This is a genomic window from Pararhizobium sp. LjRoot255 (genome assembly GCF_964252905.1).
GTDB lineage: Bacteria > Pseudomonadota > Alphaproteobacteria > Rhizobiales > Rhizobiaceae > Pararhizobium.
Genome location: NZ_CAXUPQ020000003.1, coordinates 1 through 57,671, shown reverse-complemented (window position 1 = coordinate 57,671; position 57,671 = coordinate 1). Strand labels below are relative to the sequence as shown.

Annotated in this window: 49 protein-coding genes and 2 pseudogenes (1 of these 51 running past the window's edge); 17 read left to right on the top strand and 34 right to left on the bottom strand. The window is 56.9% G+C overall.

Features of this window, described 5'->3' with window-relative positions; genetic code table 11:
* The 8 genes from ACSQ2W_RS25985 to ACSQ2W_RS25950 all read right to left on the bottom strand — a co-directional run.
* Nucleotides 1–808, bottom strand: the 5' portion of a protein-coding gene (locus ACSQ2W_RS25985; protein WP_436089056.1) for a branched-chain amino acid ABC transporter permease. It extends 107 nt beyond the left edge of the window; only the first 808 of its 915 coding nucleotides appear in the window; it begins with the start codon at nucleotides 806–808; its stop codon lies beyond the left edge, outside the window.
* A 9-nt stretch (nucleotides 809–817) separates the two neighbouring features.
* On the bottom strand, nucleotides 818–1,573 hold the full coding sequence (locus ACSQ2W_RS25980) for an ABC transporter ATP-binding protein (protein ID WP_436089135.1): 756 nt from the start codon (nucleotides 1,571–1,573) through the stop codon (nucleotides 818–820).
* 147 nt (nucleotides 1,574–1,720) lie between these two features.
* The gene (locus tag ACSQ2W_RS25975) at nucleotides 1,721–2,929 is read right to left on the bottom strand and encodes an ABC transporter substrate-binding protein (RefSeq protein ID WP_436089055.1); all 1,209 of its coding nucleotides are present in this window, start codon (nucleotides 2,927–2,929) and stop codon (nucleotides 1,721–1,723) included.
* Nucleotides 2,930–3,856: 927 nt separating this feature from the next.
* Nucleotides 3,857–4,576, bottom strand: coding sequence for an ABC transporter ATP-binding protein (locus ACSQ2W_RS25970; protein ID WP_436089054.1), 720 nt, complete (start codon nucleotides 4,574–4,576; stop codon nucleotides 3,857–3,859).
* Between the two features lie 149 nt (nucleotides 4,577–4,725).
* Entirely contained in the window at nucleotides 4,726–5,514 is a 789-nt protein-coding gene (locus ACSQ2W_RS25965) for an SDR family NAD(P)-dependent oxidoreductase (RefSeq protein ID WP_436089053.1), read from the bottom strand.
* Nucleotides 5,515–5,595: 81 nt separating this feature from the next.
* Entirely contained in the window at nucleotides 5,596–6,510 is a 915-nt protein-coding gene (locus tag ACSQ2W_RS25960) for an acetamidase/formamidase family protein (protein ID WP_436089052.1), read from the bottom strand.
* A gap of 112 nt (nucleotides 6,511–6,622) precedes the next feature.
* On the bottom strand, nucleotides 6,623–7,738 hold the full coding sequence (locus ACSQ2W_RS25955; RefSeq protein ID WP_436089051.1) for a mandelate racemase/muconate lactonizing enzyme family protein: 1,116 nt from the start codon (nucleotides 7,736–7,738) through the stop codon (nucleotides 6,623–6,625).
* Between the two features lie 111 nt (nucleotides 7,739–7,849).
* A complete protein-coding gene (locus ACSQ2W_RS25950; RefSeq protein WP_436089050.1) occupies nucleotides 7,850–8,788 on the bottom strand; it encodes an aminotransferase class IV in 939 nt (312 codons plus the stop codon).
* Nucleotides 8,789–9,125: 337 nt separating this feature from the next.
* Here ACSQ2W_RS25950 and ACSQ2W_RS25945 point away from each other — a divergent pair, with 337 nt between their 5' ends.
* A complete protein-coding gene (locus tag ACSQ2W_RS25945; RefSeq protein ID WP_436089049.1) occupies nucleotides 9,126–10,604 on the top strand; it encodes a PLP-dependent aminotransferase family protein in 1,479 nt (492 codons plus the stop codon).
* A 518-nt stretch (nucleotides 10,605–11,122) separates the two neighbouring features.
* Here ACSQ2W_RS25945 and ACSQ2W_RS25940 read toward each other — a convergent pair.
* The 6 genes from ACSQ2W_RS25940 to ACSQ2W_RS25915 all read right to left on the bottom strand — a co-directional run bounded on the left by ACSQ2W_RS25940 (nucleotide 11,123) and on the right by ACSQ2W_RS25915 (nucleotide 17,568).
* Complete coding sequence (locus ACSQ2W_RS25940; RefSeq protein WP_436089048.1) at nucleotides 11,123–12,010, bottom strand: PfkB family carbohydrate kinase; 888 nt, start codon at nucleotides 12,008–12,010, stop codon at nucleotides 11,123–11,125.
* The gene (locus ACSQ2W_RS25935; RefSeq protein ID WP_436089047.1) at nucleotides 12,007–12,882 is read right to left on the bottom strand and encodes a MurR/RpiR family transcriptional regulator; all 876 of its coding nucleotides are present in this window, start codon (nucleotides 12,880–12,882) and stop codon (nucleotides 12,007–12,009) included. The genes ACSQ2W_RS25940 and ACSQ2W_RS25935 overlap by 4 nt, the downstream gene beginning before the upstream one ends.
* The gene (locus tag ACSQ2W_RS25930) at nucleotides 12,879–13,859 is read right to left on the bottom strand and encodes an ABC transporter permease (protein ID WP_436089046.1); all 981 of its coding nucleotides are present in this window, start codon (nucleotides 13,857–13,859) and stop codon (nucleotides 12,879–12,881) included. Before ACSQ2W_RS25930 ends, ACSQ2W_RS25935 begins: the two co-directional genes overlap by 4 nt.
* A gap of 26 nt (nucleotides 13,860–13,885) precedes the next feature.
* Complete coding sequence (locus tag ACSQ2W_RS25925) at nucleotides 13,886–15,403, bottom strand: sugar ABC transporter ATP-binding protein (RefSeq protein WP_436089045.1); 1,518 nt, start codon at nucleotides 15,401–15,403, stop codon at nucleotides 13,886–13,888.
* Between the two features lie 67 nt (nucleotides 15,404–15,470).
* Complete coding sequence (locus tag ACSQ2W_RS25920; RefSeq protein WP_436089044.1) at nucleotides 15,471–16,532, bottom strand: sugar ABC transporter substrate-binding protein; 1,062 nt, start codon at nucleotides 16,530–16,532, stop codon at nucleotides 15,471–15,473.
* Between the two features lie 55 nt (nucleotides 16,533–16,587).
* Nucleotides 16,588–17,568, bottom strand: a complete 981-nt coding sequence (locus tag ACSQ2W_RS25915) for a sugar phosphate isomerase/epimerase family protein (RefSeq protein ID WP_436089134.1) — start codon at nucleotides 17,566–17,568, stop codon at nucleotides 16,588–16,590.
* Between the two features lie 474 nt (nucleotides 17,569–18,042).
* On the opposite strand from ACSQ2W_RS25915, the gene ACSQ2W_RS25910 reads away from it, so the two are divergent.
* The 7 genes from ACSQ2W_RS25910 to ACSQ2W_RS25880 all read left to right on the top strand — a co-directional run bounded on the left by ACSQ2W_RS25910 (nucleotide 18,043) and on the right by ACSQ2W_RS25880 (nucleotide 24,150).
* The gene (locus ACSQ2W_RS25910; RefSeq protein ID WP_436089043.1) at nucleotides 18,043–19,401 is read left to right on the top strand and encodes an NAD(P)H-dependent oxidoreductase; all 1,359 of its coding nucleotides are present in this window, start codon (nucleotides 18,043–18,045) and stop codon (nucleotides 19,399–19,401) included.
* A 15-nt stretch (nucleotides 19,402–19,416) separates the two neighbouring features.
* Nucleotides 19,417–19,725 (top strand): putative quinol monooxygenase, encoded by a 309-nt coding sequence (locus ACSQ2W_RS25905; RefSeq protein ID WP_436089042.1) that lies wholly within the window; start codon nucleotides 19,417–19,419, stop codon nucleotides 19,723–19,725.
* Between the two features lie 21 nt (nucleotides 19,726–19,746).
* Nucleotides 19,747–20,631, top strand: coding sequence for an NAD(P)-dependent oxidoreductase (locus tag ACSQ2W_RS25900; protein WP_436089041.1), 885 nt, complete (start codon nucleotides 19,747–19,749; stop codon nucleotides 20,629–20,631).
* A 47-nt stretch (nucleotides 20,632–20,678) separates the two neighbouring features.
* A complete protein-coding gene (locus ACSQ2W_RS25895) occupies nucleotides 20,679–21,674 on the top strand; it encodes a DctP family TRAP transporter solute-binding subunit (RefSeq protein WP_436089040.1) in 996 nt (331 codons plus the stop codon).
* 79 nt (nucleotides 21,675–21,753) lie between these two features.
* Nucleotides 21,754–22,302, top strand: a complete 549-nt coding sequence (locus ACSQ2W_RS25890; RefSeq protein WP_436089039.1) for a TRAP transporter small permease — start codon at nucleotides 21,754–21,756, stop codon at nucleotides 22,300–22,302.
* Nucleotides 22,303–22,304: 2 nt separating this feature from the next.
* Entirely contained in the window at nucleotides 22,305–23,585 is a 1,281-nt protein-coding gene (locus ACSQ2W_RS25885) for a TRAP transporter large permease (RefSeq protein ID WP_436089038.1), read from the top strand.
* 1 nt (nucleotide 23,586) lies between these two features.
* Entirely contained in the window at nucleotides 23,587–24,150 is a 564-nt protein-coding gene (locus ACSQ2W_RS25880) for a gluconokinase (protein ID WP_436089037.1), read from the top strand.
* On the opposite strand, the gene ACSQ2W_RS25875 is transcribed toward ACSQ2W_RS25880, so the two are convergent.
* The 13 genes and pseudogenes from ACSQ2W_RS25875 to ACSQ2W_RS25815 form a co-directional block, all read right to left on the bottom strand.
* Nucleotides 24,129–25,040, bottom strand: coding sequence for a LysR substrate-binding domain-containing protein (locus ACSQ2W_RS25875; RefSeq protein ID WP_436089036.1), 912 nt, complete (start codon nucleotides 25,038–25,040; stop codon nucleotides 24,129–24,131). The two genes, ACSQ2W_RS25880 and ACSQ2W_RS25875, sit on opposite strands and share 22 nt — an antisense overlap.
* A 377-nt stretch (nucleotides 25,041–25,417) precedes the next feature.
* Nucleotides 25,418–25,538, bottom strand: a pseudogene (locus tag ACSQ2W_RS25870) (carbohydrate ABC transporter permease); the annotation flags it as partial.
* 1,125 nt (nucleotides 25,539–26,663) lie between these two features.
* Nucleotides 26,664–27,710, bottom strand: a complete 1,047-nt coding sequence (locus ACSQ2W_RS25865; RefSeq protein WP_436089035.1) for a branched-chain amino acid ABC transporter permease — start codon at nucleotides 27,708–27,710, stop codon at nucleotides 26,664–26,666.
* Between the two features lie 32 nt (nucleotides 27,711–27,742).
* Nucleotides 27,743–28,657: a branched-chain amino acid ABC transporter permease gene (locus ACSQ2W_RS25860; RefSeq protein ID WP_436089034.1), complete on the bottom strand. Its 915-nt coding sequence runs from the start codon at nucleotides 28,655–28,657 to the stop codon at nucleotides 27,743–27,745.
* A gap of 3 nt (nucleotides 28,658–28,660) precedes the next feature.
* Complete coding sequence (locus tag ACSQ2W_RS25855; RefSeq protein ID WP_436089033.1) at nucleotides 28,661–29,407, bottom strand: ABC transporter ATP-binding protein; 747 nt, start codon at nucleotides 29,405–29,407, stop codon at nucleotides 28,661–28,663.
* A gap of 2 nt (nucleotides 29,408–29,409) precedes the next feature.
* Entirely contained in the window at nucleotides 29,410–30,144 is a 735-nt protein-coding gene (locus ACSQ2W_RS25850; protein ID WP_436089032.1) for an ABC transporter ATP-binding protein, read from the bottom strand.
* Nucleotides 30,145–30,188: 44 nt separating this feature from the next.
* Nucleotides 30,189–31,973 carry a hydantoinase B/oxoprolinase family protein gene (locus ACSQ2W_RS25845; protein WP_436089031.1) on the bottom strand — a complete coding sequence of 595 codons (1,785 nt, stop codon included), beginning with the start codon at nucleotides 31,971–31,973 and terminating at the stop codon, nucleotides 30,189–30,191.
* Between the two features lie 11 nt (nucleotides 31,974–31,984).
* Entirely contained in the window at nucleotides 31,985–34,063 is a 2,079-nt protein-coding gene (locus ACSQ2W_RS25840) for a hydantoinase/oxoprolinase family protein (protein ID WP_436089030.1), read from the bottom strand.
* A 75-nt stretch (nucleotides 34,064–34,138) separates the two neighbouring features.
* Nucleotides 34,139–35,371 (bottom strand): ABC transporter substrate-binding protein, encoded by a 1,233-nt coding sequence (locus ACSQ2W_RS25835; RefSeq protein ID WP_436089029.1) that lies wholly within the window; start codon nucleotides 35,369–35,371, stop codon nucleotides 34,139–34,141.
* Between the two features lie 267 nt (nucleotides 35,372–35,638).
* On the bottom strand, nucleotides 35,639–36,787 hold the full coding sequence (locus ACSQ2W_RS25830; RefSeq protein ID WP_436089028.1) for a saccharopine dehydrogenase family protein: 1,149 nt from the start codon (nucleotides 36,785–36,787) through the stop codon (nucleotides 35,639–35,641).
* A gap of 20 nt (nucleotides 36,788–36,807) precedes the next feature.
* The gene (locus ACSQ2W_RS25825) at nucleotides 36,808–38,319 is read right to left on the bottom strand and encodes a class I adenylate-forming enzyme family protein (RefSeq protein ID WP_436089133.1); all 1,512 of its coding nucleotides are present in this window, start codon (nucleotides 38,317–38,319) and stop codon (nucleotides 36,808–36,810) included.
* Between the two features lie 614 nt (nucleotides 38,320–38,933).
* On the bottom strand, nucleotides 38,934–39,704 hold the full coding sequence (locus ACSQ2W_RS25820) for an SDR family NAD(P)-dependent oxidoreductase (RefSeq protein ID WP_436089027.1): 771 nt from the start codon (nucleotides 39,702–39,704) through the stop codon (nucleotides 38,934–38,936).
* A gap of 56 nt (nucleotides 39,705–39,760) precedes the next feature.
* Nucleotides 39,761–40,774, bottom strand: a complete 1,014-nt coding sequence (locus tag ACSQ2W_RS25815; protein WP_436089026.1) for a 3-keto-5-aminohexanoate cleavage protein — start codon at nucleotides 40,772–40,774, stop codon at nucleotides 39,761–39,763.
* 169 nt (nucleotides 40,775–40,943) lie between these two features.
* Between ACSQ2W_RS25815 and ACSQ2W_RS25810 the strand changes: the two genes are divergently transcribed.
* Nucleotides 40,944–42,080 carry a saccharopine dehydrogenase family protein gene (locus ACSQ2W_RS25810; RefSeq protein ID WP_436089025.1) on the top strand — a complete coding sequence of 379 codons (1,137 nt, stop codon included), beginning with the start codon at nucleotides 40,944–40,946 and terminating at the stop codon, nucleotides 42,078–42,080.
* Nucleotides 42,081–42,263: 183 nt separating this feature from the next.
* Here ACSQ2W_RS25810 and ACSQ2W_RS25805 read toward each other — a convergent pair whose 3' ends face one another.
* The gene (locus ACSQ2W_RS25805; RefSeq protein ID WP_436089024.1) at nucleotides 42,264–42,971 is read right to left on the bottom strand and encodes a TetR/AcrR family transcriptional regulator; all 708 of its coding nucleotides are present in this window, start codon (nucleotides 42,969–42,971) and stop codon (nucleotides 42,264–42,266) included.
* Nucleotides 42,972–43,225: 254 nt separating this feature from the next.
* Between ACSQ2W_RS25805 and ACSQ2W_RS25800 the strand changes: the two genes are divergently transcribed.
* From ACSQ2W_RS25800 to ACSQ2W_RS25790, 3 genes are all read left to right on the top strand, one after another.
* On the top strand, nucleotides 43,226–44,083 hold the full coding sequence (locus ACSQ2W_RS25800) for an SDR family NAD(P)-dependent oxidoreductase (RefSeq protein ID WP_436089023.1): 858 nt from the start codon (nucleotides 43,226–43,228) through the stop codon (nucleotides 44,081–44,083).
* A 431-nt stretch (nucleotides 44,084–44,514) separates the two neighbouring features.
* Nucleotides 44,515–44,685: a hypothetical protein gene (locus tag ACSQ2W_RS25795; RefSeq protein ID WP_436089022.1), complete on the top strand. Its 171-nt coding sequence runs from the start codon at nucleotides 44,515–44,517 to the stop codon at nucleotides 44,683–44,685.
* A gap of 631 nt (nucleotides 44,686–45,316) precedes the next feature.
* On the top strand, nucleotides 45,317–46,150 hold the full coding sequence (locus ACSQ2W_RS25790; protein ID WP_436089021.1) for an SDR family NAD(P)-dependent oxidoreductase: 834 nt from the start codon (nucleotides 45,317–45,319) through the stop codon (nucleotides 46,148–46,150).
* 856 nt (nucleotides 46,151–47,006) lie between these two features.
* Here ACSQ2W_RS25790 and ACSQ2W_RS25785 read toward each other — a convergent pair.
* Entirely contained in the window at nucleotides 47,007–48,170 is a 1,164-nt protein-coding gene (locus tag ACSQ2W_RS25785) for an ROK family protein (RefSeq protein ID WP_436089020.1), read from the bottom strand.
* Nucleotides 48,171–48,883: 713 nt separating this feature from the next.
* Here ACSQ2W_RS25785 and ACSQ2W_RS25780 point away from each other — a divergent pair.
* Together ACSQ2W_RS25780 and ACSQ2W_RS25775 are read left to right on the top strand one after the other, a co-directional pair.
* Nucleotides 48,884–49,213, top strand: coding sequence for a hypothetical protein (locus ACSQ2W_RS25780; protein WP_436089019.1), 330 nt, complete (start codon nucleotides 48,884–48,886; stop codon nucleotides 49,211–49,213).
* A 475-nt stretch (nucleotides 49,214–49,688) separates the two neighbouring features.
* A pseudogene (locus ACSQ2W_RS25775) lies at nucleotides 49,689–49,928 on the top strand (hypothetical protein); the annotation flags it as partial.
* Between the two features lie 48 nt (nucleotides 49,929–49,976).
* Here ACSQ2W_RS25775 and ACSQ2W_RS25770 read toward each other — a convergent pair.
* Both ACSQ2W_RS25770 and ACSQ2W_RS25765 read right to left on the bottom strand, forming a co-directional pair.
* Entirely contained in the window at nucleotides 49,977–50,198 is a 222-nt protein-coding gene (locus ACSQ2W_RS25770) for a hypothetical protein (RefSeq protein ID WP_436089018.1), read from the bottom strand.
* Nucleotides 50,199–50,282: 84 nt separating this feature from the next.
* Complete coding sequence (locus tag ACSQ2W_RS25765) at nucleotides 50,283–51,197, bottom strand: LysR family transcriptional regulator (RefSeq protein ID WP_436089017.1); 915 nt, start codon at nucleotides 51,195–51,197, stop codon at nucleotides 50,283–50,285.
* A 235-nt stretch (nucleotides 51,198–51,432) separates the two neighbouring features.
* Here ACSQ2W_RS25765 and ACSQ2W_RS25760 point away from each other — a divergent pair, with 235 nt between their 5' ends.
* On the top strand, nucleotides 51,433–51,618 hold the full coding sequence (locus ACSQ2W_RS25760) for a helix-turn-helix domain-containing protein (RefSeq protein ID WP_436089016.1): 186 nt from the start codon (nucleotides 51,433–51,435) through the stop codon (nucleotides 51,616–51,618).
* Nucleotides 51,619–52,023: 405 nt separating this feature from the next.
* Here ACSQ2W_RS25760 and ACSQ2W_RS25755 read toward each other — a convergent pair whose 3' ends face one another.
* The 3 genes from ACSQ2W_RS25755 to hmpA all read right to left on the bottom strand — a co-directional run bounded on the left by ACSQ2W_RS25755 (nucleotide 52,024) and on the right by hmpA (nucleotide 54,938).
* Nucleotides 52,024–53,169: an HPP family protein gene (locus tag ACSQ2W_RS25755; protein ID WP_436089015.1), complete on the bottom strand. Its 1,146-nt coding sequence runs from the start codon at nucleotides 53,167–53,169 to the stop codon at nucleotides 52,024–52,026.
* Nucleotides 53,170–53,196: 27 nt separating this feature from the next.
* Nucleotides 53,197–53,655 (bottom strand): Rrf2 family transcriptional regulator, encoded by a 459-nt coding sequence (locus ACSQ2W_RS25750; RefSeq protein ID WP_436089014.1) that lies wholly within the window; start codon nucleotides 53,653–53,655, stop codon nucleotides 53,197–53,199.
* A 71-nt stretch (nucleotides 53,656–53,726) separates the two neighbouring features.
* The gene (gene hmpA, locus ACSQ2W_RS25745) at nucleotides 53,727–54,938 is read right to left on the bottom strand and encodes an NO-inducible flavohemoprotein (RefSeq protein WP_436089013.1); all 1,212 of its coding nucleotides are present in this window, start codon (nucleotides 54,936–54,938) and stop codon (nucleotides 53,727–53,729) included.
* Nucleotides 54,939–55,553: 615 nt separating this feature from the next.
* Here hmpA and ACSQ2W_RS25740 point away from each other — a divergent pair.
* Both ACSQ2W_RS25740 and ACSQ2W_RS25735 read left to right on the top strand, forming a co-directional pair.
* On the top strand, nucleotides 55,554–56,831 hold the full coding sequence (locus ACSQ2W_RS25740; protein ID WP_436089132.1) for a PAN domain-containing protein: 1,278 nt from the start codon (nucleotides 55,554–55,556) through the stop codon (nucleotides 56,829–56,831).
* A 287-nt stretch (nucleotides 56,832–57,118) separates the two neighbouring features.
* Entirely contained in the window at nucleotides 57,119–57,451 is a 333-nt protein-coding gene (locus tag ACSQ2W_RS25735) for a hypothetical protein (RefSeq protein WP_436089012.1), read from the top strand.
* The last annotated feature ends 220 nt before the right edge of the window (nucleotides 57,452–57,671 follow it).

Here is a 57,671-nt window from a genome sequence, read left to right as displayed (position 1 = left end):
CCTCCGGCAAGTATGCCTGCAAAAGAACGCTGACGATCCCGACGACGTAGCCCCCGAGCACAGCACCAGGCAGAGATCCTATGCCTCCAATCACGGTCGCAAAAAACGCATAGACGGTGGGCATTAGACCCATCCGGATATCCAAGGTGCCGGTCTGAATCACGAAAAGCAGAGAGATGGTGCCGCCCAGAACGCCACTGATGGCAAAGGCGATGGCGATTACGCGATTGGCTGGCACGCCAAGCAAACGTGCCATCTGGAAATTCTCCGCGGCAGCACGGAGTTGCACGCCAAGCGGCGTCTTCTTGAGAAACAGAACCAGCGCGACGAGGAGCGTTAGCGCGACCCCCATGGTTACCAGCTGTACGCCTGGAATGCGGATACCGAAGATCTCCACCGCGCTGGTAAGTCCTTCACCGATACTGACGGTTTTGGGGCGCCCACCATGAAACATCACGATAAGACTTTGCAGAAAATAGCTCACCGCGAATGAAGAAATAAGCAGCGTAGTTGTATCGGTATTTCGCAACGGGCGAAACGCGAGCCGCTCGGTCATCAAGGCAAGTACCGTCACTGTGAAAGTAACACAGAATATCATCGCCACTGCCGGCAGCGCACCAAACAACATAGCCGGCACTGCGGACGTCGTCGGTATGACGAGCGAATAAGCGCCCACAACAATGTAGTCAGCTTGGGCGAAATTAATAAGCCGCATCACGCCGAAAACCAGGCCGATCGCAAGCGCGACAAGAGCGTATAGGCTCCCAAGAGCGATAGCATCAATCAGTACTTGCACAAAATTGCTCACGGTAAACCCCTAAATAATTGCATCTTTTTTCGACGCCTCGGTTCCAAGGTATGCGCGTAAGACATTTGGATCTTTCCGGATCTCCTCCGGCGAGCCTTCAGCAAGGCTTTTTCCGCCGTCAAGCACATGAATCCTATGACATACGCCCATGATTACCTGCATGTTGTGTTCGATCAGCATGACGCCGCACCCGAAGCGCTGGGGAATATTGACGATCGTCTCCATAAGCTGTTCACACTCCTGATCATTCATGCCGGAGGCTGGTTCATCGAGGAGCACGAAAGAGGGCTGCAACGCGAGCGCCCGAGCGATGCTTATTCGACGTTCATCACTATAGGGCAGAGAGTCGCACCCGCGGTCGAGGCCTTGGCGATAACCGATCCAGCTCAGTATTTCTTGTGCCTGCGCGGCGGCACCTTTACGCGACAAGCCAACACCAAGACCCGCCGCGACCAGATTTTCCGCAACCGTAAGCCCGCGGAAAAGCCGTGCCGACTGAAAGCTCCGTCCAATACCGAACTGTGCGACCTTTCGCGCCGACAATGCCGAGATGTCCTCTCCGTCGACAATGACCGTGCCGGGGCTTGGTTTTTGAAATCCTGTCAAGACGTTGACCATTGTGGTCTTGCCTGCGCCATTTGGGCCGATCAACCCAAGAATATCACCCGCATGAAGGGTAAGATTAACGCCACTAAGCGCTCGAACCCCGCCGAATGCGACGTGTATGTCTTTCGCCTCAAGCTTTTCCTTACGAGACCTTGTCATAGCGTTATAACAATCTCCGAAGTTCATAAGAGTAATAATTACATATACTTGGTCGCGTAGATGCCGCGATTTCCCAACCCGACAGCATGACCGCCGGGGTGCCGCACGCAACAAGTTGCTGCGCACGGCGCTTTTGCCAACTACATGTCACTGGCCGCTTCTAAGAAGCAGTTTCAGGTCCGGTACGAACTCGTTCCGGTACAATTCCTGGGGACGAAAGGCCCCGTCCTCTACCTTCATGATGAGTTGAGGACGATTGACCTGAATGTGGATCTGATCCGTGTAAGAGGTGGGTCCACAAGTGATGGGCTCGTCCCGAAACCGGTTCATCTCTCCAAGGACCGCGTCCGATTCAACGGATTGCGCCTTGTTCACTGCCCGCGCCCACTGCTCTATTGCGCAGTATCCCAGAACCGAGAACTCGGTAGCGGGCAATGCCCCCCAGCGTGCCTTATACTTTTCAAGGAAGGTGTTGATTTCCGGACGCGGGTCACCTCCATTGATCGACATCAGAGTGGGCACGTAAAAGTCCTTTAGTCCGGGAACCCCAGTCAGCCAGAAATTGCCGCTCATGCCCGTATCCGACAAAATCGGAACGTCAATTCCTGCAGCTCTAATCTGCCGAACCGCAGAGGGGCCTTCAGGCAGTGAACTGCACATAAAGATGAAGTCGGGCGCTGCCGGCAGTCCTTTGATACGGGTTATCTGCGCCGCGACCGACGGGTCTTCTTTTTGGAAAGTGTCTCTTCCCAAGAGTGAACCGCCAGCGGCATTCCAGGCGGCGACGAAGCCCGCGCATGACGACTTCGTGGCCTCCATGGAAACGTCCTCAAGCAAGTAGGCGGTCTTCATGCCCAGTTTCTTGAAGCCGTATTCGGCCATGACGATCCCCGCGGCCTGCCCGGCGGTATGCGCCGTGAACACATATTGGCCAACGCCCTGCGCGCCCATCTTGGGGTCGCTTGCACCAGTCGAGATGGCGATGGTACCTGCGTTCTGCGCGACCAGAGCGGCGGGGGATCCCATATCGTAGTCCGGGGGGACAATAAGTACGTTAGCGCCCCAGTCAATCAGAGAAGCCGCCGCGGTGGCGGCAACGGTTGGGTCGGTCTTTGTATCGATCACGTTGAATTCAATCTGGCGACCCAACAACCCGCCAGCCTTGTTGATCTCCTCAATTGCAAGAACCGCCGCTTTGTGCGGTTCTTCGTCATAGGCGGCCAGCCATCCCGAAAGCGCAGCTGCAAACCCGATCTTAATGGGCTCCTCAGCCTTCGCAACCGAGGTCAATCCCGCAAGCGCAATGGCAAGACCACTTACGCTCAAACGCACAACATGTCGCATCGTCATTTTCATTGTCGAACCCCTCATTTTCTGTTCTCAAGGTTTGAAATTGCCGCGTGTGACGCAAAAATTTGCGCAACACGTAACCTCTGTAGCGACGCCGCTTTCGGCATCACAAAATGATTGCGATGTAACCATCGACAAGTTTCAGATGATCGCTACCGAAAACGGCCGCAAGAATGGCACGTCCAGCGCGGATACCCTTCGGCGAGGGTGTCGAAACACCACTTGTGGCGGAATATCAGCGACCGCCGTGTGGCTCGAAGTCTGGGATACCCGTCGATCCAAGTCTCGCCATTCCTAGTTCACCCTCTTTTGCCCTGGTTCGTATATAAACTCGGGTTGTTTTAGGAGATGATATAGCGATATCTGGCAGACGAAAGGTCCAAAATCCATGAAAACGAAAGGACCAGTTAAGGCACGCACGCATTTGTCGCAGCCGGCCCGCTGACTTAAAAATCTGCCAACTCTGGCGCAGCCGCCGCTCGGTAAAAGCATAGGCCATAATCTGTTTGGTACGCGATTGCACCAACAGAAGCGAGCCATGCCAATTGCATGCTTTACTCCTTCATCGCTGGTGCAGGAGACCAAAACGGTCGGGGCTTGGATTAGCAATCAGCAAACCGGCGCTCACTTGGGCAAGTTCGCCGGGGCGCGGAACTCCAAGCGTTCCTGTTGTCGCTTGCCTGTAGTGAAGACTGTATTTCAAAGCCCATGCGTCGGAGAAGCGCAATCGCATTTCTGCAAAATCGCCAGATCGGACGGTTGTGGCGGACAAAGGCCGCTGATGGCGACTGTATCGGGGAGGTTATCGAGCCCTTCGCAAAGCTGACGTCAAGCTCACTCTTTTTGCGTGCACGCGTCGCCGTACCTCTAATGGTCTTGCGGCCCTCAAGGAAATCTCCTGAGGACCTTTATCGGGCCAACACCAAACCTTTGTTATGCCGGCTGAGAAGCGAAACCAAAGTATGCAGCATCCAAGTCGCGCTCGTCCAACAGATTGTCCGGCGTGGCTTCCAGTACCACGTTTCCGTTTCGCACCACGTATATTCGGTTGGCGAGTTCCATCATTCTTCGGGTGGACTGCTCTACGATGAGAAGCGTCAATCCATTTTTATTCAAATGGCGCAAGCTCTCGTAGACCTGGTCTATTACCAGTGGGGCGAGCCCAAGGGAGGGCTCGTCAATCATGAGGAGGGATGGACGCTGCAGAATGGCCCGGGCGATAGCCAGTTGTTGCTGTTCTCCCCCTGAAAGATGACCGGCAATGCCGTTTAGACGGTCTCGCAAAATTGGAAAGGTATCAAGCACCAGCTCCATATCTGCCCTCACTTCGGAGGAATTTCTCCTCACCAGCGAACCGACAAGCAGGTTTTCCTGCACGGTGAGCGTCTTAAATATATGCCTGCCCTCGGGGATGAGAGCCAGACCGCTCCGGCAGATATGCTCGGGTGAATTCCCAACTACGCTCTTGCCGAGAAAGGAGATATCACCCGAGGTGGGGGAAATGAGACCGGAAACTGCCTTCAAAAGCGTGGATTTACCAGCGCCATTAGGGCCGACCACAAAGACAATTTCACCTTTGCGGACAGTTATGTCTATTCCTTTAAGTGCTGTAAGACGGCCGTACCCCGCGACGATCTGCTGGACTTCAAGCATGTGACTCTCCAATCAACTATACGAGGCTCCGATCAGCATCCGCATTGAAATGCCAATCGTATCACGGTTCGCCTCCTCCATAGGCGGCGGCGAACTCAAACGGTCATTCGACCGATCATATTGCATCCGGTTCTGAACCAAGGCGGGTGCTACAGGTAGTCTACGATCCCACCTTCCACACGCAGTGAAGCCCCGGTCGTGGCTGAGGCCTGTATTGAGCAGGCATATACCACCATGTTGGCCACTTCCTCGCCCGTGGCGGCGCGGCGGATAATTGAAGACGGCCGGCTCTTCAGCACGAAATCGGTTGTCAGTGCCTCGACGGATTTTTCAGAATTCTCGTCGGCGCCGAGCATGGCGGCCACACCCTCGGATACCGTCGGGCCCGGTAGAACTGAATTCACGGTAACTCCGGTGCCAGCCATGCGTTTGGCTAGCCCGCGCGCCACGGATAAAATCCCCGTTTTCGTAAAGGCATAGTGAATGGAATCCGCAGGAACATTGAGAGCCGATTCAGATGAAATGAATACGGCCCTGCCCCAGCCCTTCTTCTGCATACCAGGAAGGTAGGCTCTTGAAAGCCGCACACCGGAAAGGACGTTCACTTCGAAGAGCCGTTCCCACAACATGTCGGGAGCCTCGAAGAAATCTTGAGGCCCATAGATGCCCAAATTGTTAATCAGGATGTCGCAGGCCGGATAAGCGTCGACAAGTGCGGCGCATCCCTCCGCGGATCCGAGATCTCCGGCAAAACCTGCAACAAACCCGATCGGCTGTTCGTCATCTATCGCAGCCACCGCCCTATCGACCGCCTGCTGGCTGCGGCCGTTGACAACGACATTGGCGCCGCTTGCGGCAAGGCCTTTTGCGATTGCAAGGCCGATGCCTGCGGTCGACCCAGTTATGACGGCTGTCTTGCCGGAAAGATCTATTTTCACGTTGCGCCTCCCTGACCATTTTTTAATTTAGCCCGTGCTTACTCTTTCACCCGGTAAGCACGGATCAGCTTGGGTATTGCCTCAACTGATAAAATCCTTCCTTACCTTGCACACATATGTGGACTTCGGATTCATGATCTGAGTTGCACGGCCTTCCGCGATCGACGATAGCAGCATGTAGGCATCCGGTTCTGAGAACCCGTACTCATCGGCAAGCCAGTAAATCATCTCGCGGTAAGCAACCCGCATCGCATCTTCGAGCGGTCGTCCCAAACCGACCGTGCCGATATGTGTTTCGTCTTCAAACCGAGGCCATGTCATTCGCGTCGGTCGATCCTTGATGTCGATTGCCAAGGTGATGCGTGCACCAACGTCGATGGCGCCAACGCCGCAGACTTCGCCGTCTCCCTGCCGGGCATGGCAGTCCCCGATGTAAAAATAGGCGCCATCCGCATTAACGGGAAGATATACCGTGCATCCCGGTCCCATCTCTTGCACGTCGATGTTGCCACCGTGTTCCCCATTATCGAGACTCAAAATGCTACCGTAGGCTGGGGCGACGCCGATAACGCCGGCCATCGGCGCCACGGGGAGCGTTCTTTTCTCGTCCCAGTGAATGAGGCCATCTGCGATCCGAACCGGCTTAAATCTCGAGAAGTCTCTTTCACGATTAAAAATCCACTCTTGGAACAATCCACTGTGGGGCATTAATCCCGTTAGCCCAATCTCGTCCAACTCCATGGACTTGATCCGCACGCCGATCATCTGACCGGCTTTGGCTCCTTTGACTTCGATCGGACCGGTTAGGGGATTGAAGAAAGGATAGCGGAAGTCATCAAGACTCAACTTAGCATCAAGCGACGTAACAAGTCCGCCATTGTAAGCGATCTCGCACTCAATCGTAACGTCTTCACCGGGAGATATCTGGTCGACGAAGTCGTCCGCTGTAGTCATTTGATATTTTAGGTTTTCTTTCTTGATCACCTTCGTCGTCATCATCATTCTCCATCAAAAAAAGTGCAGGGCGTCTTCGAGAGCCATTCAACTCCGATTAGGCAGCGTACAAATGCCAGTGTCCAATTGAAGACGTTTGCGCCGGTCGGTTCCCTCATTCGAATCCACGAGCTGCCTCCGCGTATTCGCACACCCGCGCCCACTGTAGCTCGCAGCCCGCCCCTGGCTGGTCCGACACCTGGAACTTTCCACGCTTTATGGTCGGAAACTCTGTCAGAAGTTTTCTGACGGGATCGGTGCCCGTGTGTTCGGGGATGTATTCCACAGCCATGACCGTGCTTTGCGCACACGCAATGTGAAGATGTAGATAGGGGAATACATGAGGAAGAACCCGCCTTCCATGAGCAGCAGCAAGTGCTATAGCATTCATTGCTGCCATAACACCTCCGCTTCCTGTTGCATCCACGCGCAGGACATCAACATTTTGGACAAGATCAAGGAAACCATAAGGATCAAGGACATCCTCGCCCACGGCAACCGGTGTTTTCAGCTTCGAACGCAGTTCACCAGCTAGACGCCACTGCTGCGGAAGAAACGGATCCTCGATAAAAGCCAGATTGAAGTCATCAATCCGTCTGCACGTTTCCAGCGCTTCCGATATCGACCGCCAGGACCAGTGAGCATCTACGGCCAGATTGACCTTGTCGGCGAACTTGGAGGCGAGGGCCTGAACAAATCTAGTATTCCCTCCGACATCCGGGCCCTTTATCATCACCTTCAATAGGGTCTCGCCATCCCCGCAATGACGTTCAATCTCATCTTCGATCTCCGCTATCGCACGCTCTGCATAGGAAAAGCCGACGACGGGCATGGCCGGCACCTCGGTACGCACACCACCCAACAAGATATATAAGGGAACGCCGGCAGCTTTTGCCGTAATGTCCCAGAGGGCCACATCGATAAGGCTGAGAGCTCTGACGTAGCCTGCTCTTGCAGGTATGTGACCTGCCTCGAACTCCAAATTGAAAGCCTGTCGCATCAGGGCATCTCGCCCGATCAGGCGCGGTGCAATCATCTGCAGCGCCTCGAACAGGTTGCTACCGCTCCGGTAACCTATTGAAAAACCTTCCAACCCCGTGTTCGTCACGACTCGCAAGCAGACGTAATCGCGGGTTTCGACCCGAACCGAGCCGAGAAGGACGGGTTTTTTGAGGGGAAGCCTACAAAGGGCGAGTTCCACTCGGTTGATCCTGATGCCGCCCGTCGTCATTCGGTCCTGCCCCACAATCTGGATTCTGGCCGCGGGGCAATCGGCGAAAAACGACCGGAAGACCCTGCGGCTATATTCAGTTTTACGCCCAGCGCTTGCGCGGCTCTGGCCTTAATCGTATCTGACAGGCTCGCCATGCCAGCCACTCTTGCGCTTGTTCCAATACGTCTCGCGCAACTTCTCGCTAATCGGACCCGGCCGGTCATTGTTCATGATCCTGCCATCTATCCGGCTTGCACCGATCACGCCGCCTGCTGTCGAGGTTACAAAGATCTCGTCAGCATCGCGAAACTCCTGGGCTGAGATCTTGCGAGCCTCAACCTTGATGCCAAGATCCCCGCAAAGCTCCAGCACCGATTGGCGACTAATGCCCTCGAGCATATTGTAGTCAGGCGTTGCGACCACTCCATCGACAACCATAAACACGTTAAAGCCAGGCCCCTCAGTGACATTCCCGTTAAGGTCAAGCAGAACCGGAAAATCCGCGCCCTTCTCTTCTGCCTCGAACATTGAGATGTTCATGTCGCCCCAATGAAAATTCTTGGCTGTCGCATCGACGCACTCATGCGGGATGCGAGGCGTGGACGAGATCATCATATGCATGCCCCGCTCGATCTTTTCGGCGGGAACGAGTGTTGAGAACGGCGCCGCGTAGCAGGCAAGATAGTTTCGGGCCTTGGCCGGATGCCGGACGCCGTGCCCCGCCTGGCCACGCAGGCAGTCCATTGCGACATATGCACTACGCAACTCCGACAATGCCATCAGCTTGTGTAGGATTTCCCGGATCTCATCATCGGTTTCCTTTGGCGTAAACCGGTAACGCTCAATCGAGCGACGAAATCGCGCTATGTGATCATCAAGTCGAAAAAAGACGCCATCCCATACGCTGACGACATCATAAACGACGTCCGACCGGCGGTAAGCCCAATCAGTCACTGGGACACGCGCCTCGGCAATTGGCATGAACTTACCATCGAGATAAGCCGCACCCGCAGACCATTGACTGACTTCCCCCTTTGCGGGTGCATCGCGGTAGTCGGCACTGACCATAGTTCCATCCTCTCTTATTGAACTTCACCGTCGCACCCTTAGGCGCTTGGTAATAACTACGCCTTATTTCAAAGGCATTTCTTCATACCACCTCAGAATACAGTGGTTTTGTTCTCCGACATTTATGTATTCTTGGATCGAGTTATTTATGCGTGAACTTTGAATAGGCGCTATTAGCGAATTTATTCGCTATAATACACATCCATAATGCAATATATTCGTGTTTGACAAAATTATTCTCCATGTGACATAGTAGAATTGTTGAAGCGCCCGCACCTAGCCGGCTCCTCCCGAGATAAGCTAGTTCCATGATTGGATACGCGAAAGGTCCAGTTTTTTGCGAAATAGAAGGTCCAGTTCTCATGCGGTCCGACTGCCGGTCGATGCGTTTTCAATCGACCGGACCAGTCGCGAACCAATTCAGCAACAGATTTACAGGGCCTTACGAGATCTAATTTTGCGAGGGGTGCTGACACCGGGGCTCAAGCTGCCGTCTTCAAGGGAGCTTTCACGAAACATTTTGGTCTCGCGGAATACTGTTGTGCGGGCCTACGAGCAGTTGAATAGCGAAGGATATGTCGAAACGCGACAAGGGGCGAAAACCTATGTTGCTAACATTCCGCCTCCTAGCTCGTTGGCGACGCGGCAGGACCTATCGAAGGCAACCGGGCACGTATCTCGATTCGCATCCGCGTTTGATTTAGAAACGAGAATGGATTTCAGTGCCGATCGATCCGCGTTACGCCCAAGTACGCCAGATGTTTCGGTCTTCCCGTTCAAGACATGGAACAGGCTGTTTGGAAAGCATTTGCTGCATCCCAATGTCGATCTCTTTAACTACAACTACGACCTTGGTTACCCGCCCCTACAAGAGGCCATTGCGAGGTATGTCCAAGCCTATCGAGGAGTTGTGTGCGAGCCTCAGCAGGTAGTTGTAACCAATGGCGCGCAGGCGGGACTCGATCTTCTTTCACGCATTCTGTTAGAGGACGGAGATGTCGTTTGGATGGAGGAGCCAGGTTACGTTAACGCACGGCTCGTATTCAGCGCGGCCGGCGCTAATATCGAGCCGCTGTATGTCACTGAAAGCGGTTGGGGCCTTCAAGAAGTACCCGAAGGAAACATTCGTCTAATCTATACCACCCCTTCCTGTCAGCATCCTCTTGGTTTGAGTATGCGTGTGGAACAGCGGCTGCGCTTACTTGAGATCGCCAACCGCAAGGCCGCGTGGATCATCGAGGACGACTTCGATAGTGAGTATCGTTTGTTTGGCAGATCGATTCCGGCGATGCAGGGAAATGACAATTTTGGGCTCACAATCTACGTAGGGACTTTTGCCAAAACCTTGTTTCCCGCAATCCGGATCGGATTCATGGTCGTGCCACAATCAATTTGCGAACAAGTCAAGAGAGCTGCGCTGTATTGCGGCCAGCAGGTAAGCTTACCCCTCCAAGCCACGCTTAGCGATTTCATCATGAACGGACATTTTGCAAGTCACCTGCGCCGCACGCGACGACTTTACTCCGAACGACGGGAGACATTCCTGAGGTTAGGCGAAAGATATTTAGGCGAGTGGATGGAACCTTTTGAAGCCGACGTCGGGATCCAGATCGCATTCCGATTTAAGCGTCAAGCCGACGACGTTGCAATCGCGAGCAAGGCTAATGATCTGCGACTTAATGTGATTCCGCTTTCGAGATACTATTATCGCGAGCCCGTTCGCGGCTTGCTGCTAGGATTCGCGGCGGTCGACGAACGGGCCATGCAAGTTCACTTAGGGCTGCTTGCCGAACTTATTAAAGAGCACGCTGCCTAAACCTTTAGGCAAATCTGAGACTTGATAAGGTTGCCGCGGGGGGCCGGTTCACGATGCCGTGCCAGTATGTTGAGGATTACAGTAACACCAATTGACCCTAAGAAGATTTTTAAAGAACGGTTCACAGGCCAAGCCTGCGGCTCGTCTCACCAGCGCCAGTGTGATGTCAGGTTAATCCTGACGAGTGCACATCAGGCCTGCTCGGAGTGATCAGGCGGCAATGCCGGCCATGTCCTTCCAGTGTGCGATCGCCCTGAGGCGATGCAGATGGACTTCGATTTGGCGCAAGTTTACATCAACAATCGCGACCGGCCACCGATGTCATGATACAAGGTTGGGCTTGGCGCCCTGCAATCGAAGCAAGACCGTCTTGAACGTTCTCGAACCGCTGGCTCGCTATGTCGTTCGGCCGAACTCGACCGGTTTCATGTGATAAAAGAATGAGGAAACCAGAACCCTTGTTCTGGAAGATATGGTCTCAATCAACGCCGATAGCGCTCCTGCTTCAAGCTTTCCAGTCACACACGATCTTTTTCAGGGGTACTGACCAGCTTCGCGGCGTCGATATTTGCCTTCCGAAGAGCAGAGTTCATCGTTTTCCCAGATGCGATTTCTGCAGCCAGCACGCCAATGAATTCGTCACCGGCGCCATGGGTGCTTTCAACAAAGACCTTAACGGCCTCAATAAGGATTTCATCCCCTTGGCGATCTGCAAAAGCGACACCGGCACCACCTGCGGTCACCACGACCTCGGGAAAGACATTCGCAAGCCTCTTTGCAGCTTCCAGAGCGCCAGCGAGTGTTTCTACGACTGGAACCCCTGCCAGCATTTCCGCTTCTATTGCGTTGACGACGAGGATATCGATGAGCGGCTGAAGATCGGCCGATAGCGGACGCGCCGGCGCAGCATTGATCAGCACACGGCCGCCGCCTCGTTTTACAGCCCGTGCCGCCGCGACGTTGGCGGCGTCGGGAATTTCGCTCTGCAGAACGAGCAGCGTTGTCTTTTTCAGAAGATCATGGGCGGCAGCAACATCGGCCTCGCCAAGGGTGAGATTGCTTCCGGAGACGATGACGGCGCCGTAGTCTCCCTCAGCATCGAAGATCGCGACACTCATGCCGGTGGATTGTGATGAATTGCGCCGAACGAAGGTGTGATCGACATTCTTGCGCTCGAGATTTGTAATAAGAAACCGCCCAAAGTCGTCGTCGGCGACCGCCCCTATCATCGCCGTCGCAACACCGGTTCGAGCCGACGAAACAGCCTGGTTGCCGCCCTTGCCGCCGCTTTTCGGGTGCCAGGAGGTCCCCGTCACTGTTTCACCCTTGCGTGGCCGGGCCGGTCCCATGACGGCGATGTCGTAATGGAGGCTGCCAAAGACAGTGACGAGGGGTGCAAATGTCATGGAAGTCGATCTTTTCGTTTGGACGCGACGGCGGACATCGTCCGCTCGAGATTGCGTTCGGCAGCCTTATAGTCACGCTGAGCAACGGCAACGAAAACTGCGTCCAGGATGTTGAGCTGCGCGATGCGCGCGGCTGCGTTTTCCCCCATCAAGGGAGAACCTTGCGCGGTGGAACAAAGCACCACGTCAGCTGCCTGCGCCAATGGAGATGCGTTGTAGTTAGTGATGGCGATTGTTCGAGCACCGTTCCGGCGGGCAAGCTGGACAGCGTCGATGACCGCGGTGGTATTGCCCGAATGCGAAAAGCCGATTGCAATGTCTCCGTCCACTAACAAGGACGCCGACATCAACATCATGTGAGAGTCATCGAAGACGCTAGCGCGCACGCCGATCCGCAAGAATTTGTGCGATACGTCCCGCGCAATCTGGGCCGAGCCGCCCACACCATAGAAATCACGGTTTTTGGCCCGGTGGATCAGATCCGCCGCCCTGTCGAACGCCTCCATGTCGAGTATCGACAATGTTTCTTCCAGGGCATTGATCGAGGTGCGAAAGACCTTTTGCACGATCTCCTGCGACGTATCGTCGACCGAGAGTTCCTGGTGCATTTCGGCCGTGGGCTGGCGGTTATACTGGCTGACCGCCGCACGGAAATCCCGGTATCCGGCAAAGCCGAGTTTCTTGGTGATCTTCACCACCATGGCTTCCGAAACACCGGCATCGTCTGCAATCTGTTTCAGAGACGTGTCGTCGCCGAAGTCGCGCAACGCAAAAACCGTATCAACAACCTTTGCTTCGAGCGGTGTCAGCAAGGGCATCATCATGCGGATGCGAGGGCCGACGGCCTTCGTGTCGAAGTTTTCGGTATTCATTCTCGTCCCCTCGTGGCGCGATCGATCATCATCGCGACGAGGATTATAAGACCGGTTGCAAGCAGTTGATAGAAGGCCTGGACGTTCATCAACGTGAGACCATTGCGCATGGTGCCGAGAATGATGGCGCCAAGGATCGTTCCCAGAATACTGCCCTTGCCGCCCATCAGTGAGGCTCCGCCGATGGCCGCTGCGGCGATCGCATCGAGCTCCCACAGGTTGCCGAGGATTGGTTCGGCAGCACCCAGGCGCCCGATCAGGATGAGCGAAGCAAGGGCCGCGAGGCCGCCAGAGATGACGTAGGCCGTGATTTTCGTGCGGGCGATCGGGACGCCGGCGACGTAGGCAGCTTCCTCGTTACCGCCGACGGCCAGGAGATACTCGCCGATCGGCGTTTTCTTGAGCAGGATCCAGGCGGCCAGCGCCACGACGGCAACGATCAGAACAGGTGTCGGAATACCCACCAGGTTTCCATTGAAGAGCGATCGAAAACCCGCCGGGATGCCAAGAACGGGATTGCCGCCCGTATAGATCAGCGCGAGCGCGCGGTACGTGCTCAACGTTCCGAGCGTGACGATGAAAGGCTGCAGACCGACATAGGCGACCAGGACTCCGTTTATGAAACCGCAGGCCATGCCGATCCCAAGTCCCGTCAGGATCGCAAGCGGAACCGGAGTTCCGGATAGAAGCAGGGTCGCCGTGATGACCGCCGATATCGCGGCGGTAGGCCCAACGGACAGGTCGATACCGCCCGATATGATCACCAACGTCATGCCGAGCGCCAGACAGGCGTTGATGCTGGATTGCTGCAGGATATTGACGAGGTTGCGCTCGGATATGAAGCCGGGAACCAATGTCGCAAACACCGCCATGATGACGACGAGGCCGATCAGCGTGCCGGCGTCTCTCAAAGAAAACGAGAAGCGGCCGAATGCGGGGGAAAGTTTCGTGTCGGCGGCGGCCGGTGAATTGCTCATAACGTGTTCCTTTATGTCGTCCACGCCTACGCGGCCGGAGCTGGCGCGCGTCCGGTGTTTGCACCTGGAATGGCATGCGCCACGATGGCACTTTCGGTGAGGTCAGCGCGTGCGATTTCCGCGGCAATCTGCCCGTCCCGCATGACAAGGACGCGATCGGAAAGCCGGATGACTTCCGGCAGTTCGGAAGAGACCACCACGATGGAATGCCCATCGGCGGCCAGCGCCTCGATCAGGTGATAGATTTCCGCCTTGGCGCCGACATCGATGCCGCGGGTCGGCTCGTCGAACAGGAGAACCTGCGATTTGCTTGCCAGCCAGCGGGCGATGATCGCTTTCTGCTGATTGCCACCGCTGAAGAGCCGGATCGGTCTGTCCAACTGGAAAGGCCTGAGATTGACCCGGCGCAGCAGGTCCTGAGCCGCGTTGCGCAACTTGCCGCTCTGAAGGATGCCGGCTTTGGAGAAGCTTCCGAGCGAGGCAAGTGCCATGTTGATGGTGACCGAGCGGACGGGGATGATCCCCTCCCGCTTGCGCTCTTCAGGAACGAGACCAATGCCGGCGGAGATGGCGTCACGGGGATTGCGCAGGTTGACTGTTTTGCCGTCTATGTCGATCGTGCCTGCCGTCAGTCTGTCGGCTCCTGCCACAAGGCGCAGGAGTTCCGTCCGGCCGGATCCGACGAGCCCGGCAATGCCAAGAACCTCACCACGGTGAAGTTTGAAGGATGCGTCCGTGATTTTCGTCAGCGACGAGAGCCCCCGCGCCTCGAGTTTCACCGTCGCGGTGGCGTGTGAGACATGCTGCTCCTGCATCAGCTCACGGCCGACCATCATTGTGATGACGTCCTGATGGGAAGCCGTCTGTACGTCCACTGCACCGACAAGCTTGCCGTCGCGCATGACACTGGCGCGCTGGCAGATGCGGAACACTTCGTCCATCTTGTGCGAGACATAGATAATCGCCACGCCACTGGCCGATAGCTTTGTTATGACCTCGGCCAGCCGTTCGAACTCACTGGGCGTCAGACTGGATGTCGGTTCATCCATGGCGATGATTCTGGCGCGGTCGAGCAATGCCCGGGCAATCTCGACGATCTGACGCTGCGCCACCTTGAGCGAAGAGATCGGGGCGGCGGGATCGATGCCGGGTTCGATCATCGACAATGCTTCCGCAGCCCGCCGCTCCTGCTCGCGCCTCGAAACGAACAGCCCGCCCACGGTCGTCAGCGGATGGCCGAGGAACATGTTCTGGGCGACACTCAGATGCGGTACCTGCTGCAGTTCCTGGTGGATCATGGCGATGCCGACGCCACGCGCATCCATCGGCTTGCGAAAGGAGACATTTTCGCCGTCGACAAACATAGCCCCGGAGGTTGGACGAAAGACGCCGGACAGAATGCGCAGCAGTGTGGACTTTCCGGCGCCGTTTTCACCGAGGAGCCCATGGATTTCGCCGGGCGCGACATCGAAGGAGACGTCGGACAGTGCGTTCACGCCGGGAAAGCTCTTCGATATCGTTTCGAATCTCAGTCTCGGTGCCATTACGTCACCCCCTTCCATTGGCAAAGAGATGCCGGCCAGAATGACCGGCATCTTTGTCAGTCGGCGATCAATTCGCCGCCGCGTCTTGCATCAGGACCGCACGCACATCGACGCCCTCGCCCTGATAGCGGGCGACATTGTCCTTGGTGATGAGCGCTTGCGGCGTGGCGACGACGCGGGGCAGTTTCTGGCCGGCAACGAGACGCAAGGCGGCTTCAAGAGCTACCTCGCCGGTCAGCACCGGGAAGCTGTCAACGGTGCCCGTCAGCTCGCCGGCCTTGATCGACGTATAGGCGTCGGAAATTCCGTCCGTCCCGAACACCGCGACCTTGTCCTGAAGGCCGGCCGCCTTGACGGCCTCAACGATGCCGAGTGCCATGCCGTCATTGTTGGCATAGAAGCCGATCAGGTCGGGATGCTGCTGCAGGATGTTGGTGGCTGCATCATAGGAGGTCTGGCGATCCCAGTTGCCGGGAACGCTGGCGACAACTTCGAACTTGCCGCCTTCGCTGATCGTCGACTTGAATCCATCGGTACGCTGGACAGCGGCGTAGACACCGGCCTGGCCCTCGACGATGGCAACCTTGCCACCTTCAGGACGGTTCTCGATGAACCATTTCGCCACGCGCACGCCATTGTCGCGCTGGACGTTGCCGACATAGTGTTCCGCCTGCGGAATGACCGCATCGTTGACGTTGACGACCGGAACGCCTGCCGTCTTCGCCTGTTCGATGACCGGCTGAAGGTTGGCGTCGGTCTGCGGCGAGACCAGGAGGACGTTGTATCCCTGGGTGATCAGCCCCTCGGCGATCGTCAGCTGACCCAGCTGGTCGCCTTCGCTCTGCGCTGCCTGATAGACCACGGGCACGCCGACCTTGTCGCCGAACTTCGTGTAGCCTTCGCCCAGCGAGCGCCAGTATTCGTTGGTCAGCGTCTTGGACACGGCACCGGCCTTGGTACCTTCCGGCAGCTTGGGAAACGCGCCGAGCTTGGCTTCGAGCTCGGACCAGTCCATGCGGTCCTTTTCCGTGTCGGAGTTCAGCGGGGCCAGATCCTGCGCGATCGCGGCGCTGAACAGGAAACTGGCAGCCAGACCTGCGGCAACAGTCGTCTTCAAAAATGTCTTCATCGGTTCCTCCCGAGTGTGAAATTGACACGCCGTCCGGCGTGCTGCGGTGTTGGAGTCAAGCCCCCGCGCCAAGCATCACTTCTTGAATGATTGCCTGGGCGGAAACGGCATCCTGACGGTCAATCGCACCCGACAGGCGATTGTCCTGCTCAAGGCGGTCCACGACAGCAAGCATGCGCTTGACGGTCTGGATGTTCACCTCGCATTCGTGGACCGGATCGAGGCCGGTCATATCCGGGAACGTGTCGAAGTAGATCGCGCCGTCATAACCGTCCTTGCGGATCTGGCGCAGCAGTTCGATCGTCTGTTGTGTATGAACGGCGCCGACCATCAGGCCATCGTCACGCTTGGCATAGCCGTCGTTCAGATGAACGCCGAGAACACGGCTGTAGCGCGCTATCAGCGCCGCCGCGAAGGCCGGCTGCTCATCCGCATAAAGGACGTGGGCAAAGTCGAGCGTGACGCCGAGGTTCGGCAGCCCGACCTCCTTGATCGCCAGCAGTGTCGTGGCGCAATCGGGCATCAGGCTGTAGGAACGCGGCTCGTTCGGCTTATACTCGATGCTGATCTGGCAATCCGGGTCATGCTCACAGACTTCACGAATTCCGGCAATCTCGTGTTGCCACAATGTTGCATAGTCAGCCTGAAAGGCATAGTCGAAGCCGTCCTGACCAAGCCAGATGGTCATCAGATTGCTGCCGGCTTCTCTTGTCGCATCGATCCCCTTCTTCGTCAGTTCAATCGCTTCGCGACGAACCGCACCATCGGGGTTGGTGAAGGCTCCGATCTTGAAAGCTGGGTTTGTGTAGTAGCGCATCGCAAAACCATTGATCGCAAGGCCCATATCCCCGATGTTCCTCGCCAGTTCGCGGGGGCTTTCAGAGACGTGGTCGGGATAATTGAGATCGAGATCCGTCAGGCCCTCCACCTTTGCAGCGCGAGCGACCATCTGCGTCACGGTCGGCTTCCCCGAAAGTTCGGGCCATTCGGCCTGCGGCCGGGAGGCAAAGGAGTTGAGGCGGGTGGCGAATTTCAAATTGGTCACTGGACTACGCTCGCATCGTTAGCTGTAGTCACTACTTCACATAAACATGACGTGTTGTAAAGTTATGAAATGTTGTGCGGCGCAGCAAATCGAACGTATCGCACTTCCTTGCTTCGCATTGAGTGCGGTTCAAGCGATCCCAGTTTCCGGGCTGGCTGGCGACGAGTTCGAGCTTGGCGTATTTCTTCAGCTCTTCGGTTCCTCCTGCATAAAACCATGTAGAATTTCTAATCAATTTCTCTGAGTTTCTAAATTGAGCTAATCCCTCATTGCCCCTACTGTTTCTTCACAAGCCGCTGTGGGAGGTGGCTGAGAAAGACGCTGGCACGCTGCCACCGCCTTCCGGAGGAGAACTACCATTATCAGACCGTTGGGACCGGAAGGGCGATCTTGCCCGACAGCCGGCAGCCCTTGCGACTGTTCATGGCTCCGGCCGGGAGTTATTCCCTAGCCGAGGATACACAGATGAATCTCTACTCTTTACTTTCACTGCGCGCCGCCAATGGACGCCCGGTCCGGGTTGGTCTGATCGGGGCCGGTAAATTCGGATCGATGGTGCTCGCCCAGGCCCAGCGTATCGAGGGTCTGCACATGGTCGCCGTTGCGGATCTCGACGTGTCCAAGGCACGGGAATCGATGAACCGTGTTGGCTGGCCAAAGGAGCGCTATGCCGCAACCAGTTGCGCCGACGCCATCAAGAGCGGTACCACCTTCATTTCCGATGACGTGAAAGCGATGCTCCAATGCGGCGAAATCGAATGCGTCATTGAAGCGACGGGGCATCCCATTGCCGGCACACGCCACGCACTTCTGGCCATCGAACACAACAAGCATGTCGTCATGGTCAATGTCGAAGCGGACGTGATGGTTGGCCCGATCCTTGCCGAGAAAGCCAGGGCAAAGGGATTGATCTATTCCATGGCTTATGGCGACCAACCGGCGCTGATCTGCGAACTGGTCGACTGGGCTCGCGCAACCGGCTTCGAGGTCACGTCCGCCGGCAAGGGCATGAATTTCGAGCCGCGCTATCGTTATTCGACGCCGGATACGGTCTGGGGACTGTTTGGCTGGACCGAGGAACAGGTCGCTGCAGACAACCTCAACCCGAAGCTTTACAATTCCTTCACGGACGGCACGAAGGCGGCGATCGAAATGGCGGCGGTGGCCAATGGCACCGGGCTGGATTGCCCGGACGACGGCCTCGCCTTCCCTCCGGCCGGCCTGCATGATCTCGCGCGCGTTTTTCGCCCGGTCTCCGATGGCGGCCGTATGGCACGCTCAGGCCTCGTCGACATTGCCGCCAGCCAGGAGCCGGATGGCCGCGAAGTCTTCAACAACATCCGCTATGGCGTCTTTGTGACCTTCAAGGCGCACAATGAATATGCCCGCGCCTGCTTCAAACAGTATGGCCTCCTGACCGATCCGTCGGGCTGGTATGCGTCCATGTGGCGCCCGTTCCACATCATCGGCCTCGAAACCTCGATCAGCGTCTTGTCCGCGGTCCTGCGCAACGAGCCGACGGGTTGTTCGAAGGAATTCCGCGGTGACGCCGTGGCAACCGCCAAGAAAGACATGCAGCCCGGCGAGATGCTCGACGGCGAAGGTGGCTATGCCGTCTGGGCCAATGCCATTCCGGCAGCGCGCAGTCTCGATCTCAAGGCGCTGCCGATCGGTCTTGCCCACAATGTCAAGCTGAAGCGGCCGATCAAGAAAGATCAGATCGTCTCGTTCGACGACGTGGAAATCGTCAACGATCTCGATGTCGTCAAGCTGCGGCAGGAAATGGAAGACCGCTTCCGTCCCGCCAAAAGCGTTGCGGCGTGAGCGAGAGAGAGCCACATGAGCCATTCACAAGCTTTCGTTGTCATTGCCGAGTTTCAGGTGAAGCCGGAGAAAATGGACGCCTTTCTCGAGGCGGCCTATAACGATGCCCGGCACTCGGTGGCAGACGAGCCGGCGTGCCGGCAGTTCGACGTCATTCGGCCGGAAGCTTCCAGCGATACCGTGCTCTTCTATGAGGTCTATGATAGCCGCGCGGCCTTCGACGCGCATCTGGAAACGCTGCACCTTGCCCGGTTCCGGGAGGCTTTCCCGCCTCTGATCGTCGAGGAGCGGCCCGTCCGCTTCTCGAGCCGCCAGTATCCTTGATTTCGGCGATGGGAGGTTTGCATGGGTGACGTCGTAAAGCATATCGCAGTGATCGGTACCGGCATCATGGGCAAGCCCATGGCGGGGCGCCTTGCGGATGCAGGGTACGGCGTCACCGTCTGGAACCGCACCCCGGAAAAGGCGGCTGCGCTTGGCGCCCGCGGGATAGGGAGTGCGGAGAGCCCCGCGGAAGCAGCCTCCCATGCCGATGTCGTGATCTGCATGCTTAGTTCCGGGCCTGTCTGCGACGCCCTCCTGCTCGGGGCAAATGGTGTTATTGCCGCAATGCAGGCGAATGCCACCTTGATCGTGATGAGTTCGATCCCGGTCGAGACTGCCGTTGCACAGGGTCGCGCGGCGGCAGAGCGCGGCCTCGCCTATATCGATGCACCGGTCTCCGGCGGGGAGAAAGGTGCAACGGACGGCACGCTGGCGATCATGGCCGGCGGAGATCCAGGCGCGATCGAGGCAATTCGGCCGGTCTTTGACTGTCTGGGCCGGGTGACCCATGTCGGTCCGATCGGAACCGGCGAACTCACCAAGCTTGCCAACCAGCTGATTGTCGCCTCGAACATCTGCGCCGTCGCCGAGGCACTCACGCTTGCGACACGCGGCGGTGCCGACCCCGCGCGGGTGCGGGAGGCGCTTCTCGGCGGTTTTGCCGACTCGGCCGTCTTTCGCCAGCACGGCCTGCGCATGGTGGAGGGAAACTTCACCCCCGGCGGACGTGCGAAATACCAGGTCAAAGACACTTCGACCGCGCTCGGTTTTGCCCGCGTCCACGGTTTGAAACTACCGGTCAGCGAGGAGGTTGACCGGCTCTTCCAGGCCATGGTCGACAACGGCGACGGCGATCTGGACCACAGCGGCATCATCCGCGAACTGCAACGCATGAATCCACGCTGAGAGTGCAGCCGCACTTTCAGGTTTGACCATCAAAGGGAGGAACGACCATGAGACACTTTACCATCCGCAGCCTGCTGGCCGCCGCGACCATGCTCTCAGCGACGATCGCGCAAGCCGAAACGCTGACGCTTTCCACGCCGGACGCCGATACGTCCGAAATCACGCTCGCCGCCAACAAATTCGCCGAGATCGTCTCCGCCAAGACAAAGGGTGAACTCACCGTCAAGGTCTTCCCGAACGGCACGCTCTACGGCGGAGATCCATCGGCCGGTGTCAAACAGCTGGCCGGCGGCTCGCTCGACATGCTTTTGAACTCCACCTCGCTTTACGCGACCTTCAATCCCAAGTTCACGGCGATCGCCATCCCCTATCAGTTTCGCGATATCGACCAGCTGCGCGCCTATCTCGACAGCGATCTTGGCACGGAACTGACCGGCGACCTCAGCAACATCGGCATCACCGGTCTCGATCTCTGGTCGCGGCCCCTGCGCCAGATCACCAATTCTAAACAGCCGATTACCTCGCCGGACGATCTTAAGGGCATGAAACTGCGCGTTCCGAACAATCCGCTCTGGGTGGAATTCTTCGGCGCGATGGGAGCAGCCCCGACACCGATGGCGTTTGCGGAGGTCTATAACGCCCTTCAATTGAAAGTGGTCGACGGCCAGGAAAATCCGATCAACGTTCCCGTCAGCGCCCGTCTCTACGAGGTGCAGAAATACGCCACCATCAGCAATCACATCGCCGATGCCTGGGTTCTCGGCATGAATCCCGCCCGGTACGAGGCACTTAGCGAGGAGTTCAAGACGGCGCTCAAAGAGGCGGCGAAAGAAACCGAGGCCTGGAAAGCCGAAAACGACGAAGCCGACATCGAGAAATCGCTGGCGACGCTGAAAAAGAGCGGCATGGAGGTCAACGAACTGACCGACGAGCAGCGCCAGGCTTTCGTCAAGGTCGCGGATGGCCTGTCTGAAAAGTTCGCCGCTCTCGTCAAGGACCAGTCCTTCTTCGATCGGACGCAGGCCTTCGCCAAAACGAATTGACCATGCGCCGGCACCTTGCCCGACCGGACAAGGTGCCGCCATGCTTTCATTCAGCCCTCATTGGTAGAAAGGCACTATCATGCCCGCTCCTGGCTCAACGCTTGGCCGTGTCGTCAAGATCGTCGCCGACGTGGCCGCCGGCGCCGCCTGTGCCGGCATCCTCATCGTCGTTCTCATTCAGGTGATCGGCCGGCTTGCCGGACATCCTTTCCCGTGGACGGAAGAGGCCACGCGCTTTCTGTTCATCTGGATGGTCTTCCTCGGCCTGGCCGCCGGTTTCCGTACCGTCGAGAGTGCCCGGGTCGTCGTCTTTCTAGTTCTTGGACGCCGCTTGTTCCATCATCTTGCCGTGCCGATCTACGTTGTTTCCTCGGTGCTGTTTTTTGTCCTCATGGGCTGGACCGGCACGACGCTTGTGCGCCAGCAGGTCATGATGAACGAGACGGCTGCAACGCTGCCCATTCCCATGTGGTTCATCGGCATGATCATGCCGGTTTCGGCCGTCATTGCCGTCCTTGCCATCGTGGAATCGCTGCGCAGCCGTCGAGAGCTGATCGCACTGCCTGAACTCGGCCTACCGGCGGGCGAGATCGCCCATGCCGATGTCAACATCACAGCAGGACACTGACCATGAGCCTCTTTCTTCTCTTGTCGTTTTTCGGGCTGAGCATGCTCGGCGTCCCGCTGGCGGTCGCGCTTGCGTTGGCCGGCGTGGCCACGCTCTATCTGTTCACATCGATGCCGCTCGATCTCCTGTCGCAGACAATGTTCTCCTCGATGAATTCGTTCCTGCTCGTTGCGGTGCCCCTGTTCATACTCGTCGGCACCGTCATGGAGCGCGGCCGTGTTGCGGAGCGGATCTTCGACTTCGCCGAGGCCATAGTCGGGTGGCTTCCCGGTGGGCTCGGTCACGTCAATGTCATTTCCTCCGTGATCTTTTCCGGCGTGTCGGGATCGTCCGTTGCAGACATTGCTTCAGTCGGCGCCATCGAAATCAAGGCCATGGAGCGCCACGGCTTTCCGAAGGGCTATGCGGTCGGCATGACGCTCTGCACCTCGACGCTCTCTTCGATCATCCCGCCGTCGATCCTGGTCGTCATCGCCGGTTCCATCGCCAATGTGTCGATCGGCACGCTGCTGGTGGCAGGTCTCGTGCCTGGCCTGTTCATCGCCTTCGCCTTCCTGGTCTTCAATCACTTCTATTCGGTTTATTACGGCTACAATCCGCCGACGCCGTTCAACCTGCGCCTGGTCGTCGTGACAGGTTTGCGTGCCATCCTGCCCATGCTGACGCCGTTAATCCTGATTATCGGTATTGCCAGCGGGCTGTTCACGCCGACGGAAGCCGCCGCCATTGCGGTCGTCTACGTCCTGGTCCTCGGTGTTCTCGTCTATCGGACGCTGCCCGTGCGCGAGATTCCGGAAATCCTGATCGCGACGGCCCGCATTTCCGGCACTATCCTGTTCATTGCCGCGACATCCCAGCTTGCCGCCTGGATCTTCACCTATGACGGACTGCCGGACAAAGTCGCTGTACTGCTGGAAGCCATGAGTTTTGGACCCGTTTCCGGGATGCTGCTCATCTTCGTTTTCCTGCTCATCATCGGCATTTTCATGGAAGCTATTCCGGCAATGTTCATTCTCATTCCCGTGCTGATGCCGCCGGTTCAGGCGCTGGGCATCGATCCGATCCATTTCCTGATCGTCACCGTGATGACCCTAACGCTCGGGCTTGTGACACCGCCGGTTGGGGTTTGCCTGTTTGCGGCGGCACAGGTGGCAAACATGAAAGTGGAGGATGTGATCCGTGGCTCGCTTGCACCAATGACCGTTCTGACGCTTGCGATCTTTGCGCTGGTCCTGTTTCCAATACTCACCCTGGGGCCGATCCGTTATCTCGGGATGTACTAGCGTGACCGGCAAAGAAACGCCGCGGGTTTCGAGGCCGGAGAACAACTTCGTGCTGGTAATGGGCGTCGCCGGCACGGGCAAGACGGAGATTGCCCGAAGGCTGGCCATGGCGCTCGATGGGATCTTTCTTGAGGCCGACACTCTGCACAGCCCGGAAAACGTGGCTTCGATGAGCCGGGGGATCGCTTTGACCGATACAGACCGCTGGCCCTGGCTGCAGGCGGTCTGCGACGCCGCGATCGAGCAGGAGGCACGACCCGTCGTGATCGCCTGCTCGGCGCTGAAGCGCAGCTACCGCGACTTCATCAGAGAGCGGCTCGGGCCGGTAAGGCTGCTTCATCTGACCGGATCGGCCACTCTCATTTCGGAGCGTTTGAAGAACCGCCGCGGTCATTTCGCAACGCTCTCCCTGCACGAAAGCCAGATGCGCACGCTGGAACCTCCCGCCGAGGACGAACAACCAATTCATCTCGACATCAGCCGCACGACGGAGGAGATTGTCGATTTCGCGCTTGATGCGTTGAAAACGGGCGAGGCTCTGCGTCATGACGGGGACGCCGGCTGATTTTCAGCCTGCCAGATATCCCGCTCGGTTCTCAGCCAATCCAGAAAAAGCCGCACCTTTTTCTGCCGCAAATGGTCGCGCGGGCAGACGATCCACTGTGTGACAAGGCGAATAGACGGTGGCGAAACCACGGGGCATATCAGACGACCGGAAGCCAGTTCCTTTCCCATCATGAAGGTGCTTTCCAGCGCGACCCCCATCCCGCCGGCAGCTGCATCAATCGCCATGTGACTCCGATCGAACAACACACGCCGCCACCGCTCCGAAGGCATGATCCCGGCCAGCGGAAACCATCCGGTCCATTGCGCCTGCGACTTGACGGAATGAATGAGCCTGTGGCTTAGAAGGTCCTGGGCAGTCAGACTGCCTTCCGCCGCATAGTCCGGCGAACACACTGGGATGAACTCTTCCTCGGCAACCCCCTCAACGAACAGACCTGGCCACCTCCCGTCGCCGTGCCGCAGCTCGACATCCACCAGTTCCTGATTGAAGTCGGTCGGTTCGTTGGTACCGTCCAATCGCACCTCAAGATCAGGATTCTGGTCCAGCAGCGACCCCAGTCTGGGCAAAAGCCACTTGGCTGACAGAGTGGGGGTCGCCCGGATCGTCAGGCTGGTCACGGAGCGAAAACCGCGGATGGTGCCGGTGGCTTCCGAAATGCGCTCTATCTGATCTGCAATCATGGAAAAGTATCGCTCACCGGCTTCGGTGAGCACGACACCACGCCCGGCTTTTGCCAGAAGCGAAACCCCGAGCTGGACCTCGAGCACCTGAATCTGCTGGCTGACGGCTGAGGGGGTCACGCTCAGTTCTTCTGCAGCGCGCGTTATGCTGCCCGCGCGGGCCGCCGTATGAAAAACCAAAATCGCCTTGATCGGAAGTTGTTGCATCAAACCCGCCCGCTGCTTTCTCCGCCTGAGCTTAAAGCAGGATCCGCACGTGTTGAAAGCAAATCACGCGGGCATCTGACGAACGCCCAGAACTCAGTTCCAGATTCGTCCGACTCATCACACCTGTGCAATGCTGCGATGCGCATTTAACAACCGCTTCGGGCGCGCATAGCGTTAAAATGGCGTTGTTGAACATAAGGAATATACTCATGAAACCTCTCCATCTTTCCAGACCGAGAACAGCTCGTCAGAAAATCTGGGATGCTTTTGTCTCCGCCCGGTCCCATCAAGCAAGTCGCCTAATTGGACAGTTTCACTCTAGAGGCCAGTAATTTCGTGCCCGGTGGCGTCAGCTCATGGCGCCTGGGTGGGTCGTAGCTGGCGATCGCTGCCATGGACCACCAGTTAAAGCCCTGCGATCCGGTCTGGCTTGCGACCATCACCGGCGGCGTAGGCATCGGTGCTGGTCAGCAAAGCTGCGAAGAAATACTCGTTCCAGTTCGCCCGCTTCTCGCAAGCGCCCGTGGTCCCCCCTCGTGCGGAGATACTGGAAAATTGCGGCATGGAGATGTGGAGTCCAACAGGTTGTCCTCGGCTGCCGCCATTGCGCCAGGTATAGACGGCCTCGCGTGGCGAGGACTTTTGAGGTGGCGCCGAGTTGGTCGGGTGCTCTCGCGCAGGGGCTTTTTCGGAATCCAAACATTTCCGTTATCCGTTTGATCATGCGGCTCAAAAGGCGTCGTCAACGTTCTGGAGCGATCCCGTTGGTAGTTCAGACAAATCGGCATAGATACCGAGTTGGGCTGCCAGTTCTTTTGCAGCGGCGGGGGACATCACAACCTGTATTTGGCGGGGTACGCGGTCTGTGCGCTGATATGTTTCCCACTCTTCCTCAACGGCTGCGTATGCCACGCGCATGACGACATGGCATGGCGGAAGACACCCTACGCCCCATTCCAGTAGCGTTTGCGTCTTCAGTTGATCATCATGGCGGAAGTCCCATCGAGAGCTCTCAGCTGGTCGCGCGACACACTACCTTTCAACAATTCTAGTCTCAAGCACCGTCACCCGCACCATAGTCCACCTTCGTCCAGATCAGCGACCACTCGTCACTACCGCCTTCATTATGGGCGTAAAGGCCATGTCCGGGGATCTTATCGCGCCATGGTCTGTCGTGAGCCAATGGGGCGGACCCGGGAGCCTTAGCATCTGAAGAATATCGTACAACTCGGGAAGCGTGGTGACGTTCTCGATATCGGGATTCACACGTCCCGGGAGCGTGTCGATCCGATCATTGTGAACCACGGCGGAAACCTAAGGAGACGTCCGCTCTCCAAAAACAACATCAACGATAAAAAAAGGCCAAAGGAACCGGCCGTGCTCGTCCACGCGCCGAAAGAGAACCTGCGTAACGACCAAAACTCGTCGCCGACAAAAAACCTGCTGAAGCGGCTGAACTTGCGCCCCTGCCGTTCACCCCAGCGAAGGCCTTGATCTTCTGCCCGATCGATTAACCCCAGTGGTTTCACTAATTCCGGGACAGCATGGTGCGGTCGATTTTCGCCCGCCTGGTTGAAGGTCGCCGGAAGGAACTCCGACAGCGGTGGGATACGAGAAGCTCGACTAGCGGTTAGGTTCGCCTTCGGCTTTCGACAGCGTGATCTCACGGCCCCTCATGATCCCCGTTGGACGAAACAGCAGAATGAGGATCATGGTGATGCCCAAGCCGACTTCCTGAAAGCCGCGAGGCAATGCGACTGTGAGATCACCAATAGAGAGACCTGTTTCAAAACGCCTGAGAAGCTCTGTGATCGCCGTCAGGGCGATCACGCCCACCACCGCGCCCGAAAGACTGCCGGTTCCCCCAACTATGAGCATTGCCAGGGTCAGAAAAGTTATGCCGAGGTAAAATGAATCGACAGTCACAATCCCAAGAAATCCGGCCTGCATCGCGCCACCCACACCCACGATCAAACCGGAGAGCGTAAATGCAATGGTGCGAACTGCCCAGACGTTTACCCCGGAAGCTTTCGACGCAGTCTGCTCGTCCCGGGCGGCTCGCAGCATCAGTCCAAAACGGCTTTGCTGGTGCATCCAAGCGATAATGATTGACGCAATGGCCATGATCATACCCACAACCGGTCCCATAAAAACCGGAACATTCGAGATAGAGGCTGTCCCGCCGGTGACGTCGGTCCAGTTCTTGAACAACGCGTATTGTCCGGCCAGCAGCGCGAACGTGGCTATCGAAGCTGCGGTACCCGAAAGCCGCATCAGAATGCTGCCGGCGGTCAAAGCAACGCTTCCAGCTATCGCCGCCGCGGCCAATATTCCGACGGGGGACGGAAACGCGGTCTCTTGAAGGAATATCGGCAACCCAGGAAAAGAGAAAGGTTTGAGGGCGGGAAGAGTACAACAGCTAATCCAGGCGAACCCATAGGCTCCTATGGACATGAAACTTGTCTGTCCGAACGACAGTATCCCCGAATTTCCAATGAATATGTAAAGTCCGACCACAACAACGATTTTGATCGTCATATCGGTTATGGTCTGAGCCAAACTCGCGAATGGAGAACTAACCGCTAGTAAGACAAGGAGCAGAATGGCCAGGAGGATCGGCGTTTGAATCCTGCAAATGAAGGGCGGCTCTTCAAGGACGTCTGTCGACATAGCTGTTTCGGCGCGCAGGCTAGGTCTCATCATTAGACCCTTTCTTCGAACTGTTTCAGGCGGATCATGCCGGACGGCCTTACGAGCAATAGCCCGATGACGAACAGGAAGACGAAAACATCCCGAAACATTCGAATGTCGTCAGGGAGATAGGCTTGCAACAAGGACGACGCGATCCCCACAAGCAAGCCGCCCAGCACGGCGCCCACCAGACTTCCCATCCCACCGATTACCGTCGCGATGAACGCAAATATGACCATGTCGGTCGCCATAGTCGGTGCCAAAACACCGGTCTGAACGACGAACAAAAGAGATACAACAGCTGCCAGCAACCCGCTGATTGCAAACGACAGCCCGATCACGAATTTTGCCCGGATTCCCAAAAAGCGAGCCATCCGAAAGTCTTCGGCCGCCGCACGCATCTGAACGCCGAACGGCGTTTTCCGCATGAAGAGAAGGATGAGAACAAGCAAAACAACAGTCACGGCGATAATAATGAGTTGCAAAAGCGGAATACGCAGGCCACCAAACTCTACTACTGTCGTTAAAGAAGAACCTAATCCGAGTGCCTTCGGACGCGCTCCGTAGACCATCATTATTAGATTTTGAATGACATATCCTAGCGCAAACGAAACCACCATTAGGTTTTGTGGGCTAGCCGTCCGTACTCTACTGAAAATGAGGAAATTTGACAGCAGGGCAATTGCAACGCCGATGGCCAGAATCGTAATGATCAAAAAAGGCCAGCTAAGGTTTCCAATCAGGAGCGTCGTTACCACATCAGTCGAGGGCAAAATCAACGCATATGCGGAGAGTGTTATAAAATCGCTGTGTGCGAAGTTGATAAGACGCATAATTCCAAACAGCAGCCCAATTCCGAGAGCGGCCAGCGCGTAAATGCTACCCAAGCTTAAGGCGTCAATCAAAGCTTGCAAGAAGTAGATCAATTTTCACTCTGCCTTTCCACTCTCAAAAGTCCCTGCACCGAAGTAAGCGTCATGCAACGCGCTCGCTGTTAAGGTGGAAGGCGTTCCGCGGATTTGGACGATGCCATCACGCAAAACCATGATTTCATCGGCATATCTCATGACACGACGCGAACTTTGCTCGTTCACGAGAATGCTGAGGCCCTCTTCAGCTCGAAGCCGAAGGAAGGTTTCGTAGACTTCCTCCACAACTTTCGGTGCAAGACCAAGACTGGGCTCATCAATGAGCATGAGACGGGGCCTGCACATCAGAGCACGCCCAATCACAAGCATCTGCTGCTCTCCCCCCGACATTTTGCCTCCTGGCTGGCGAAGTCGTTCTCTAAGACGGGGAAAGTACTGGAGGACGCGCTCTAAATCGCCTTCGACGGCTCCTCGGTCCTTTCTTCTAAAGGTCCCAGAGCGAAGGTTCTCTTCTACGGTGAGACTTGCAAAGACATGTCTTCCTTCGGGGACAAACGCTATGCCTTTCGCGGAAATTACTTCTGGGCTCGCGCCCGAAATGTTCTCGCCCTCAAACGTGATTGATCCGGACGCCAGGCTATTTCCCCCAGCAACCGCACCGAGCGTCGAAGACTTCCCTGCACCGTTAGGCCCGACAATAGCAACAAGGCCCCTAACGGGCACCTCAAAGGACACTCCGTGAAGTACCATTTTCCGGCCGTAGCCAAGGCGGAGATCCCGCACCTGAAGAATGTCGGCGCTGGTCATTGTCATGCTTCTGCCCCAAGGTAAGCATCGACGACCGCCTGTTGCTTGCGTACTTCCTCCGGGCTTCCCTCGGCCAGTGTTCGCCCCCCATCCATTACGTGAACGCGACTGCAGATGCCGAGTACAACTGCCATGTTATGCTCTATGAGAAGGATACCGCATCCCAACTCGCTCAGTATGGAGCGTATGAGACCCGTCAATTCCTGGCACTCATGATCCGACATTCCCGCCGCAGGCTCATCGAGGAGCAAAAAGTCGGGTCGCATAAGCAAAGCGCGGGCAATACCCACCCGCCTTTCGTCGGTATAGGGAAGCGTGCCGGCGATCTGGTGGGCACAGCGACCGATACCCATCCATGTCAGCGCTTCGAACGCGGCCCGACGAGCCTCCCGCCGGGACATACCTAGCGCCACGCCCGTCACTTCCACATTTTCGAGAACCGACATTTCCCGAAAGAGGCGACCGCCCTGAAACGTCCTCGCGATCCCCTTTCGCCTGAATTCGGCGGCCTTCCAGCGAGCCGTATCGTGCCCGGCGAGCCGCACCCGCCCGCTCGAAGGAGACTGAAAACCGCTCAAACAATTGACAAGCGTCGTTTTCCCAGCGCCGTTCGGACCGATCAGGCCGAGAATTTCTCCTTTCACGAGATGCAAGGTGACCTCCGAGATCGCCCGCAACCCGTCGAACGTAACCGAGATCGCTTCCGCGGAGAGAGACTGGGTGGGCGTAGTCTGCATTCGTCAATCCTGGAAAATGTGGGAAGAAAAATGCAGAGCGATCGTCAGTTCGCTCTGCGAAGGGCAGATGTCGCCGCGTGATCGATCGCGATCGTTTCGTCCCGAACGGATCCGGTCAAAGCAACGCCGTAGACGTCACGCGCCCGCTCCACCGTCTCATACCCTTCAAGAACGTCTTCCAGGACGAGACTGGTGTCACGCTTGTAGGGATCGCCGTAACCGCCTCCGGAAGTATGCCAGCCATAAAGCCGCTCATCCTTATGCAGGGTTTTATGGACAATGCTGGGAAGCTGCTCAGACCTGCCGTCGGCTGCGACCATCCAATGTTGCGCTACGACGCCATCCTTACCGCCACGCACGCCTTTGGGCGCGGTTTCCTGTCCATCGCAGTTCCAGATGAAGTCGATCGGGTTTTCCTTCGGGGTGATCGACATTTCCAGCGCGGCCCCGCCGCGAAACTCGCCAGCACCGCCCGTCGCCGGTTTCAGCCGGCAGTACTGAACCTCAAAAGGATGCTTCAGCTCGTCGATTTCGATGGAATCTCGGTACATCAACCCCGCGACGACTGGAATCCCGTATGTCGGCCAGCCATCCGCTTCAGGACTCCCCGGGCCGCCGGCAGAGCCCAGGCAAATTTGATTTACATAAGCGGAGGAGCCATACCGGTGATCGCTACCTGAGACCACGGCGAAGCCGATACCCACACCAACTCCGCCTTCTGCCAACCCCCATCCATCGCTGACACCCGCGAAAGCAGCCTGGACAATATTAATGACGCGGTCGGCGATGTTGGTTGTCCCGACTGAACAACTATGCGGAAAGCGAGGCTTGCCGAGTATGGAGCCCTCGCGGAAATGCAGGCGAATACGTTGAAACGATCCATAGTTTCGCGGAACTGCAATGCTCATCGAGTTGAACACGCCCGAAACCGCTGCCGCAGAAGCGCTTGCCAGACTGAGATTGAGCCCGACCGGCAAACTGTCGACGTTGTCGCGCAGATCAATATCGATCATCGCTTCCTCGGGATCGATCTCCAGCGAAACGTTAAGGCGAACACCGTCGGGCAGGAGCCCCGGAAGGGCATCGTGACGACCTGAATTCGACAGGCGTGTTCGAGGCATTTGCTTCAGCGCCTTCACCATAAGGTCTTCCGAATAGTCGAACCAACCCTTCACGAAGGCGCGGATCTGTTCCTTGCCATATTTATCGCAGAGTTCCTTCAGTCGGCGTTCGGCTATTCTTGCCGATCCGATACCGGCCAGAAAGTCGCCGTACCACTGATTTGGTACGCGAATGCGAGAACGGCACATGCGAATAATATCGTCATTCGTCTTGTAGTTTCGCTGAACGCGAACCGCGGGGAAGATCAGCGCGCCTTCCGCATATTGGTCGCGGGCGCCGGCCATATAGGTTGTCGGCAGTGAATTTCCGATATCGGCCTGGTGCGCCTTGGCGACCGCCGTGAACATATGTTCGCCTTCGATAAATACAGGCACCAGGAAAGCGTGGTCTGCAGCGTGACTGTTTCCTGTATAGGGGTCGTTATGCAGATAGCAGTCACCTTCAAGGATGTCGCCGCCGTGACACGCCGTCATTGCCGATGTGAGTAGGTCCGACCCGAAAATATGAATCGGCAACCCCTCTGCAGTGGCGAGCAGCTTATCATCGGCAGTGACGATCGAGCAGCTGAAATCTCTTGCGCTGCTTATGACGGCTGAACGCGCTGACCTGAGCATTGTATTCGTCATCTCGCGGATGATGCCTTCAATCCGGTTGGCGATAATCGCCGTCAAGAAGGGATCAAAATTGGTCTGGCTAGGCGTGTCCATTTGTCTTACCTTCAAATCTCAAGCAAGTAATTTCCAGCGCCGCTAACCGTTGCGGACATACCAGGGTAGACGACCAACGTCGTTGTCGGCTCTTCGATGATTGCTGGTCCCTCAATGCGTAAACCGGCACGCAGGTCGCGTGGTTTGAATATTGAGGTCGCGACTGCGGTTGCGTCGCCGAAATAGCATGCTCGTTTAGATAGGCGTGCAAAATGATCGTTGCCAAGGTTGCTCTTGCTCACCTCCGGCGCCGACAGCGGCTCAGTTCCAAGCGGTATACTAAGGCGTGCCTTCCAATTGATAAATTCAATGGGGCTGCCTTCGTCGCGGACCGCGAACAGGCGCTCGTGCACGCGGTGAAATTGCTCAGAAAGGTTTTCAATATCCTCAGGGGTTTTCAGTCCAATCGCGGGGATAGGAGTATCGAGTTCCCAGACTTGGCCAGCATATCGAGCTTCGACAATATACTCTATCTGCGCCCGGGCGCCTTGACCTAGGCTCGCAGCAAAGTCGTCCAGTTTACTTTTCAATTCAGAGAAAACGCTCTTTACGCCTTCGTAATCGAAGTCTCTCGACGAGGTGACAAGGCTCGCTGCCTCCTCAGACACGATGTTTGCGTACTGCATTCCAGCAGCAGAAAGCGCCGAAGCAGTTTTCGGAAGGATTACCCGCTTGCAGCCAAGCTCCTTGGCAATCAACATAACATTGAGTCCCGCTGCGCCGCCGCCCGCCACTATCGCGCTCTCGCGGGGGTTTAACCCTTCGTTGATTGTGACGTCACTAATCGCTCTGATCATTAACTCAGACGCAAGTGTCAGAATTCTAAATGCACATTCTTCTAGAGTTAAACCAATTCGCGATGAAACGGTCTCAACCGCGCGCCGCGCCGCAGCGACGTCGAGCTTCATTCGTCCGCCTAGGAAAAAGTCTGGATCGAAGTAGCCCAGCACAGCTGCCGCATCGGAAACTGTGGGAAGTTCGCCGCCACGGCCGTAACATGCTGGCCCTGGCTCAGATCCGGCCGATTGAGGCCCGACGTGCATCAGTCCGCCCTCGTCGATCCAAGCAATCGACCCCCCTCCAGCACCGACCGATCGCATATCGACCGCGGAGATGGCCATCAAGTCGCCCACATATTGGGAACCAAGCCAAGTGTCGCGGGTGAACGTCAGGCGTCCATCGCGCACGAGACCCACGTCGAAGGTCGTCCCACCGGTGTCGCAGACGATTACGTTATCGCCGTAGTTCTCTTGTTTTGCATATGCTCGCGAGGAGATCGGCGCCATGGCAGGGCCTGACCCGATGGTGTAGATCGGTTTGGCAACAACGGTCTCGATGTTTGTGCAGCCCCCGGAGGTGGTCGAGACAAGGATCTCGCCCTTGTAGCCTGCGCTGCGGAGATCAGCTTCCAACTCTCGAAGATGACGTTGCATCAGGGGCTTGAGAGACGCGTCGATTGCGGTCGCGGATGCACGTCGGTATTCTCTGACAATCGGAATGAGCTGATGTGATAGAGTATAGGGGATCTCGGGTGCCAATTCGCCGAGCAAACGAGCGAAGGCGAGTTCGTGTTCTCCGTTTGCCACCGACCAAAGAAAACAAACTGCGACCGCCTCGAATCCCCGTGCCTTGATGTCACTGACGATCTTACTTGCACCCACTTCGTCGAATGTAACGGAAACAACGCCCTCTGACGTCATACGCTCCGCCACCTCAAACGTATGGCGGCGCGGAATATAGGGGCCGGGATAGCGGCTGCGGAAATCGTGAGGGTTGAATTTCCCCGCTTCTTTCAGCACGAGGATGTCCGGAAAACCAGCCGTCGTTACGAATGCTGTCTTTGCAACCCTCTTCGTCACAATCGCATTTGTTGCTCGTGTCGTTCCATACACAAGTAACTTCGTATCAGAAAGGAGTTGATCGAGGCTCAGGCCCTTCTCAGCTGCGGCCGCGCTGACGGCTTCGCGCATTCCTGAGAAAACCCGATCGTGGGTTGTCAGCGCTTTACCAATAGTAGGAACGCCATCAGACCCAATGACTATGACGTCAGTGAAAGTCCCGCCTGTGTCGATCGAAATGACATGAGACATTGCATGCCCTTTGCATTGCTGTACGGAACAAAGACGGCCCCGCAATTCTTTTTGCGGGAGCCGCCAGTCACCGAGTCAATTACGGCCAAAAAGCACTGCCTGCGGCAAGGGCTCAGATAAGCTGTACCTGTCCTTGACCTGCACCTTGCCATCGCTGTGCGTTAGAACAAGCATCTCGGCGTTCGTCTGGATGTGCAATTCGGGCGTGAAGGAACGCGGCCCGATGAACGTCTTTTCATCCTTCATCGTATTGAGCACGGCCGCGACAGATGGACCGTCCGTCGAGCCCGCCTTCTCAACTGCCTTAGCCCAAAGATCGAGAAAAGCGTATATCGGATACCCGTACGTCGTCGCAGGTAACGTGCCGTAGGCCGCCTTGAAGCGCTCGTTGAGTGCTTGAATCTCAGGCCGGGGATCATCCCCGTGTACGGATGCCGCGACAGGAAGATAGAAGTCCTTAAGTCCGGGCACCGCATCGATCCAGTAAGAACCGTCCATCGCCGACCCACCCAAAACCGGAACGTCGATTCCGGAAGCCCGGAGTTGCCGAAGAGCGCTTGCCCCCCCGGGTATGTAACTGCAAAGCATGATCGCGTCCGGCTTTTCCGAGGCAGCCGAGATGCGTGTAATCTGCGACTGAATGGAAGGATCGTCGTTCAGAAATGTATCCTCGCCGACGATCTTCACATCATTCATTTGCGAGGCACCATACCTGAAGCCCGCGCAGACCGACTTGTCATACTGCGTTGCCGTATCGAGCAGGACATATGGACGCCTTATCCCAAGCTTTTGGTTTGCCCATTGCGCCATCACAGCCCCTTGAACGTGGGCAGCCACGGACGTTGTGAAAGATAGCGGACCAACACCCTGCACCCCGGCTTTCGGGTCTTCCGCACAAAGGAATACTGAAACTTTTCCCGCTCTTTCGGCGGCGCCTGCGGCTGGTGAACCATAGTCGTAGTCGCACGACACGATTATCAAGTTCGCGCCAGCGTCGAGCACAGTCTGCCCGGCGCGAGCGCCTTCTACCCGGTCCGATTTGGTATCAGCGGCGGTAAAATCAATTGGTTTGCCCAGCAGACCTCCCGCGGCATTTCGATCTTTAATCCAGAGCTCTGCCATTTTTTGGGCGTCGCCGTCAAAGCCGACCATGAAACCCGACTGCGCGGTCGCAAACCCGATCTTCACTCCATCGGCAAGGGCTGCCGCACCACTCCCACCAATCGCTGCTGCCGCGACCAGCGAGATGAAGGCGCTTTTTCGCGCTTCGCGATGCATCATCGAAAATATGCGCGGAAATTTCCACATTGACCTTCCCCCTTTTTAATTAACGTTCATTCATATTTGCGCCGCCACTGACCCTTGTCAAGGTAAAATCAGCCGATTGGCTTGGTCAGTAGGTGTTTCCTAAATCGGCGATCATTTCCCAGCTGATACAGATATCTATCCGTATAAATCATCGTTAACCTAGCGTGACGGCGTACATTCACCGCAGAGGCGACCTGCAGCAATACATCGCATCGCGATAGCTCGCCCAGGCGTGGCTATCCCCAATGCTTCCGATGCGTCGGCGGTTTAAGGGAGGAGGTCACGGATCCTTAGTCGTTCAACTGCTTGCCCGTCCTCCAGACGCCACAAGGTTAGACCTCCGCCACCTTCGCTAACGGTCCGCAGAACCTGGAAAAAGTCTTTCGGCTCTACCATTTCCGCGGAAATCACTCCCTTCACGGTGACACGCCCTTCGCACATCAAAATGAGCCCGACCGCCGCTGGAATGCCTGTGGAGTCGTCCATTCGTCCTTCGCTTCCAGAGGAGAAACGAAGACCGTTACCATTCGTGTGCACATCGATTAGAAGGCCGCTTCCAATGCGGGGAGCATTGGCACGTCGGTCCATGTAGCTCTTGAAGAGTTTGGCGGCCGGGTCAGTCAGCGAACCATCTGAACGTTGCTCATCTGCTATATGCGCCAGCGCCCAGGCCGTGACGAGCGCCTCTTCAGGCGCAACGCCACCAAAATTAGACGCTCGCTTAACCGGAAGAAATCTTGGAAGGGTGATTGGCTCCGGATGGGCTAGTCTCACCAGTTTCTGTCGGCCGACAGGTTGGGGAAATTCAACGTCACGGAATTCAAGGCTATCCCAACCCGGTACGTCGTGCGTGGTGCCATCTGGATCGACCAGGTTGAAACAATGCCAGAAGTGTCTGAGTGCCGCAGCTGTGATGTCTTGAACATCAACGGCCCAAAAAATGTCCACGTCGTCAACAGCTCCCAGGCGGTCAACGGCAGCGCGGATTAGAATGTTAGTCGTACCGGGCGACGAGCCCATTCCGATAAGTGCTGTGATGCCGGCCGCTTCTGCCGCCTTTGTCCGCTCCAACATGGGCAGCGTGACGTCCGCATCGTCCGCGATGTCAATGTAGTTTGTTTTTGCAGCAATGGCGCGGTCAAGGATCGCGGTTCCCGTTCGATAATATGGGCCGGCCATATTTGCCACGACAGCAGTATCCTGTAGCAACGAGTCAAATTCGGCTGCATTCTCAAGCGCGTCCAGTTGCAAGGTTTCGAAACCCATTTGCCGGGTGGCATCAAGAGTTTCAGAGCGCCAGGCGCGATCGAGCGCCAAGACACCCTCTGTGGCCTTGCCGCGGGCAAGGGCCCGGAGCATAGCCTGCGCCTGCGCGCCGCCAGCGCCGACAACAACGGCCTTCCATTTTCTAGCCATTTGAACGGGTTCCTTGTGTATCAATTGTTGCGAGATGACAGGTAGGCCGACCGGACAGCGCGACGATCGAGTTTTCCCGAGGCTGTTCGGGGGAGATCATTGCTCACGATGACGGTCTCCGGAACCGCGTAGCCGGGCAGCTGTGAGCGCAGGAATTGAAGAACAGCGGCAGTGTCGACCGTGACGCCGGGACGAGGCTCGAGCGCAGCCAAGACGCTATTCTGCAAAACAGGATGCGGGATCGCAAACACCACTGCTTGCGCAACTTCCGGTATCCGCGCCAATACACCTTCGATGTAGGAAGGCAGGATTTTCTCCCCGCCGCGGTTGATTACATCGTCTCTTCTTCCGACATGGTATAGGAGCCCGTGCTCCCTGCGTTCGGCGAGATCTCCAGTCCGAAGCCAGTCGCCTGCAAGTTTCTCTGAGGTGACATCCGGGCGGCGCCAATATTCGCGCATCCGAGTGTCACCGCGCACCCAAATTTCGCCTGACGCCCCATCCGGCACATCGTTGCCATCGTCTCCAACGAGCCGTAGTTCGACGCCGTTTGCCGGATAACCTATCGAATCACCATGCGATAAGATGAGTTCCGCAGGGAGAAGGGTGCAGCATGAAGTGAACTCGGTTAGGCCGTAGCCGTGTACTAACCGAAGTGACGGCCAGCGCTGGTGCATTTCGAGCGACCAGGGCGCTGGCATAGGCGAGCCACCGAACAGAGCAACTTTCGCGGAGCTATAGACCGCGTCGGCGTCGTCAGACGTCATCATCATACGCAGCACGCTCGGCACCGCAGTGACGAACGTTACGGGCCTGCGTCGACACGCCTCCACCGCGGCTTGCGTACGGTATCGACCAACAAGATCAGAACGTCCGCCCATTAGGAGCATCGTGCTGAGCTGGTCGACAAACCCTGTGTTATGAAAAAGTGGAGCGACTATTAACGTCGATGGTACGAGCGTTGGATCTTCATCAAGGAGGTCTTTGTAAACCTGAGCAGCCTTGCGCAACGCATCGTGTGTTATTACAGCGCCCTTAGGAACGCCGGTCGTCCCGGATGTGAAGCTGATTACGGCCGCCTCGTCAGGTTGCGGCATCGCGCTCGAATGCGAAGCTGCTGGAAGACCCGCTAAAAACCGAGAACCACCCTCATTGATCGAGTAGACATTCAGGCGTGGGCAGGTCTCGAACATCCCAAGGTGTGCCGTATCAGCAAGAGCTATGTTAGCTCCGAGCAACTCGACGAGTTCTTCGACTTGCGCTGGAGTCAGACGGTTATTCATTGGGACGGAGATCGCACCGAGCCGCAAAGTCGCCAGGTAGCAGACGACCCATTGCCATGTGTTGTCGCCGACAACGATCACGCGATCTTGGGGGGCCACGCCAAGTCCAGTAAGCCGCCGTGCTGCCTCCTCAACGTCGCGGCTTAAATGGGCGTAGGTGATTTCTTCATCACCGTCTGTCACTGCAATGGCGTCTGGTGTTTTTTGGGCCCAGTCCACTAGCGCGTGGATTACAGTCGGGTAATTCATATTTGTCACTAGCGCCTCTTTTATTTCGCGATGTCAGAGAGAGAACTTTAGCCGTTACCGAAATGTGTCCCGCAGAGCTCCCCCGTCGATCGAGTAGACGTTCCGTTCGTGTGGCTAGCTTCCGCTGAAGTGAGGTGAAGTGAGCGACGGCGTCCCGCTTCTTGCCGCGCGCGCAAATCGGCCCACAGGAACTACGGCTTCAAAAGTTTCACGGGTGCCCTCGTGGCCCTTCCGAAGATACTTGCTGCCATCGGTGCATCGACGAAGTCAGGCCAGACAACGTTGCACCTACCCCGTCTTCCTCGAACATAACGATGCACAAGGCCGCCAGGGGCCAAGCTCACCGCTGCAACGAACCTGTCATTACCCGCCGAGCCAGCGGTGAAATTAGCTACCGCAGCATCGACTTTCTCCATGGGAGGGACGTCCCCAACCAATAGCTCGACAACGCCGCCCGCCTCTCTAATCATGGACGCCCCCCCGGTCTGGGCACCTTATTTGCGATCAAGGCGACTGCTCCTCGCTCTGCTAGCCGAAGTGCGATGGATCGTCCAATCCCGGATCCGGCCCCGCCAATCAGCGCGACTTCCGTTGTTGTCATTTCTGTCCCGCACTTAATCGCGAGGAAGTGTTTCTGCGATGTACAAATTTGCCAGGACGCCGCAGTCCACTGGCAAATCTACCCCAGTGATAGCGCTCGCTTCGCTTCCACCAAGAAACGCGACGGCACGAGCAATTTCGTCGATTTCGACGAGTCGCCCCATAGGAATTCGGGTAAATCCTTCCTGCACATGTTTCAGAGCACGTTCAGAAAGTTGATCCTTGATCATTGCGGTCATGGTCCATCCGGGGCTGACCGAGTTAACCCTTATTCCATAGGGGGCGAGTTCTACCGCAGCTGTCTTGGTGAGGTTTAAGAGCCCCGCCTTCGCCGCGCCATAGGCAGATTGGCGACCGTCCATTCCTTGAGCATCAATCGATGATATATTCACGATGGCGCCACCGCCGCTATTCCGCATCCGGCGAGCTGCCCGTTGAAGAACGAGAAAGGCGCCTGTCAGGTTGACATCAACCACTGTGCGCCAACGTGCCAAATCCATTTTGAGGATCGATTTGTAGTCTGCAACGCCCGCGTTGTTAACGAGAAGTGCGAGTGGCTCAGCAGGATCATCGAAACGGCTCATGAGCCTCTCGACGTCGTCCTCGCTTGTTGAATCAGCTGCAACGGCGTGCACTGGTCCGATGGCACCGAGTTGTGATTGTGCATCGATAAGATCTTGCTCACTCCGGCCGGTGATCGTCACCGCATACCCTTTTCGCAACAGGCACGCTGCGATCCCAAATCCGATACCCTTCGACCCGCCTGTCACTACAGCGTTCAACATGCGCCCTACCCTGTCAAAGCGGAACGGCGCGCGCTGGCTGCACCGTTCGCTAAAAACTACGACTTAAGTGTCATCAGTTGCCGATAGTCGTCCGCACTCATGAGCTCGCGGCCTAGCGCTTCGGCGATACCCGCAACTTGCCTGAAGACCTCAACGTTCGATTTGATGAGGTCGTCACGGTGCGGCCACAGCCAGACAGTGTCTTCCATACCAACCCGAACGTGGACACCGAGCATGATTGCAAGCGTAGCGAGGTAGCTGCTCGTCCGTCCGCCAGTACATGCGATGATTGTTGAATCTGTGTCAATGTGACGGATGAGACGCACAAGGCGAAGGAAGCCATCAATCATAGTTTCTGGAGAATACATGGGGCTGCAACCGGGCAGACCCGGCAACACGAGCCAGTTGAGCGGGCCTTGGATAAGTCCGCTGTCAATCAGATAGCGACGCGCGTTATCGATGTCCGCATCAGAATATACCGCGATCTGCGGTGTCAGGCCGTGATCAATGGCCCGTCTGGTCTTCTCGATCATCGCCGCCGGACTCTTGACGAACTGATTGTCACCCAAAACAATTGACGTAACATTCACCGGGACGCCTTCCATGACGCCCAGTTTCATCATCTCCGACATCATCCGCTCTTCTTCCTCGTTCACCGCGACCAGGCATGCGTCAAGCGCAACATGCTGGTGATGGGTCCGAAGGTGGGTCAGTGTTTCCCGGAATAGACCTGTGTCAAGGACGTTGTAGCCACGCTCATCACGAGCATGAATGTGAATGATCTGCGCACCTGCGGCAATGCATTCTTCGGCCGAGCGAATAATCTCATCGGGTGTAATTGCCTGGTTGGGATTTTCGTTCTTTGAATAGAAAGCTCCATTGATCGCCGTAGACAGGATCAACTTGGGCGGAGTTTCCCAGCGCGGCATTGGCACAGCGTCGGAAAAAGCGGTGCGATCGGTCGACATGATCGAGGGAGCGCCGTAGACCTTCCATGCGGCCTGGACGCCGTCGCGCTCGACCCACTTATTCACTCGTTCCCAGTTCACGGTGTTCGGATTACGCGACATCAACGCCTCCGTCATAATTAATATGAATGAACGTTAATGCATACAGCTTCGCTTGTAAAGTGCCGCGAGCGCTCGCATCCTCGGACCGGCATAATACTCGGCCTGCATCTTGACGCACACATTCAGGCAGCGTTAATTAATTAGCGTTCGTTATTAGAGAGGGGCGCCGGTGAATCAGACGATCATGCTCGTTGGAGCTGGACACATGGGCCGTAGTGCCCTTGCAATCCTTGCACGCTCTTTGCCAACGGCAAATTTTGTCGTAGTCGACCGTTCGAAGGACAGCCTCCAATCCGCGCTGGCAGTGGCGCCGAACAGGATTTCGACTATCCAAACCGATGTCGCCCGCGATGGAGTGGACGCAACCGGCATGAATCTTGTCGTTAATTTTGCAGGACCTTTTTTTATCGGCTCGGATCGAACGGCGCGCGCCGCTATCGATGCCCGTGTGGCTTACATCGACGTTTGCGACGACGCGGAGGGCACCCGAACCATCCTCGGCCTCGACGAATATGCCAAAAGTCAGGGTGTCCCCGTGATAACAGGTGGAGGGCTGTCTCCGGGAGTTTCAAATTGGCTGGCATGCGATCTTCTCCAGCAATTTCCAAACCTGAACGGTATCAAGATCATCTGGATCACTCGCGAGCCCGATCCGGGTGGGCTCGCAGTGCTTCGGCATATGTTGCATATGGCAGTGACACCTTGTCCAATGTGGCGAAACGGCACCCTAGTATTCACCAGAGGCTTTGTTCCGGAAACAGCCGAAACGTTCGATGTTCCTGCGCCATTCAACCGCGTAGAGGCTTATGACACAGCGCATCCGGAACCAGTTACGCTCGGTCGGATTCGACCAGACCTTGCTTTGGTCCAATGTAAGGGCTCGCTTTACCCAAATTGGGCGAACTCGGCTTTCTCAACGCTCGGCAGAATTGGGTTTGGGCACTCAGAGTTGAGCGTCGAGATCAACGGGACCGAAGTGAACCCTAGTGAAGTGTTGTGGAGGCTACTTTGGAAGCGTCACAAAATGAAACCGTCTGCGCCGCGGATTGCTGCGACCCAGGTCAACGTTTTGGGGACAGTCGACGGCTCTCCCGTCGTCATGAAAAGCATAACTGACGCTGGTGATATGAGTCGGGGGACCGGGCTCGGAATGGCCGCCGCGGCCATTACTCTTCTTGAGGGAGGTGTCCCACCCGGGGCAAACGGCGTGGAAGTCATATCGCATCGGCGTGGCCTCGAGCACTTCCTGCGGCTTGCCGTTGAGGCGAACAGTTTTTCCAGTGGGATTACCACGACGCGATTCTAGCCTTGCAAAACCTGTCCAATAACTCTCGAACCTCACCCCAGGGTGCCGACGAGCTTTCCTTCGGGAAGGAAGGTCAAAGGAGACCATACCGACCGCACGATGCAAACCGAATCAAGGGAGACCTCCTGTAGCCCACGAGGGCCAGACAGGCGACACTCGTTCGAACTTCCGAGGGCATGCTTTTCACGCGTGCGCGACCTCCGCTCCAAGAAGCATATTGCGGACAAGTAGGTAGAAATGCTTACAAATCTTCTCCGGTGTGTATGCACCACTCGGGCGATACCAATTTAGAACGTTGTCGCACATGGTGATCACGCCGAGGGCCGTCAGGCGTGCTTCGGCATGGGTGCTTGTGACGGGAGACGAGATCTCTTCGATTATCTTTGTAAGTCGATCGAGGTGTTCGCGCATCATGCCCTTCACCTGATGGCGCACAACGGGGTCGAGACGGTTGATGATGCCGGATTCAAGGAGACGATCGTTGGCTTGCGCGATCCTCGAGTGGTTGATCTGATACATAATATGAGTGCTGATTACACTTTTCAGGCGCTCAATCGGAGGAGCTCCCTCCGTGTCAGCTTCGGCGATCGCGCTGTTAAAAGCGCCGAGCGCTTGCATTACAGCCTCGGCAAGCAGGTCTTCCTTGGATTTGTAATGGTTGTAGACCGCCGGTGCTTTGATGCCAACTTCGTTTGCGATATCTCGCATGGATGTCGAGTCAAATCCCCTGGAGCCGAATAGCTCAATAGCAGCGCTGAGCAATCTCTCGCGGGTGTCTGACCGGCTTACCGCGGCTTTGGCCCTTCGCACGCTTTGCCCAGGGGGCTGCTCCGAAGTTCCTGCAGGCTCACCAAAACGGCTTACCGATTCGTTCACAATCTTGGTCCTCATGAATACTTATTCATATAATGCTCTAGCTTCCCCAATCTGTCAAAAGCCGCGCTTAAAAAAGCCGCCAGCCCGTCGGGTATTGCCTTTTAGCTCTATACTAGCGGAGAGCAAGCATATTTCGCATGTCGGGCACAGCGACATAACGGGATATGGATATGCCGCAAGATGGACAAAAATGCATAGGAATGTTAATTACTGTTCATTCATATTGGATGGGGTGAATTTTAACGCCCATTCAGAAGAGGACGCCAGCAATGACTCAAGAGGCATGTGCCGTTATCAGCGGCGCGGGTGGCGAAATAGGTCGTGCCATAGCTTCACGTTTCGCCAGAGATGGTCGTCATATCGTGCTTATCGATCGAGAAGTCTCAAACCTGGGGCCTTTGAGCGCCGAGTTAATCGATAGCGGCGCCAAAGACGTCCTTATTCTCGCCGCGGATCAGACGAATCTTGACGCGATCAACCTTGCGGTCAATGAGATTGTGGACCGTATCGGCGTGATTGGCACATTCGTTGCGAATGCGGGCTTTGCCCGATTTGGTGGGTTTCTCGACACGTCCCCTAAGGTATGGGACTTGCATGTCGACATCAACCTGAACGGGACTTTTCATATGTGCCAGGCGATCGCGCGCAATATGATTACCCATGGCATGGGCGGGTCCATCACGCTGATTTCGTCGTGTCTGGCGCTCTTCCACGCAGACCAAACGGGAGCTTATAGTGCGACGAAGGCGGCCCTGCTTATGTTGACGAAAAGCATGGCCGCCGAGCTTGGGGTTTACGGAATCCGAGCAAACTCGGTTCTTCCGGGCGTAGTCGAAACAGCCATGACGCGTCCGATGCTGAGTGTCGAAGGTTGCCGCGAAGCACTATTGCAGGAAACGCCGATCGGGCGTTTGGGAAGGCCGGAAGATGTCGCGGAAGCCGTCGCGTTTCTGGCCGGCCCGCATGCTGGCTTCATTACTGGAGCTTCGCTTCTCGTGGACGGCGGCCAATCAATTTATGGTCAGCCGCAATGGTTTCGCCAAGATCGGTCAAAACCAGGTCAGCCGCGGTGGCTATCGACCGCAACCAATTCTCCAGTAGAATCGACACACCTAAAGAGCGTATGACATCTCTCTGCGGCAGATTGTTTTGGGTCAGTTAAGGCTCCGCGGAGTCGAGATCCTGACTGCAGGAAGCTCGCCCGCGCCGGCGTAGTCAAATCGGTTGACGCTGTTCCGGCGCACCCTCCGGAGAGTCGATTGATCGACCGAAGCAGCGCTCAGCGTCGACATCGCGGTACACGATCACACGGCGACCACTCGCGCTGACAACCTCCATCCGGCGGCGTTCGGCAATGACCCTGCTGCCGGCTCTATCTTGATGTTTAGGCCCGGTTCTAATCGTGAGCCCGTATTTCCAAATTATCGGGGGCAACCAACCAGCCAGCACCATCTTGTAAAAATTTTCCGCCGTTTGCGATACGCTCATTGAAGCTTTAAGCTTCCTAGTGCGTTTATCACGGCCTTGCGCTGTCGTGCCGATGCCGGAAACTGCCAGTTTGGTCGAACTGACGCAGCTCGGCAAAACATTGATCGAGCCGGTCCGTGCCCTTGCAGAATGGTCGCGGCAGCATCAGGGACAGATCGATACCGCGCAGTCTGCATTTGATGAAAAGGTTCAATACAATCGCCGAAACATTGGTCTGATTCATCTTGCCGGGGTCCGGTGACAAGGAGAGCCTGCCGGGACCTAGGCATTGATCGCCCCCGGCGTTACATATCTGCCGAACAGTTTTTCGACCCTCGGGCGCTCGGCGTCGATTGCGCGTGCGCACGCACGATATGAGGCGCGATGAACACTAAAGGCGGCGATGGCGGTGACCGCCCCCAAGTATGATCGCCTCCTGAACAGCGGCTGCGATCGAATCTCTTCCTTTGAGATTGGTCATCAGTTGACCGCGCACCTAGGTCTCCACTGTGCCGTCTTGCGTGAACAGCTCCGTGTGTTCTTACGTTTTCCATTTTGTCGGAAAACGTATCGACCAACTCTCTGAGCGGCATCTTGTCCTGAATGTCTTGCATAATCACATTTTGCCTTTCGCAACCCGCGCCGGGCTCTGTTGAAACGAGGATACAGCGTGTGCAGAGCGCGATATGAATGAGCCTATGAACACGGTTCATAGGTGAGCGCCGGATGTCACGATCAGCTCGGGAGGCGCGAAATATTCAGGCCTGGGCGGTACGCCGTGTTTCTGGCTGCGAACAAAAATGTGCCTCCTTGAATACCGACGGATTCGCGCTTAGCTGCATCGCCTGACGAAACGCGGTGCTTCGACGAAGCCGAAAACAAGGATTGATGCCATGGGTGCTGGAGTAGCTGTTGTAACGGGTGCGAGCCGAGGTCTGGGTCGGGGAATAGCACGCGCGCTCGGAAGCAAGGGGGCGAAAGTGTATGTCACTGGCAGAACGGAAGAGGCATTGCAGGCTGCCAGTGCGGAAATCGATGCGGCCGGCGGACAAGGCATCGCGGTTCGGTGCGACCATTCCGATGATGCCGACGTTAGGGCCTTGTTCGACAGGATCCGAGGCGAGAGCGGCCGGCTTGATATCCTGGTCAACAATGCAACGCTCATGGATCAACGACAGCTGACAGCCCCTGGCGGCTTTTGGGAAAAGCCGCTCGATCTCGTCGACATGATCGATGTCGGCCTGCGGTCGCATTATGTGTCCTCCTACTATGCCGCTCCACTGATGATTGAAACGGGCGGCAGCCTGATCGCGCAGATCTCCTTTTACGGCGCCGTCTCCTACCACTACGGACCGGCCTACGGCGCCGCCAAGGCCGGCACTGACAAAATGAGTTTTGACATGGCTGCGGAGCTGCGTGATCACGGTGTTGCCTGCGTGTCCATCTGGCCCGGGATCATCATGACGGACGAACTGAAGGCAGTTCCACATGCGTATCTGCCGCAAGACGTGATCGACGACATGCCCAATTTCGAGACGCCGGAGTTTACCGGTCTGGTGATCGAACGGCTATGGCGAGATCCCGAACGCATGAAGCGTTCCGGCGAGACGTTGATCGCTGCAGAAATGGGGCTGCGCTATGCGGTCAAGGATATCGATGGCAAGCAGCCGCGCCTGTACACTGCTTCCCTGGGCAAGCCATCAGGCCGCTTCAGTCTTCCTGCCTAGAGTTACCAGTGAAAAGACGAACGCGGTTTCCTAAAAACGAGCGAAAATTCCAGAGCCTGTTAGATTCAATATGAAACTGACAGGCGATCCGTCAGACCGCGCTGTGGCGGCGATGCACGCCACAATCGTCAGCTCTCAGGCTCGACACATTTGATTACAATTGCACGATCCACGGCAATCTTGCGACAGACAAAGCCTTGTCACGACCAAGACTGAAGCTGGTCGGACGCCGATCAAATTAAGCCGAGCGATCCGAAAACACGTTGTGTCTCTCAGAAGTCAGGCACGCAGATAGGCTCAGCGATGCGGCATGGGTACTTGGTGGCGTCGATGGTCACGCCCGGCGGCCGTGTACTGCCCCAGCCTGAGCGCCATGACGGATGGTCGCGGTCGCGTTGGCCAACAAAATGGCACGGGCAATCTGGGCCATGCTTACGAAGAATGCAGATTATCGAGATCCGGCGTTGGCTACGGCTGTATGACCCAGATGCAGCACCCAACCATCCGACGCTGAGAAGGAGGCGAGAAGTCGACGACCCGAATGGGCAGAATGATCGAAAAGATCTGGATGGGAAAACCAGCTAACATCTCCGAGCCGAGTGCTCGCAATTGAGAATTGGACCCCATCCGCAGATCACCATCCCGGCCCGCGGCTTTCTGCAATGGTCGCAAATCGAAGGCCTCACAGAGGACCGCACTCGATCACATGTTCGCCGGTCAAAATTTCTTGCATCCCGGGCGGCAACAACAGAAGAAGAAGATGTTATGCGATCCGGAGGGTAGAGATCGGGAACCAGATCGCTCGCAAAACTCGCTTGCTCGGCGAGGACAGACGCCAGAAATTGGAAACCGTTGTTCAGCTCAGTGCCACCCCGGACGCACTTTCGAAATCGAAGAACTTCTGGATCGCTAGTGCTGAAGCGCCGCGCGACCAGATGTTGTTCTCCCAGTCGATCTCGATCGGTGGCGGCACTTCGAAGCTGAACCGTTTAACCGCTTCGATCATCGGGTCAATCAGCGCCCTGCCAAAACGAATGGCCTCGCCACCGACAATGACCACTTCGGGATCGACAAGGTCGATCATGCCGACGAGGCGAAGGCCGATATCGCGGCCGATCGATCCAAGAAACGCAACGGCCTGAGTGTCACCGGTTTCCATTGCTTCCTGCAAGCCGGCCGGTCCGTGCACGGCATTCGTGGCGCACAGTTCCGCCCACTGCCTTTCGATAGCCGGTTCCGAAAACCGATGGCCCCAGCTGGAGAAACCGTCCGTTTTCAAACTGCCTTCGACGGCGAAGCCGATTTCACCGGCCGCGAAGCGCGCGCCGCGATGGATTTTCCCGTGGAAGATCAGCGCCGACCCAACACCCGTGCCGATGATCAGCACAAGCGCCGAAGAACGCCTGCGCGCCGCGCCAAACAGTTGCTGGGCGATTGCAAAAGCATTGACGTCGTTGTCCACCCAAACGGGAACATGAACCCGCTCGGCAAAGAGGGACGCGATCGGGACATTGTGCCAGTCGAACCGATGAGAGACCCGACAGACACCATGCTCGACGTCAATCAGTCCCGGCATTGCAAGCCCCACGCCAATCAGCTTTTCACTACGCAGAGCGGCGTCCGGCATCAGTTGTTCGACCGCCTGCTTGGCTGCTTCCGCCACGGTTGCAGGCTCCACGTTTGACAGCGCGATCACCGTGTTGGCCAAGGGGTCCGTCGAAAGATCCGTGAGCACAGCCTCCAGGCGGTCAGACATCAGCTTGAGGCCGATCGAATACCGCGCGGCGTAGTCGAGATCGACCAGCACCGGCTTGCGCCCGCCCGTGCTCTGGGTGCTCTCTCCCTCCTTCAGAAAGCCTTCCTCGATCAACTCGGAGACGAGGCCCGTTATCGCGGCATTACTGAGGCCGGTCTTTACGGCGAGCTCTCCGCGGCTCAAGCCCCCTTCCCGGCGCAGGACATTGAGGGCAAGTCGCCGGTTGAGTGCCTTTGCTGTGCCTTGATCGACTTTGAGGGCCATTGGTCCATCTTATTTCATTAATTGAAAAAAGTATTGCCATAATCCGCGAGATCCATTAGAAGGCTTTGCGAGGATCAATCCCCTGTGCTGTAGCATAGCCGATTGGCGTCTGGGAGGCGTCCAGACAGTCTTCCAGCAAATCGCGGGTTCTCCTGCTGACACCATATTCAGGCACGTATGCGCCGGAAGTGGTGTGCGATCCCTTTCGCGCGCCATGGGTTCCTGCGCCCCCAGATGGACGAGACAATGACGATTTCTTGGATTTCAACATCTCCGGCAGAGCACTGGTGCTCGGCGTCCGACGCTCGGGCGTGACCGATCAGCTTCATATTTTCGAGGGTCTGCACGCCATCTTGCGAGAGCGCGAGATCAACGAGCCGTGGCCGGTCGCCCAGAGACATTGCATGTCGATAACCGCAGCGACTTCAGGAGTCGTGCTTTCAAGAGGGGGTGCGAGGATGCGGGCATCGCGATCAACTGGCGACCACCGGGCGAACCGCGCTTCGGTGGCCCTATCGAACGGTTGATCGGCACCAGATGGGGAAACCCAGATGGGGAAACTCCATTTGCTACCCGGCACGACGTTCAGCAATACACAGGAGCTTGGCGAATACGATTCGAAGCGGCATTCAGCATTGACCTTGCGCGAACTCGAGCGATACATCGCCCTGGACATTGTTTGTTGATATCCACGCGGAACTGAGCCCGGCACGGTGCCGGGGGCGATTGCAATTGGCCGGCTGCTCCTGGCCGCTCGGAAGGGTAATGGTTTGGTCTATGTCGGTGGTGTTGGAACCGGCTTCACGCACCAGACATCGGTGAAGCTGCGCGAGTGGCTCAAGGAAATCGTGACGACGGCGCCGTCAGTGAAAATCAGGCGCAAGGGTGCCGTCTTCACGGCGCCGCTGCTTTCGGCCGAAATTGAATACCGCGCGTGGACCGACGAGGGCAAGCGTTGCCACCCGTCCTTCAAAAGCCTGCAAGAAATCCAGGACGGAAATACGCCTTGTGCTAGAAAAGCCCATGCGATGGTCTTCGAATAAAGCGCGAGATACGGTGCTCTTCACCTCAATTCTCGCAATTGCATTCCTGCAGCTGGTAGTGGCACTCGGCGCCTATATGGACTGGCTGCCGAACTGAGAAGCACCACCCTGGCCAGCCGCGTAAACGCGCGTCAGCCTCAGGTGATACGAGGGTTCTTGAATGGCTTACGACTGGGAAGGGAAGCGCACTCGGCGCATGAACCTGGTGCAGAGCGTTGCCATTGGCGCGTTCATCGTGCTCGGTTGCGCGTTCTTGAGTACAGCCACCGCACTCTTGGTCCAATAGCGCTGCCGCCTAACGGTTTGCACGACGCCGTTTGTCGGGAAAAAACAGCGCTCCCGTTGCATCTGTCGGTTCTCTAATCGAAGATTCCTGTAGGCGACGACGCCGTGCTCGTCATTGCCTCAAACGCTTTATCAGGGGAGTATTACACTATAAAAATTATCGTGTATTCGGCGGAGGAACTCTGATTCTGTCAGCCTCGTCTTCGACGCGATGCGCGAATGCGACGACATCATGCCGATGAACATTGTCAGTGCCATCACCGAAAGACTGACCAAGCGCTGGGAAGGCGAAGGGCCGCTCGACAAGATGAGCTTCTCGACGGCCGCCCGCATTATGCGGGTGCTGGTGCGCAAACGACTTCTTGCCGATGGTGGTGCCGATATCGTGGCCGTCGCCAGCCGCGCGGCTGTGCGCAAGCCGTCAGAATGAGCCTTGCGGGATCGCGGCGGGGCCGTCGCGATCCCGCTCCAAGTGAAACTAGTTCATGAGCCTGCGAAACAGTCGCGCAAACCGGCGAAATTCGACCTCCTCACCCTCGAACCAGGCGTCGAGCCCACAGTAGGCGATCGCGGTCGCTGCATCGCTGCCATAAAGCGCATGTGCCTGGTCGATGATGGCCTCATCGCCCGGATTGCATTGGGCAGCCGTTTGCGGGCTTGTGGCTTGCGGTCTCTTGGACCGGACTGGATTTCGCGACATGATCGTCTCCCCGGTGTCTGATGTGATTTTTCAATGATCGCCAGCGGTCCGGACGTTTATCGCCGCTGCGCTGGCTCGAAACGCTCACCGTGACAGCGCCGTTGCAAGCTGTCTGGGCGGCCTGACCAGCGAGCGGGCAATATCGATGATGTCGTCACGCGTGGCAGTCGGGTCCTCGGAGCTCCAGGCAACCCCCATGCCGATCCGAAAGTCGACGCCCCTCACCTTGCGAAGCTCGAAATTGCGGTTGGGGAAATCCCGCGTCCATTGCGGCGCAAAGCCGATGCCAAGGCCGGCCGACACCAGCGATATCAGCGCAAACGTGTCGTCGCAGGAATAAGCAATGTTGCGGGCCAGATCATGCTCGGCGAACACCTCGGCAAAATAGCGTTCGGTGTAAGAGAGGTTCTGTCGCGAGAACGAGATGATCTTCTGGTCGCGCAGGTCGTCGATGCCGATCACGTCGAGACCGGCAAGTCGGCTGTCCTTGGCGATCGCCAGCAGATACTCGTCGTTGGCCATCGAGAAAAAACGCAGGGAACCGATGTTCTCCACCGGCCGGATGAAGCCAAGGTTGATCTGGCCGGTTTCGAGATTGCGGATGATGTCGTCGGTCGAGCCGCTCTGGATCTGCAACTGGATATCCGGATATTTTCGGGCGATCTTCGACAGGAACGCGGGAAGCACACCGATGGTAGCCGGATAGATGGTGCCGATCCGGATCTTCCTTGCCGTCTTGCCGGCAACCGAGCGGGTGACCTCTGCGCTGACATCGATGTCGCTCAAGATCCGCACACATCTTTCATAGAAGGTCTCGCCTGCCACCGTCAGTTCGACGCGCCGCGTCGTCCGAACAAACAGCTGTACGCCGAGTTCGCGCTCGAGCGCCTGGATCTGGGTCGACAACGCCGGTTGGGCAATATGCACCCGTGCCGCTGCCCTGCCGAAATGGAGCTCCTCGGCGACGGCAACAAAATAGGTAAGTTGGCGGAGTTCCAAATACTACTTCCTGGTTGGGAATGAACGATGCCAAGAGAATTTGGTCGCAACACGAGAAATGCCGGACGCAAAACGCCCTGCACCAGCCTGTAAGATTGCTCGCAGCATGAATACGTTGTATCTATAACAGTACAGGTTACGGGTCAATACCCTGTATCGAAATAAATACGAGGTCACTGTGAATTCGATTCAGGCGAGAGCCGCTCGGGCGATGTTGAAGCTAGGAGTGCGAGAAGTGGCGCAGTTGGCGAAAGTGACCGCGAACACGGTCAGCAGGGTCGAGCAGGACGATGTTGGGCCGCGTGGTCCTCAGCCTGTGACGGTTGAAGCCATAAAGCGGGTCTATGAGGAACGCGGTATTGTTTTCTTCAGTGAAGGTCCTTCGCCGAACGGCGGAATCGGCGTGCGCCTCGCGGAGTAAATTCCTCAAGAGTCCGTTTAGTTTGAGCCGCCCCGCGCTCTCTTGGCAAAAAGCTGCCGATTGACCGCCTTGAGGAGACACCACGCCTGCCGAGCCATCGATGCGCCCTGCGCTAGCGCCACGCTCACCTGGGGTACCGGCCAAGTTCCAGGCGAGATGTTATGCGATGCTAAACGCACAAAGCGTGAACAAATTGCGAAATGCTCATCCGAGCGTCTGGCTACCTCTCTAATCCACTGCCCTCATCGCAGTACCAGTCGTCTGAGGAGAACCGAGAACCCGTATCTTGACAATGCGCTGCGCGAGGACGCCCCTCGCACCAATTCCAGGGGTGGCGTGCACCCGTTCCCAAACCACGATCGTACGAGCCTGTTAGTTCACGGGTTTCGCACGAGGAACACGCGGTCACGCCGCCTTTTCGGCAAGCATCGCCATCATGACATCGGATTGTGAAATAATCCCGACAAGCTTGTCGTGTTCCGCGGTGACGGGCAGGTAGTGGAGCCCTTCTTCCGCAAGGCGAATAATTGCTTCCGATATCGTTGCCTGTGGTGAAACGGTTCGGACCGGTGCGGTCATGATGTCGCGAACGATGCCCGACGGGGCTTGGCCCCGTTTCATTGATAGCCGCAACCGCTGTCGAAAGCCGATCGTCGGCAGACCGTTCTTCCAACTCGCCTTGTCGAGAATGTCCGTCTGCGTAACGATCCCGATGACCTGCGCTCGGTCGTTCGTGACGGGCAGGGCTTTGATGTGGTGGATCTGCAGCAGCTCGAGTGCGTGTTTCAGGCTCGCCTCCGGCGATACGGCGACTACATCGCGCGACATGACATCGCGGCAGAGCGTGGTCCCGACCTTCCGGCCGAAGGCTCTCAACTCGGTGCGATGAAGGATTTCGGCCAGATCGTCACGATCAATGTCGATGACCTCGTCATATTCCTTGAGGACTTCATCAAGGTCTTCCGCCGTGAAGCCGACCCTTTCAACAACGGGGGGATCCGCGGTTTTCCGATCGGTCGGGCTATGTTTCAGGGAGTGCGGGTAGGGTCTGCCAGTCAGGTTGTTGTAGAGTAACGCCAGCAGCAGCAGAATGATCGTGTTTCCAGTCACTGGCCAAAGAACATAGCAGTAGCCAAGATCGCGTATCGCCGGACCTCCGAGAACTGCGGTCAGCGCGATTGCTCCGCTCGGGGGATGCAGGCAGCGAAGCGCCATCATCAATGCTATCGAAACACCGATCGCAACCGCAGAGGCGACGAAGAGGTTCGGGATAAGAACCCCGATCGTGACGCCCGTCAACGCCGCGACAAGATTTCCGCCGATAACCGGCCAAGGTTGGGCGAGTGGGCTTGAAGGAACCGCGAAGAGAAGTACGGCCGATGCACCCATCGGAGCGACCAATGCCGGGATGGTAGATTCATGCCCCACCACAGCCTCGGCCAGAATTCCTGTAACTAGTATTCCGAAAATCGCGCCGAGGCCTGATCGAAGACGTTCGGTGAAGCTGACGGTTGACGCTTCTGGGGCAAGTTTTTTCAGTATCGAGCGCATTGACAGAGCCGCAAGTACGAGGAGGAGTCAGGCAGGCGTGAATGGCAGTTCCGGAAGCCCAAGCAATTTTCGAAGGGGCACGGACGATCTTGTCAGATCGGCGAGAGTATAATCGTCCAGCACATCCAGGAACGCAGCGGCAGCGGAGGCGAGGGCGCGCTTGAGAACGCAAGCAGGCTGTATTGCGCAGACCCTCCCGACGCCTTCCGCCATGCAGGGCACAATGGCGAAATCCGGTTCAGATGCACGGACGATGTCGCCGACGCCGATAGTGCTAGCATCCCGTGCCAGGCGCATGCCGCCCCGTCGCCCTCGCACCGTCTCGATGAACCCCTTTAGGCCAAGTTCGTGCGTGATCTTCATCAGGTGCGCCGAAGAGATGTCGTAGGAGTCCGCGATCTCCGCAATCGTCGAAAGCTTTTCGCCGTTCAAGGCAAGGTACATCATCAGGCGAAGTGCGTAGTCGGAGTACACAGTCAGGCGCATGTTGGCATCGCTCGTAGAGGTCGCTTGGTTCTGTTATAGGGCGAACCAAGAGTCCGCCCTATAACAGTTGTTCACGCAGCCGCGAGATCGTCGGCTGGGCCGAAGAATTCGAAGTGGATGCGTTCCTGCGAGACCCCGGCCTTGTACAGCCCGTTCACGAACGCCGCCAAGAACGGTTTCGGTCCGCACAGGTAGAAGTCGGCGTCTTCGATCGGCGTGTTGGCGGCGAGCCAGTCGATCGTTATGTGGCCGTGGTGGTCGAAATGAACGCCACGCTCGTCGTGCTCATTCGGTGTCTCATAGAAGATTGCCGTCTTCAGATGGGGGCGGCCATCGGCAAGACCACGAACATGGCTGCCCATCGCATGGACCCGCCCGTCCTGCGCGCCGTGAACGTAGTGTACGGAAAGTTCGACACCGCTGTCGACGATAGTCTCCAGCATGCTGACCATCGGCGTCAGACCTACGCCTCCGCTTAGGAGCACAACGGGCCGCTCGGGACGTTCCGGCAGATGGAAATCGCCCGTCGGCGGTGAGACGAAGATGACGTCCCCCTTCTGGACTCGGTCGTGCAGGTGCTTTGACACCGTTCCGTTCGCCTCCCGCTTGACCGAGATGCGATAAGTCATTCCGTTCGGCGCGGAGGAAATGCTGTAGTTGCGTCGTTGCGGCGAGAGGCCGGGGACGTCGAATTTGAATGTTAGATACTGGCCGGGCCTGTGACCGACGACGGGGCCGCCATCGACCGGCTGCAAAACGAATGAGGTGATGATGTCGCTCTCACGCCGCTTCGCGACGACGATAAATTTCCGCCATCCGTTCCATCCGCCTTCCGATGACTTCAGGTGATCGTAGATCTGCTTCTCCCGGCGGATTAGGATGTTTGCGAGGAACCAGTATGCCTCGCCCCAGGCGGACAGGATCTCGTCCGTCGCCGCATCTCCGAGCACTTCCTTGATTGCTCCAAGAAGGGCGGTTGCGACATGCGGATAATGCTCCGGCTGGATGTGCAGGCCGACATGTTTCTGGGCGATCCGCTCGACCGCAGCTCCGAGAACCGCGAGGTTATCGATATTCTGGGCATAGGCGAGGACCGCGTGCGCCAGCGCCTTCGTCTGGCGACCGTCCTCGCCCTGGTTCGCCTGATTGAACAGGTCGCGTACTTCGGGATCCTGGAAGAGTCGCTTGTACATCGCCGCCGTGATTGTCATTCCGTGCGCTGCAAGCGCGGGAACCGTGGCTCTGACGATCGACTTGGTGTGTTCGCTCAATGTGTCCGACATGATGTCTCCGTTCTGTCCGCTAGGGCGGTGTGGTCGCTGAATACGTCGTTAAAGATATATCTACAATAGATGTTTGAGGCTGCGACGCTTTTTGCGCCGTTCTGTCGCAGGACACGCCAGAGGTAGAAAGTGTCGATTTCCACTAGGAACTGACCCGGCGCAGCCAGATATTTCCATTGAGAATTGATGGAGTGGATACCCCTCCCGACGGCATCGCAATGTGCCAGACTGATGTTCGCGAGAACGTCACTTAGAGGAGAGAGCATTGGCGCATTTGCGTGAGTGCGGCTGATCCCCTACCCTACACACGCCCATGTTGCACTTGGAGCGTAGATTCCTCCAGATCAGGAACATCTGGCGCTACATAGGTAATTTGCGCGCCATCGGCGACCAATGACAACTCGCGGTCAGCAGTTGGGTATCGACGCCAGCTTGAATTGTTTCGTCTTTCGTCCCACTCCGATTTCCGTGGCCCTGCGTTTTCGCCCCCGATAACCTCCTTGGTTAACCGCTTCTGCTTCTCGCAGGGACTAGAACCGCGAGTCCACTTGCAACCATCGCCTGTTTGATGCTTGATATAGCCTGTGGATCCGGGGTGGGGGCACCGCTGTGAAGATGACACGTGTATTGCGTCTGTTGCTGGCTGCTTTAGGGCCACTTGTTCTCTTGGCAACGCCCAGCTTGTCGGCTGAAAAGGTATTCGGGCCGTTCTCGGTCAACGACACAGCGCCGGATGTCATCAGCCTGAATGGCGACATTGACGTGGGCGCTGCTCTCAACTTTCGGCGGGCGCTGCAAGCGGCGCCCCAAGCGAAGCTCTTAACGCTGAACAGTCCCGGCGGCACCGTTCAAATCGCATTGTTAATCGCCGACGATGTTCATGAGCGCGGTCTTTCAACATACGTCCCCAAGGAAAGCGGCTGCCACTCGGCTTGTGCCTATATCTTCCTTGCTGGGATCGAACGACAAGCGGACGGTGCATTGGGTGTCCACCAGATATCGTCAGGCTCGAACGATCTCGTGAGTGCTCAGTTGTCCATCTCGGATATCATCGACGTCCTGAATCGGTTCGACACGTCGGTCGAGGTCATGACGACGATGTTCAAGACGCCGCCGAACGAAATGCACGTTTTCACGGCCGACGAGATCAACAGGTTTAAAATCAATCGCAAGCGCGAAGATTTGAAAGCCGTTGATGCTCAAGCAGTTACGTCCACGGAGCCGAGCCCAGGGATGACTCCGGCCACTGGAAATCCGACCCCTATCCAGTCAGCGAACACCAATAGCCAATCGCCCGATGTCAAAGACCAGGCTCTCGCCAAGTTATCCGCTATAGAAGATTTCACACGCCGTCCCACGCGTATGGCTCTCTATACGGGCCTTGATTTGTTCGGAGATGATCTGAGTTCCAAACGCACGTTCGATGCAGCTGAGTGCGCGCAGACCTGTCTTTCGATGGATGGAGCGTGCAAAGCTTTCACATTTAATGCGAACCCAAAGTTCACAAAGGGGCCCAACTGTTTCTTAAAATCTAACGAAGGCAGAGCTGACGGCAACTCGGTCGCCATCTCCGGAAAATTTCTTAGCGGCGCAGAGCCGAACCCGCAGGATTTTACAATCAGCACGATCGATCCGACAGCTGCCCTTTTCAACGATATCGATCTGCCAGGAGGAGATTTGTCGTCGCGGCCATCGCAGATTGGAAGCAATGCGCAACAATGCCGTCTCGCCTGTATTGATGAAAGGCGCTGCGTTGCGTTCACCTATATCAAACGCAAAAAGGAGTGTTGGCTGAAAGGCGCAGTCGGAGCACCTAGATACGGCGTGGGTCTGGTGACGGGTGTGAAAAAAATCCAGTCATTCTCGGCGGCAAAAATCATTAGTCTCCAATGAATGGGGTCACAGAGGATCCAGTCCTCTAGCGGAGAATCATTTCAAAGAGGAACTGCAGTGGGCCTGTGTTTCAGCAGCCGCGACTGCCGCAATGATCGAGGTAGCGATGAGCATGCCAAAAAGAACTCCCGCGCTGCTGGCGCTTACGATACTAGCTGCGTGTCAGGCGGCGCCACAAGCATCGGTTCCCTCGTCCGCGTGGGCTGAAGAGAAGTGGTCCACAGGATGCCAAAGATGACCAGAAGGACCCGTATGGCAAGCTCATTGAGCGCGCAAAATGCTGGGCCATGGTGAGCTACCACCAAACGACAGACTTCGGTCTACCGATTGGTGTCGCGACCATATTTGAAATCGATCACAGTGGCCCTCGTCTTACGCAGAATTCCGAATTCGACGCAGATATCTGCGACGAAAAACCTATACGTATCGCAGTGGACGGACGGCGCATCGATCAAATGGCCATGCAGCAACGGATCGAAGTTGTACTGGCCGGACAGCGACTCGTGCGGGAGGTCGACCGCTCGTGGCCGCATTGCAACGTATACAACGAGACCACGACGGTTTCTGGTGCAAGGCAGGCATACAATGAAATGACGCGGTTGTGGGCTACCCGTAATTGAGCCGCGGTTCACCATGAAATGAAGTCTATGCCTAGAATTCATGATCGACAGACAGCGTGGCGCAATCTGACGCGTTGTCGTGCAGGCGTCGATAATCACGGTTATCGTCAACGTGCCGTCTCTTTCGTTTCCCTTTGATTTTCCCCTCGTTTTTTTGCAATCGCTCGCTAGCCTCGAGGGGCAGCTCTGGCGCCAATAGCGGCCTGTCTCATTTGCTCGC

Coding starts and splice junctions, on each gene's coding strand:
- ACSQ2W_RS25840 (WP_436089030.1), bottom strand. CDS start 34,063: ATGTCTCATGTCATTTCGATCGACACAGGCGGGACTTTCACTGACGTC.
- ACSQ2W_RS25735 (WP_436089012.1), top strand. CDS start 57,119: ATGGTGAGCTACCACCAAACGACAGACTTCGGTCTACCGATTGGTGTC.
- ACSQ2W_RS25815 (WP_436089026.1), bottom strand. CDS start 40,774: ATGTCGCGTAATCCGAACACCGTGAACTGGGAACGAGTGAATAAGTGG.
- ACSQ2W_RS25975 (WP_436089055.1), bottom strand. CDS start 2,929: ATGAAAATGACGATGCGACATGTTGTGCGTTTGAGCGTAAGTGGTCTT.
- ACSQ2W_RS25740 (WP_436089132.1), top strand. CDS start 55,554: ATGACACGTGTATTGCGTCTGTTGCTGGCTGCTTTAGGGCCACTTGTT.
- ACSQ2W_RS25770 (WP_436089018.1), bottom strand. CDS start 50,198: ATGTCGCGAAATCCAGTCCGGTCCAAGAGACCGCAAGCCACAAGCCCG.
- ACSQ2W_RS25980 (WP_436089135.1), bottom strand. CDS start 1,573: ATGACAAGGTCTCGTAAGGAAAAGCTTGAGGCGAAAGACATACACGTC.
- ACSQ2W_RS25920 (WP_436089044.1), bottom strand. CDS start 16,532: ATGAAGACATTTTTGAAGACGACTGTTGCCGCAGGTCTGGCTGCCAGT.
- ACSQ2W_RS25820 (WP_436089027.1), bottom strand. CDS start 39,704: ATGTTGAACGCTGTAGTGACAGGCGGGTCGAAGGGTATCGGATTTGGG.
- ACSQ2W_RS25825 (WP_436089133.1), bottom strand. CDS start 38,319: ATGAATTACCCGACTGTAATCCACGCGCTAGTGGACTGGGCCCAAAAA.
- ACSQ2W_RS25900 (WP_436089041.1), top strand. CDS start 19,747: ATGGGTGACGTCGTAAAGCATATCGCAGTGATCGGTACCGGCATCATG.
- ACSQ2W_RS25830 (WP_436089028.1), bottom strand. CDS start 36,787: ATGGCTAGAAAATGGAAGGCCGTTGTTGTCGGCGCTGGCGGCGCGCAG.
- ACSQ2W_RS25955 (WP_436089051.1), bottom strand. CDS start 7,738: ATGACGACGGGCGGCATCAGGATCAACCGAGTGGAACTCGCCCTTTGT.
- ACSQ2W_RS25855 (WP_436089033.1), bottom strand. CDS start 29,407: ATGACCAGCGCCGACATTCTTCAGGTGCGGGATCTCCGCCTTGGCTAC.
- ACSQ2W_RS25905 (WP_436089042.1), top strand. CDS start 19,417: ATGAGCCATTCACAAGCTTTCGTTGTCATTGCCGAGTTTCAGGTGAAG.
- ACSQ2W_RS25800 (WP_436089023.1), top strand. CDS start 43,226: ATGACTCAAGAGGCATGTGCCGTTATCAGCGGCGCGGGTGGCGAAATA.
- ACSQ2W_RS25845 (WP_436089031.1), bottom strand. CDS start 31,973: ATGGACACGCCTAGCCAGACCAATTTTGATCCCTTCTTGACGGCGATT.
- hmpA (WP_436089013.1), bottom strand. CDS start 54,938: ATGTCGGACACATTGAGCGAACACACCAAGTCGATCGTCAGAGCCACG.
- ACSQ2W_RS25960 (WP_436089052.1), bottom strand. CDS start 6,510: ATGACGACGAAGGTGATCAAGAAAGAAAACCTAAAATATCAAATGACT.
- ACSQ2W_RS25895 (WP_436089040.1), top strand. CDS start 20,679: ATGAGACACTTTACCATCCGCAGCCTGCTGGCCGCCGCGACCATGCTC.
- ACSQ2W_RS25885 (WP_436089038.1), top strand. CDS start 22,305: ATGAGCCTCTTTCTTCTCTTGTCGTTTTTCGGGCTGAGCATGCTCGGC.
- ACSQ2W_RS25910 (WP_436089043.1), top strand. CDS start 18,043: ATGAATCTCTACTCTTTACTTTCACTGCGCGCCGCCAATGGACGCCCG.
- ACSQ2W_RS25805 (WP_436089024.1), bottom strand. CDS start 42,971: ATGAGGACCAAGATTGTGAACGAATCGGTAAGCCGTTTTGGTGAGCCT.
- ACSQ2W_RS25935 (WP_436089047.1), bottom strand. CDS start 12,882: ATGAATACCGAAAACTTCGACACGAAGGCCGTCGGCCCTCGCATCCGC.
- ACSQ2W_RS25890 (WP_436089039.1), top strand. CDS start 21,754: ATGCCCGCTCCTGGCTCAACGCTTGGCCGTGTCGTCAAGATCGTCGCC.
- ACSQ2W_RS25930 (WP_436089046.1), bottom strand. CDS start 13,859: ATGAGCAATTCACCGGCCGCCGCCGACACGAAACTTTCCCCCGCATTC.
- ACSQ2W_RS25950 (WP_436089050.1), bottom strand. CDS start 8,788: ATGGTCAGTGCCGACTACCGCGATGCACCCGCAAAGGGGGAAGTCAGT.
- ACSQ2W_RS25865 (WP_436089035.1), bottom strand. CDS start 27,710: ATGTCGACAGACGTCCTTGAAGAGCCGCCCTTCATTTGCAGGATTCAA.
- ACSQ2W_RS25875 (WP_436089036.1), bottom strand. CDS start 25,040: ATGCAACAACTTCCGATCAAGGCGATTTTGGTTTTTCATACGGCGGCC.
- ACSQ2W_RS25940 (WP_436089048.1), bottom strand. CDS start 12,010: ATGACATTTGCACCCCTCGTCACTGTCTTTGGCAGCCTCCATTACGAC.
- ACSQ2W_RS25750 (WP_436089014.1), bottom strand. CDS start 53,655: ATGCGCCTGACTGTGTACTCCGACTACGCACTTCGCCTGATGATGTAC.
- ACSQ2W_RS25790 (WP_436089021.1), top strand. CDS start 45,317: ATGGGTGCTGGAGTAGCTGTTGTAACGGGTGCGAGCCGAGGTCTGGGT.
- ACSQ2W_RS25785 (WP_436089020.1), bottom strand. CDS start 48,170: ATGGCCCTCAAAGTCGATCAAGGCACAGCAAAGGCACTCAACCGGCGA.
- ACSQ2W_RS25970 (WP_436089054.1), bottom strand. CDS start 4,576: ATGCTTGAAGTCCAGCAGATCGTCGCGGGGTACGGCCGTCTTACAGCA.
- ACSQ2W_RS25835 (WP_436089029.1), bottom strand. CDS start 35,371: ATGTGGAAATTTCCGCGCATATTTTCGATGATGCATCGCGAAGCGCGA.
- ACSQ2W_RS25925 (WP_436089045.1), bottom strand. CDS start 15,403: ATGGCACCGAGACTGAGATTCGAAACGATATCGAAGAGCTTTCCCGGC.
- ACSQ2W_RS25755 (WP_436089015.1), bottom strand. CDS start 53,169: ATGCGCTCGATACTGAAAAAACTTGCCCCAGAAGCGTCAACCGTCAGC.
- ACSQ2W_RS25850 (WP_436089032.1), bottom strand. CDS start 30,144: ATGCAGACTACGCCCACCCAGTCTCTCTCCGCGGAAGCGATCTCGGTT.